At 61.2% G+C, this 57,671-nt stretch carries 49 protein-coding genes and 5 tRNA genes (2 of these 54 cut by a window edge); 9 read left to right on the top strand and 45 right to left on the bottom strand.

What is annotated here, in order from left to right:
- From DMP06_RS04645 to DMP06_RS04635, 3 genes are all read right to left on the bottom strand, one after another.
- Positions 1-302 carry the start of an HAD family hydrolase gene (locus tag DMP06_RS04645; protein WP_123208582.1) on the bottom strand. The gene continues 556 nt to the left of window position 1, outside the view, so 302 of the gene's 858 nt are visible here — the first part of the coding sequence; its start codon is at positions 300-302; the stop codon falls past the left edge of the window.
- A gap of 588 nt (positions 303-890) precedes the next feature.
- A complete protein-coding gene (locus DMP06_RS04640) occupies positions 891-2,990 on the bottom strand; it encodes an ABC transporter permease (protein ID WP_123208581.1) in 2,100 nt (699 codons plus the stop codon).
- Entirely contained in the window at positions 2,980-3,753 is a 774-nt protein-coding gene (locus tag DMP06_RS04635) for an ABC transporter ATP-binding protein (RefSeq protein WP_123208580.1), read from the bottom strand. The genes DMP06_RS04640 and DMP06_RS04635 overlap by 11 nt, the downstream gene beginning before the upstream one ends.
- A gap of 217 nt (positions 3,754-3,970) precedes the next feature.
- Here DMP06_RS04635 and DMP06_RS04630 point away from each other — a divergent pair, with 217 nt between their 5' ends.
- The 6 genes from DMP06_RS04630 to sstT all read left to right on the top strand — a co-directional run bounded on the left by DMP06_RS04630 (position 3,971) and on the right by sstT (position 10,498).
- The gene (locus DMP06_RS04630; RefSeq protein ID WP_123208579.1) at positions 3,971-4,693 is read left to right on the top strand and encodes a response regulator transcription factor; all 723 of its coding nucleotides are present in this window, start codon (positions 3,971-3,973) and stop codon (positions 4,691-4,693) included.
- A gap of 2 nt (positions 4,694-4,695) precedes the next feature.
- On the top strand, positions 4,696-5,862 hold the full coding sequence (locus DMP06_RS04625; protein ID WP_123208578.1) for a histidine kinase dimerization/phospho-acceptor domain-containing protein: 1,167 nt from the start codon (positions 4,696-4,698) through the stop codon (positions 5,860-5,862).
- 18 nt (positions 5,863-5,880) lie between these two features.
- Positions 5,881-6,501: a sensor histidine kinase gene (locus tag DMP06_RS04620; protein ID WP_123208577.1), complete on the top strand. Its 621-nt coding sequence runs from the start codon at positions 5,881-5,883 to the stop codon at positions 6,499-6,501.
- Positions 6,502-6,810: 309 nt separating this feature from the next.
- Positions 6,811-7,662: an SDR family oxidoreductase gene (locus tag DMP06_RS04615; RefSeq protein WP_245962377.1), complete on the top strand. Its 852-nt coding sequence runs from the start codon at positions 6,811-6,813 to the stop codon at positions 7,660-7,662.
- 81 nt (positions 7,663-7,743) lie between these two features.
- Positions 7,744-9,087 carry a dicarboxylate/amino acid:cation symporter gene (locus DMP06_RS04610; RefSeq protein ID WP_123208575.1) on the top strand — a complete coding sequence of 448 codons (1,344 nt, stop codon included), beginning with the start codon at positions 7,744-7,746 and terminating at the stop codon, positions 9,085-9,087.
- 160 nt (positions 9,088-9,247) lie between these two features.
- The gene (gene sstT, locus DMP06_RS04605; RefSeq protein ID WP_123208574.1) at positions 9,248-10,498 is read left to right on the top strand and encodes a serine/threonine transporter SstT; all 1,251 of its coding nucleotides are present in this window, start codon (positions 9,248-9,250) and stop codon (positions 10,496-10,498) included.
- A gap of 618 nt (positions 10,499-11,116) precedes the next feature.
- Here sstT and DMP06_RS04600 read toward each other — a convergent pair.
- The 29 genes from DMP06_RS04600 to DMP06_RS04465 all read right to left on the bottom strand — a co-directional run bounded on the left by DMP06_RS04600 (position 11,117) and on the right by DMP06_RS04465 (position 39,040).
- Positions 11,117-11,668, bottom strand: coding sequence for a hypothetical protein (locus tag DMP06_RS04600; RefSeq protein WP_123208573.1), 552 nt, complete (start codon positions 11,666-11,668; stop codon positions 11,117-11,119).
- 357 nt (positions 11,669-12,025) lie between these two features.
- Positions 12,026-12,114 (bottom strand) — tRNA-Leu (locus tag DMP06_RS04595).
- A gap of 59 nt (positions 12,115-12,173) precedes the next feature.
- Complete coding sequence (gene secG / locus DMP06_RS04590; RefSeq protein ID WP_123208572.1) at positions 12,174-12,431, bottom strand: preprotein translocase subunit SecG; 258 nt, start codon at positions 12,429-12,431, stop codon at positions 12,174-12,176.
- Between the two features lie 83 nt (positions 12,432-12,514).
- Positions 12,515-12,590: transfer RNA gene (locus DMP06_RS04585), tRNA-Gly, on the bottom strand.
- A 3-nt stretch (positions 12,591-12,593) separates the two neighbouring features.
- Positions 12,594-12,668 (bottom strand) — tRNA-Val (locus DMP06_RS04580).
- A gap of 206 nt (positions 12,669-12,874) precedes the next feature.
- A complete protein-coding gene (locus DMP06_RS04575; RefSeq protein WP_123208571.1) occupies positions 12,875-14,167 on the bottom strand; it encodes a shikimate kinase in 1,293 nt (430 codons plus the stop codon).
- A gap of 114 nt (positions 14,168-14,281) precedes the next feature.
- Positions 14,282-15,592, bottom strand: coding sequence for a bifunctional chorismate mutase/prephenate dehydratase (locus DMP06_RS04570; RefSeq protein WP_245962380.1), 1,311 nt, complete (start codon positions 15,590-15,592; stop codon positions 14,282-14,284).
- The gene (aroC, locus tag DMP06_RS04565) at positions 15,592-16,680 is read right to left on the bottom strand and encodes a chorismate synthase (RefSeq protein ID WP_123208570.1); all 1,089 of its coding nucleotides are present in this window, start codon (positions 16,678-16,680) and stop codon (positions 15,592-15,594) included. Before aroC ends, DMP06_RS04570 begins: the two co-directional genes overlap by 1 nt.
- Positions 16,681-17,571, bottom strand: a complete 891-nt coding sequence (locus tag DMP06_RS04560; RefSeq protein ID WP_245962376.1) for a prephenate dehydrogenase — start codon at positions 17,569-17,571, stop codon at positions 16,681-16,683.
- Between the two features lie 385 nt (positions 17,572-17,956).
- A complete protein-coding gene (gene gpmI, locus DMP06_RS04555) occupies positions 17,957-19,615 on the bottom strand; it encodes a 2,3-bisphosphoglycerate-independent phosphoglycerate mutase (RefSeq protein WP_123208568.1) in 1,659 nt (552 codons plus the stop codon).
- 217 nt (positions 19,616-19,832) lie between these two features.
- Positions 19,833-20,609 carry a triose-phosphate isomerase gene (tpiA, locus tag DMP06_RS04550; RefSeq protein ID WP_123208567.1) on the bottom strand — a complete coding sequence of 259 codons (777 nt, stop codon included), beginning with the start codon at positions 20,607-20,609 and terminating at the stop codon, positions 19,833-19,835.
- Between the two features lie 240 nt (positions 20,610-20,849).
- A complete protein-coding gene (locus tag DMP06_RS04545) occupies positions 20,850-22,034 on the bottom strand; it encodes a phosphoglycerate kinase (RefSeq protein WP_123208566.1) in 1,185 nt (394 codons plus the stop codon).
- 55 nt (positions 22,035-22,089) lie between these two features.
- Positions 22,090-23,091 carry a type I glyceraldehyde-3-phosphate dehydrogenase gene (gene gap / locus DMP06_RS04540; RefSeq protein WP_123208565.1) on the bottom strand — a complete coding sequence of 334 codons (1,002 nt, stop codon included), beginning with the start codon at positions 23,089-23,091 and terminating at the stop codon, positions 22,090-22,092.
- 175 nt (positions 23,092-23,266) lie between these two features.
- Positions 23,267-24,706: a signal recognition particle protein gene (gene ffh, locus DMP06_RS04535; protein WP_123208564.1), complete on the bottom strand. Its 1,440-nt coding sequence runs from the start codon at positions 24,704-24,706 to the stop codon at positions 23,267-23,269.
- Positions 24,707-24,929: 223 nt separating this feature from the next.
- Positions 24,930-25,601 carry a hypothetical protein gene (locus tag DMP06_RS04530; protein WP_123208563.1) on the bottom strand — a complete coding sequence of 224 codons (672 nt, stop codon included), beginning with the start codon at positions 25,599-25,601 and terminating at the stop codon, positions 24,930-24,932.
- 386 nt (positions 25,602-25,987) lie between these two features.
- Positions 25,988-26,356 carry an MGMT family protein gene (locus tag DMP06_RS04525; protein ID WP_123208562.1) on the bottom strand — a complete coding sequence of 123 codons (369 nt, stop codon included), beginning with the start codon at positions 26,354-26,356 and terminating at the stop codon, positions 25,988-25,990.
- Positions 26,357-26,392: 36 nt separating this feature from the next.
- Positions 26,393-26,788: a hypothetical protein gene (locus DMP06_RS11320; protein ID WP_148042492.1), complete on the bottom strand. Its 396-nt coding sequence runs from the start codon at positions 26,786-26,788 to the stop codon at positions 26,393-26,395.
- A 69-nt stretch (positions 26,789-26,857) separates the two neighbouring features.
- Positions 26,858-26,933: transfer RNA gene (locus DMP06_RS04520), tRNA-Gly, on the bottom strand.
- A 6-nt stretch (positions 26,934-26,939) separates the two neighbouring features.
- Positions 26,940-27,013: transfer RNA gene (locus DMP06_RS04515), tRNA-Cys, on the bottom strand.
- A gap of 223 nt (positions 27,014-27,236) precedes the next feature.
- A complete protein-coding gene (rnhA, locus tag DMP06_RS04510; RefSeq protein WP_123208561.1) occupies positions 27,237-27,728 on the bottom strand; it encodes a ribonuclease HI in 492 nt (163 codons plus the stop codon).
- A gap of 382 nt (positions 27,729-28,110) precedes the next feature.
- Positions 28,111-28,935: a hypothetical protein gene (locus DMP06_RS04505; RefSeq protein ID WP_123208560.1), complete on the bottom strand. Its 825-nt coding sequence runs from the start codon at positions 28,933-28,935 to the stop codon at positions 28,111-28,113.
- The gene (locus DMP06_RS04500) at positions 28,928-29,479 is read right to left on the bottom strand and encodes a hypothetical protein (RefSeq protein WP_123208559.1); all 552 of its coding nucleotides are present in this window, start codon (positions 29,477-29,479) and stop codon (positions 28,928-28,930) included. The genes DMP06_RS04505 and DMP06_RS04500 overlap by 8 nt, the downstream gene beginning before the upstream one ends.
- Before the next feature lie 3 nt (positions 29,480-29,482).
- Positions 29,483-30,331 (bottom strand): hypothetical protein, encoded by an 849-nt coding sequence (locus DMP06_RS04495; RefSeq protein ID WP_123208558.1) that lies wholly within the window; start codon positions 30,329-30,331, stop codon positions 29,483-29,485.
- 164 nt (positions 30,332-30,495) lie between these two features.
- The gene (locus DMP06_RS04490; RefSeq protein ID WP_161957816.1) at positions 30,496-31,722 is read right to left on the bottom strand and encodes an OmpA family protein; all 1,227 of its coding nucleotides are present in this window, start codon (positions 31,720-31,722) and stop codon (positions 30,496-30,498) included.
- 165 nt (positions 31,723-31,887) lie between these two features.
- A complete protein-coding gene (locus DMP06_RS04485) occupies positions 31,888-33,537 on the bottom strand; it encodes a Sel1-like repeat-containing protein kinase family protein (protein ID WP_123208556.1) in 1,650 nt (549 codons plus the stop codon).
- A 6-nt stretch (positions 33,538-33,543) separates the two neighbouring features.
- Positions 33,544-35,541 carry a protein kinase domain-containing protein gene (locus tag DMP06_RS04480; RefSeq protein WP_123208555.1) on the bottom strand — a complete coding sequence of 666 codons (1,998 nt, stop codon included), beginning with the start codon at positions 35,539-35,541 and terminating at the stop codon, positions 33,544-33,546.
- Between the two features lie 137 nt (positions 35,542-35,678).
- Positions 35,679-37,604, bottom strand: a complete 1,926-nt coding sequence (locus tag DMP06_RS04475; protein WP_148042491.1) for a hypothetical protein — start codon at positions 37,602-37,604, stop codon at positions 35,679-35,681.
- 107 nt (positions 37,605-37,711) lie between these two features.
- Positions 37,712-38,284 carry a zinc ribbon domain-containing protein gene (locus DMP06_RS04470; protein ID WP_123208553.1) on the bottom strand — a complete coding sequence of 191 codons (573 nt, stop codon included), beginning with the start codon at positions 38,282-38,284 and terminating at the stop codon, positions 37,712-37,714.
- 69 nt (positions 38,285-38,353) lie between these two features.
- A complete protein-coding gene (locus DMP06_RS04465; RefSeq protein WP_123208552.1) occupies positions 38,354-39,040 on the bottom strand; it encodes a hypothetical protein in 687 nt (228 codons plus the stop codon).
- Positions 39,041-39,935: 895 nt separating this feature from the next.
- Here DMP06_RS04465 and DMP06_RS04460 point away from each other — a divergent pair.
- Positions 39,936-40,697 (top strand): AIM24 family protein, encoded by a 762-nt coding sequence (locus tag DMP06_RS04460; protein ID WP_123208551.1) that lies wholly within the window; start codon positions 39,936-39,938, stop codon positions 40,695-40,697.
- Between the two features lie 77 nt (positions 40,698-40,774).
- On the opposite strand, the gene DMP06_RS04455 is transcribed toward DMP06_RS04460, so the two are convergent.
- The 13 genes from DMP06_RS04455 to DMP06_RS04395 all read right to left on the bottom strand — a co-directional run bounded on the left by DMP06_RS04455 (position 40,775) and on the right by DMP06_RS04395 (position 53,854).
- Entirely contained in the window at positions 40,775-41,629 is an 855-nt protein-coding gene (locus tag DMP06_RS04455) for a PHP domain-containing protein (protein ID WP_123208550.1), read from the bottom strand.
- Positions 41,630-41,833: 204 nt separating this feature from the next.
- The gene (locus DMP06_RS04450; RefSeq protein ID WP_123208549.1) at positions 41,834-42,538 is read right to left on the bottom strand and encodes a phosphonate C-P lyase system protein PhnL; all 705 of its coding nucleotides are present in this window, start codon (positions 42,536-42,538) and stop codon (positions 41,834-41,836) included.
- Between the two features lies 1 nt (position 42,539).
- Positions 42,540-43,886 (bottom strand): alpha-D-ribose 1-methylphosphonate 5-triphosphate diphosphatase, encoded by a 1,347-nt coding sequence (locus DMP06_RS04445; protein ID WP_123208548.1) that lies wholly within the window; start codon positions 43,884-43,886, stop codon positions 42,540-42,542.
- 164 nt (positions 43,887-44,050) lie between these two features.
- On the bottom strand, positions 44,051-44,932 hold the full coding sequence (locus DMP06_RS04440; RefSeq protein ID WP_245962375.1) for an ATP-binding cassette domain-containing protein: 882 nt from the start codon (positions 44,930-44,932) through the stop codon (positions 44,051-44,053).
- A complete protein-coding gene (locus DMP06_RS04435; RefSeq protein WP_123208547.1) occupies positions 44,933-45,778 on the bottom strand; it encodes an alpha-D-ribose 1-methylphosphonate 5-phosphate C-P-lyase PhnJ in 846 nt (281 codons plus the stop codon).
- 6 nt (positions 45,779-45,784) lie between these two features.
- On the bottom strand, positions 45,785-47,068 hold the full coding sequence (locus tag DMP06_RS04430) for a carbon-phosphorus lyase complex subunit PhnI (protein WP_123208546.1): 1,284 nt from the start codon (positions 47,066-47,068) through the stop codon (positions 45,785-45,787).
- On the bottom strand, positions 47,068-47,694 hold the full coding sequence (gene phnH / locus DMP06_RS04425; RefSeq protein WP_123208545.1) for a phosphonate C-P lyase system protein PhnH: 627 nt from the start codon (positions 47,692-47,694) through the stop codon (positions 47,068-47,070). The genes DMP06_RS04430 and phnH overlap by 1 nt, the downstream gene beginning before the upstream one ends.
- Entirely contained in the window at positions 47,691-48,125 is a 435-nt protein-coding gene (gene phnG, locus DMP06_RS04420; protein ID WP_123208544.1) for a phosphonate C-P lyase system protein PhnG, read from the bottom strand. The genes phnH and phnG overlap by 4 nt, the downstream gene beginning before the upstream one ends.
- 275 nt (positions 48,126-48,400) lie before the next feature.
- Positions 48,401-49,249, bottom strand: coding sequence for a PhnE/PtxC family ABC transporter permease (locus DMP06_RS04415; RefSeq protein ID WP_181443019.1), 849 nt, complete (start codon positions 49,247-49,249; stop codon positions 48,401-48,403).
- Entirely contained in the window at positions 49,249-50,094 is an 846-nt protein-coding gene (locus tag DMP06_RS04410) for a PhnE/PtxC family ABC transporter permease (RefSeq protein WP_123208542.1), read from the bottom strand. Before DMP06_RS04410 ends, DMP06_RS04415 begins: the two co-directional genes overlap by 1 nt.
- Positions 50,094-50,945 carry a phosphonate ABC transporter ATP-binding protein gene (gene phnC / locus DMP06_RS04405; protein WP_123208541.1) on the bottom strand — a complete coding sequence of 284 codons (852 nt, stop codon included), beginning with the start codon at positions 50,943-50,945 and terminating at the stop codon, positions 50,094-50,096. The genes DMP06_RS04410 and phnC overlap by 1 nt, the downstream gene beginning before the upstream one ends.
- Positions 50,946-51,191: 246 nt before the next feature.
- Positions 51,192-52,262 (bottom strand): phosphate/phosphite/phosphonate ABC transporter substrate-binding protein, encoded by a 1,071-nt coding sequence (locus DMP06_RS04400; protein ID WP_123208540.1) that lies wholly within the window; start codon positions 52,260-52,262, stop codon positions 51,192-51,194.
- A 371-nt stretch (positions 52,263-52,633) separates the two neighbouring features.
- Positions 52,634-53,854, bottom strand: a complete 1,221-nt coding sequence (locus DMP06_RS04395) for an AI-2E family transporter (RefSeq protein ID WP_161957815.1) — start codon at positions 53,852-53,854, stop codon at positions 52,634-52,636.
- 355 nt (positions 53,855-54,209) lie between these two features.
- Here DMP06_RS04395 and gdhA point away from each other — a divergent pair, with 355 nt between their 5' ends.
- Positions 54,210-55,565 carry an NADP-specific glutamate dehydrogenase gene (gdhA, locus tag DMP06_RS04390; protein WP_123208538.1) on the top strand — a complete coding sequence of 452 codons (1,356 nt, stop codon included), beginning with the start codon at positions 54,210-54,212 and terminating at the stop codon, positions 55,563-55,565.
- Between the two features lie 276 nt (positions 55,566-55,841).
- Positions 55,842-57,671: the 5' portion of a S8 family serine peptidase gene (locus DMP06_RS04385; RefSeq protein ID WP_123208537.1), read on the top strand. Its footprint extends 129 nt past the window's final position; 1,830 of the gene's 1,959 nt are visible here — the first part of the coding sequence; it begins with the start codon at positions 55,842-55,844; its stop codon lies beyond the right edge, outside the window.

The raw sequence follows: 57,671 nt of genomic DNA, 5'->3' as shown, positions 1-57,671 counted from the left end.
CGGTCGACAAGCGTGCCGTCCACAACCACCTGGGCACCGTTGGATGCGACAAAATCCATAAGACGCGCCACAGGTGCGAAGAACTCCTGAAGCGTATCGAAGCGCCTGCCCGATGCTGCAGCAAAGTGGATGCCCTGCTCCCGCAGGCGCTTCACAAGGCCAAAGGTCTCAGGTGGCAGCTGCGAGTTCTCGTCAAGCAGCGTGCCGTCCATGTCGCACGCGATCAGCTTGACGGACCTCGGGTCGAACGCCTGCCCCTTTGCGCAGGACAGGACCGGAACGCCAACGGTTTCAAGTTTCATGCAGGACCCCTCTTTCGGTCTTGCGCCCGGACCCTCCGGGCAGCTTATGATTCGTCGATACGCATGCCAGCATACCTGCCGCCCATGCGACCCATGATGCCGCTGACCGCATTTGACCAGAATTTGTTACTCTTCTAGCCCAATCAATACAATGCGATTTGGAATTTTGAACAAATAATTTCGTTTTTCTACTGTTAGCCAAACTGAACAATACAAACTTGAGGCCCAAATCGCGGGTAAACCGGCATTTTTCGCCGTTCCGACCATCCAGAAGCTTTACGAGTCGTCATGTATTGAGCTCGAAAAGTAGAAAATCGAAAATATTTGTCCAAAACGCAAAATATCGAGTCAATCAGGCAACTCGATCGGAAGCCACCTCGATCAGTCCCGGGCAACCGAAAAGGGAATGGGCGACAGGTATGCCACGCATCATCCAAGATGCCCCATGGAAAATCGAACTCATATTCCTGGCTCGACAAACAGCTCGAATGAAACACAAAGCCGGGCTTCGGCCGAAACGAAACCCGGCTTAATCTGCGGCATCCGCGTGAAGCGATGAGCGTTTTACCGACTCAATGCCGCCCCGCATCAAACGCGCTTAAACTTCACCATGTTGCGCGCCGTGAGGTACGTGACCAGGAAGTACACCCCGTATACCGCCAAGAAGGCGACCATCGTGACCACGCTTACCGTGCCGATGTCCAAGTATCCGAACACCTGCACGACGTCGATTACCACCTGCATCGCGCACAGCGTATGCGCCACGCCCACCAGCAGCGGGAACAGAAAATAGATGCCGATAAGCTTGAACAGCGCTCCGTCGATCATGCGTTGCGGAGCACCCAGTTTGGCTATCAGCTCGTAGCGACGCACGTTGTCGGCCGCATCGGTGAGCTGCTGGATGGCAAGAATAGCAGCGCAGGCGATGACCAGCACGAATCCAATATAGATGGCCAGATAGCTCACCACGGCAGTGAAGCCCGAGCTCTGCGTTTCAACCTCGCTCACCGTTTGAATCAAGCTCACGGGGTAGGTGTTGGGGTCGGCGCTATCCTGCACGCCATGCAGGAAGCTCTGGAATGCGTCTTCTTGGCCGTCTTTGCACTGCACGTCCAGAAGCGAGGTCCATAGAGGGGCGCTTTCCTCCACGCAGTCGTCGGGAACCACCAGCACACAGATTCGCTGGGTGACGCCCGTGGTTTCCAGGGTCACATCCTGAGCCTCGGGCTGAGCCGTCAGCGTGCGGCCGCCGATCTGCAGCTGTGCGCGGCTTGCGGCGAGCGCATCGGCGTAATCGGATGTGAGCGCAGCGTCGTTCCAAATGGCGAACTCGTCCTCGCCCAGCTGGATAGGCTCGAGCCCCGCCAGCTCACGGGCCGCATTGAACTGAGACACCGCTACGTAATCGAGCTGCTGGCCGCCCATGTCATCGGAGAGCAAACCCGCGCCCACGAAGTCATAGATCGATTTCCCGGTTGCCTCGTTGAGGTCGCCCAGCGTAATGCCCGACAGGCGGAAATCGATCTGTACGGCACTTTCCACCATGTTGTCCCATGCGGGAGCTCCCACGGCTTCGGTGCTCGCCGCCAGCCCTTCGGCCATGTTGTAATCATGCGCCTCGGCGAACGCCCCGAACTCGCCCAGCTCAAGCTGTTCGACCTCTCCCGTATCGTAGTTCATCATGGCATAGGTGGAAACCACGCTCGCATCGTATTTGGTCCCGTTAGCGGCGGACGCGTTCATCGCGTTCACGATACCGATGCCGCCGCACACACTGGTCATCGCAAGGAACAGCGTGATGGCGATCACGCTCATGGACACAAACGCCGAGTTGGCACGCGCCGAAAGCTGACGCAGGAAAAACATGTTGAGCCCGCGCAGATAAAGGGGCTTGATCATTTGCGTGATGCGGAGCAAAAAGCCCGACACCGAATAAAAGAACAGCACTGTGCCCACGCACACGAGCACCGTTGCCGCCATGAACTCTGGGGAAGGCTCGAGCAGCCCGTTATCCATAAGCAGCTTGTACGAGATGCCGATTATGACGCACGCTACGATGAACAGCACGAACGAGAGCGGCAGGCTACGCAGCTTGAAACTTTCATTGCGTCGATCGGCATTGAGCAGATCGATGAGCCGCGCCTTGAAAAGATGCCCGGTGTTCAGCACGATGGTAACGAGAAAGATCGCGGCGAACGCCGCCACCGTAAGCGCCATAGCGTTGCCCGACACGGAAAACGCCACGCCCTCCACTTCGGAATCGAACATGGAAGCGGCCATGTTGCTCAATATCTGAGAGATGCCGAGGCCGATAGCCAAACCCACCGCGAGCGACGCTACGCCTACGATGAGCGTTTCGAGGGCACTCACCTTGAACAGGTCGCCCTTCTGCATGCCCAACGTAAGGTAGAGCGCGAACTCCTTGTTGCGTCGCCTGATGAGAAAACGGTTGGCGTAGATGACCAAAAACGCCAGGATTACAGCAATGAACACCGAGACGATGTTGATGACGAACGCCAAGAGCTCCATCATCTTTCGGCCATCCTCACCGATGCGCGCCACCGCCTGCGAGCCAGCGATGGAGTTGAACGCATAGAACACCGCAATGCCCAATACAAGCGTGAAAAAGTACACAGCGAAATCGCGCGCCGACTTGCGCACGTTTGCCGCAGCGAGCTTAGCCAGCATTGCGCACCTCCCCTCCCAGACGCGTGGTGGCGGCCACGATGCGCGAGAAGAACTGCTCGCGAGTGTCGTCCTGTCGACGCAGCTGCCCCCACAAACGCCCGTCCTTGATGAAGATGATGCGATGGCACCAGCTGGCTGTGAACGCATCATGCGTGACCATCACAATGGTGGACCCCATGCGGTTGAGCAGCTCGAACGTTTCGAGCAGCTGGCCCGATGACTTCGAATCGAGCGCACCGGTCGGCTCGTCAGCCAGCACCAGACTCGGACGCGTGATCACCGCACGTGCCGCAGCAGCGCGCTGCTTCTGGCCTCCGGAAATCTGATAGGGGTACTTGTCCAGCGTCTCGGAAATCCCCAGACGCTGTGCCATATCCTCCACGCGTCCCGGAATCTCGCGCGAGGAAGCCCGCTGTATGGTGAGCGCCAGCGCGATGTTCTCGCGCACGGTGAGCGTATCCAGCAGGTTGGAATCCTGGAAAACGAATCCCAGCTCATCGCGACGGAATTTCGCAAGCTCCTTTGATCTGAGCAGCGTGATGTCGCGCCCGGCGATGCGGATGGCGCCCTCGGTAAGCGTGTCGATAGTGGAGATGCAGTTCAGAAGCGTGGATTTGCCCGATCCGCTCGGCCCCATGATGCCCACGAACTCGCCCTGGTCCACGAAAAAGCTCACCCCGTCGAGAGCAAGCGTCGCGTTCTCGCCCCGCGCCCCTCCGTATCTCTTCGAGACGTTTTCCACTTCAAGCACATGTCCAGGCATGGTTCCTCCTCACGTCATGGCTGCGCACGCCACATCGCATGCGCCCCGTCTGCACCTCCAGTATCGCGAGGGCACCTTGCGGCCTCCTTGCGCGAACCTGACATTTGCCTGACATCGCGATTGCGCCCTGGTGACATATGCGCGAGCGTGGTTTAATAGATGAGGAATATGTACCGTCCGTTGGGGTGGAGCGGCGGAATGCACGAAAGGCACGAGCATGTCAGACGCTAAGCTGAAAGCAAAAAAGATTCTGCTGGTGGACGACGAGGCAGAGCTGCGCCGCATCGTGGAGACCGTGCTGCGCGCGGAGGGGTTCACCAACGTGACCACCGCAGGCAACGTGCAGGAGGCGCTCGCAGCATATCGCACGGTGGAACCCGACCTGGCGCTTTTGGACGTCATGCTCCCCGACGGAGACGGATTCACGCTATGCACCTATCTACGCGCATTCGACGAAGCTCGTCCGCTGCCCGTGATCTTCCTCACCGCCAAAGACGAGACCGACGACCGCCTCGCGGGCCTTCGCAGCGGAGCCGACGATTACGTGACCAAGCCGTTCAGCCCGCAGGAGCTGGTGCTGCGCATCATGGCCGTCCTGCGCCGCTGCTACCCCGGCGAGCCCGACGCCATCGAGCTTGCCGCCTGCACGCTCGACCTTGCCAACGCCGATGTGCTGCGCCACGACACGGGCAGGCATATCCAGCTGACCGTGAAAGAGCACGATTTGCTTGAAGCGCTTGCGCGCAACGCGAACCGCATCGTGACCACCGACGCGCTGTGCGAGGCCGTGTGGGGCGAAACGTTCGGATACGCGCAGTCCTTGATGACGCACGTGCGACGCGTTCGCGAGAAGATCGAAGCCGACCCATCGCGCCCTGAATCGCTGGTCACGGCCAAAGGCCTAGGATATAAGCTCGTCGTGCCCAAAGAAAGCCGATAGGCATGACCGCTCGCGACGCACATGACCCAACCGAACACGCTAGCGTGCTTTCTCGCCTGAGACGCCGCATTGACAAAGACGGCCGGAGGGAATCGACTGCCGGCCGACGCAACCCGAACGAAGCCCATGGGCAGCGCTCTCAAACCGCGGCAGAACGGCGCAGCAAGCGCGCTCGGCGCAAAGCGGCCGCTCCGCTCTTCTTCGGCAAACAGATGCTTCTCTTCGGCGCGCTCGTCGCCGCTGTCTTGGTGCTCGACCTCTTCTTCTATATCGGCGTGGCGCTGATTGAGAACGACGCCTCGCTCACCGGCGGAGCGCCCAACCATCTTGCACGCGAGGCCGGACAAGAGCTCGAGAAAACCGACGACGGCTGGGAGATGCCCGACAACGTGCAGGCGGCGCTCGACGAGCGTGGATGTTGGTGCATCCTCATCGGCTATGACGGCGAGGTGGCCTGGCATACGCCCAACGCCCCCGAAAGCGCGCTGCGCACCTACAACCTGGGCGATACGGCGGTGTTCACCCGCTACGGATACCTGGACGACTACCCGAGCTTCATCTGGCAGCGCGACGATGGACTTTTGGTCACATGCTACCCCAAAGGCTCCTATTACCCCTTCGCCACGCTCTACATACCCGACCAGCTGGTCACCCGCATTCCTCTTTATCTCCTGCTCATGGTGGTCATGGATGCCGCCGTGTTCTTCGCCGCTTACGTGATATCCAAGCGCCGCGTGCTCAAAAGCGTGGGGCCCGTGGTCGAATCGCTCGACAAGCTTGCGAAAGGCCAGAGCGTGCACGTGGGAGCGCGAGGGGATTTGCGCGAGGTAGGCGAAAGCATCAATGCCGCAAGCGCCGTGATACGGCGCAAAGATGAGGCGCGCAAGCGATGGGTCTCGGGAGTAAGCCACGACATCCGAACGCCGCTCGCGATCTCTATGGGCCACGCCGAGCGTATCGCCACCGGCGAGGGCGTCCCCGAAGAGGCGCGCAAATCGGCCGAGACCATTCTGCGCCAAAGCGCACGCATCCGCGACCTGGTGGCGGACCTCAATATCGCGTCAAAGCTCGAATACGACATGCAACCGCTCGACGTGCAGCCCTGTGCACTGTCGAAGACGGTGCGCTCCGTAGCGGCGGATTACCTCAACGACGGTCTGGATGAATAATACGAGCTCGAGGTAGACGTGGCGCCCGACGCCGAGGGCGTTGCTGTGCCGCTTGACGAGCGCCTGGTCAAACGCGCTCTGCGCAATCTTGTAGACAACGCGATTCGGCACAATGAAAACGGCTGCCGCATTTCGTTCGCCTTACACGCGCAGCCAGATTCGCTCAAGCTCACGGTTTCCGACGATGGCTGCGGAATTTCCCAAGCATCGCTCGCCCATCTCAACCACGAAGCGGGTGGAATGCAGTCGGCCCCCTTCGACCTTGATGCAGAGGTCAACGGCCCCACGCCGCCGCCCGGTTTCGACCAATACGGCCCCGACGCGCCGCAGGAGCACAAACTAGTCGCACCCGGCGACGCCCCTGTGCCACCGCCTGCGCTCACAAGAACGAAGAATGCGTCCTTCGCCGATGACGCCAGGGCCGTTGGCGGCCATGACCGCGAAGCAATGGTGCAATCGGACATTGACCAGCAGAAATGCTCCCCCACCCTCACCCGCACCGAGCTGGGCGGGTTCAACGAGCACGGACTGGGGCTCTCGCTCGTGGCGCGCATCGCGGCGGCACACGGGGGTTCGGTGGCATTCGCGGGCGGCCCAAGCGAGGGGTTCTCCGCCACGATCACGCTTCCCTTGACGTAGCGGCAAATCGTCCAAGGCGCGCATTGCAGCAGGCGTCTACGGCCACACGATTCCGCGCCTTTGACAACGCGTCAAATCCATTAAGGCGCACATCTGGCGCGCCCGAGTTTACCCAGAGGTGCATTTTCCCATTTCAATAAGGAAATAATCCCACCGTTTACCAAAGGGAAACACAATCGCGCGACGCGACGTTGCCCATTTCCCGTATAATATGCCAATTATTTTTTGTCGTTTGCCGCACTAGTGTGCTAAATCGCCCTTTCTGGGCTGCACACGTCTGGCGGCTTCCAACGCGAAAGAGGTACATATATGAGAATGGGACCGCAAGAGGTCGTTTGGATCGCTGGCGCTGCGGGCCGCATGGGCCGCGCCATCGAGCACCGTCTTGACCACGAAAAGTACCGTATCCTCACCACCGACGCCGAGGTTGATGCGACCGACCTGGACACCGTAGTCCATTTCGCAGCAGCCAACCGCCCCGATTACGTGATCAACTGCGCCGGCCTCGCGCGTCACGACGCCGCACAGGAGCGCCCCGATGACGCCTATCGCATCAATGCTCTCGGCGCGCGCAATCTTGCCATCGCAAGCGAAAGCGTAGGCGCGAAAATTATCCATCTTTCTACCGACGACCTGTTCCCGGCCAACATGCCGCATGCGGTCAACGAGTTCGACCCCGCCCTGCCCCACCACGTCTTCGGCAAGTCGAAGCTCGCCGGCGAGAAGCTCGTGCGCGACATGAACCCGCGCCACATCATCATCCGCTCCTCTTGGGTCTACACCGCGCTCCCCGACGACATGATCGTGAGCGCTATCGCCAAGGCGCGCGCAGGCGAACCGGTCGAGGTGCCCGCCAACCAGTTCGCCCGTCCCACCTCCTGCAAAACGGTGGCCGAGTTCATCATCGCCATCATGGAATCCGAGGAGTTCGGCACGTTCCACGTGACCAGCGAAGGCCTGTGCAGCCGCTTCGAGTTCATCGCCCGCGCCCTGAAATTGGCAGGCGCCCCGACGGATACGCTTGCGAGCAGGCAGAACCCTGACGAGGCCTACCGAGTCGACCTGGACAACCTCATGATTCGCCTGACGGGAATCTACGAGCTGCGTTCCTGGGAGGAAGACCTCAAGGACTACATGGCCGAACACGACCTGCTCGCGTAGGCGCGACACTTCGCCCCAGCGCGGTCGCAAACCGGCATTTCGCCTCCGTCGCATGCGACGGGTGAATAGAAAGGGAACCTTATGGGAAGCACCGATACCAAGGCCAAAAAGCCTCGTAAGAAGCTCGGCCTGACCAGCGCCATCTTCATCGCCCTCGGACTCGGCATTGTCTGCGGCGTCATTTTCCACTATTTCATTCCTGAAGGATTCGTGCGAGACGACGTGTTCGTCAACGGCATCTTCTATGTCGTCGGCCAGGGCTTCATCCGCTTGATGCAGATGCTCGTCGTCCCGCTCGTGTTCTGCTCCATCGTGTGCGGCGCCGCCGCAATCGGCGACACCAAGACGCTGGGCACCGTAGGCGTCAAGACGCTCGTGTTCTACATCTTCACCACCGCCGTTGCCGTTGCCGTAGCCCTCACCGTGGGCAACCTGATCAACCCCGGCGTGGGAGTGGACATGTCCTCCATCGTTGCCGGAGACGTCTCAGCTCTCGATTCCGGCGGCTCGTCCACCGACGTATCGATCGTGGACACCCTGCTCGGCATCATTCCCTCGAACCCGCTTGGCGCGCTTGCCGAAGGCGATATGCTCGCCGTCATCTTCTTCGCGCTGTTCGTGGGCATCATCATCGCCATCATGGGCCGCAAGGCCGAGACCGTTCACAGCTTCTTCGAGCAGTTCAACGATATCATGATGAACATGACCACCGCCGTTATGTATGTGGCTCCCTTTGGCGTGTTCTGCCTTCTGTCCCGCACGTTCGCGGGCGTGGGCTTCGAGGCGTTCATCCCCATGCTCAAGTACATGGCAGGCGTGCTTATCGCTCTCGCCCTGCACTGCCTCGTGGTATACATGATCCTGCTCAGCGTTTTTGCACGCGTGAACCCCATAACGTTCCTGAAGAAGTTCGTCGGCGTCATGGTGTTTGCCTTCTCCACCTCCAGCTCCAACGCCACTATTCCGCTGAACATCGAGACCATCGTGAACAAGATCGGCGTCGACCGCCGCATCGCCTCTTTCACCATTCCGCTGGGCGCTACCATCAACATGGACGGCACCGCTATCATGCAGGGCGTGGCCGTGGTGTTCACTGCGCAGCTGTTCGGCGTAGAGCTTGGCCCTATTGAGTACGCGACGGTCATCGCGACCGCGACGCTTGCCTCCATCGGAACCGCAGGCGTGCCCTCCGTCGGCCTCATCACGCTGTCCATGGTGTTCAACTCCGTTGGCCTGCCGCTCGAAGGCATCGCCCTCATCATGGGCATCGACCGCATCCTGGACATGACCCGCACCGCCGTCAACATCACCGGCGATGCCGTGTGCACCACTGTGGTGGCGCGCCAGGAGAAGCGCCTGAATCTCGAGGTGTTCAACGACCCCGATGCCGGCAAAGAGTCTGAGAAGATGACCGACGCCGCATAAAAGCGCCCCTCAGCGCCCGCTTACCCAATGAAAGAGGCCTGATGGGGATTGACCCCCGTTCAGGCCTCTTTTTTGCGAGATACTTGCATTTCACTCGATGGCGCCTGTCCGTAGCCGGGCACGTCGTCACTCTTTCGCAGTGTTAGAAAGGACGCATCCCATGAAAGAGCTTTGGAGAAAATGGGATAGCATCAGCTTGATCAAACGCATCCTGGTCTTCCTGGTGTTCGGTGCCGTACTTGGCATTATATTCCCCAACATAGATGGCACTTCTCCCATCAGCTGGATCGGAACCCTTGGCGATCTGTTCGTAAGCGCTCTGCGCTCCGTGGCGCCGGTGCTGGTGTTTTTCCTGGTGTTGAGCTCGCTTGCCAACGCTAAGGGCGACGGCTCGATGAAGACCATCATCGTGTTGTACGTGGTCGCAACATTCTTGGCGGCCGTGGTTGCCGTTATCGGCAGCTTCCTGTTCCCCATCGAGATCACCCTGGCCGATGCAGCCACCGAGCAGAGCTCTCCCGAGGGCATCGCCGAGGTGCTGAGCTCGCTTATCCTGAGCATTGTCGCCAACCCGGTGGACGCCTTGATGAACGCAAACTATCTGGGCATCCTCGCCTGGGCCGTGCTGCTGGGCATCGCGCTTCGCGCCGCCACCGATACTACCAAGGGCGTGTTTGCGAGCATTTCTGAAGCCGTGAACACCGTCGTTCGCTGGATCATCGGCCTGGCGCCCTTCGGCGTATTCGGTTTGGTATACACCGCCGTATCCGAGAACGGCATCGAAATCTTCACCGAGTACGGCGCGCTTCTGGCCCTGCTCGTAGGCTGCATGGCCGTGGTTGCGCTGGGCACCAATGCCATCATCTCGTTCGTATGCATCCGCAAAAATCCCTATCCGCTTCTCCTTCGCACGCTGCGCGAATCGGGCCTCACGGCGTTTTTCACTCGCAGCTCCGCCGCGAACATCCCCGTGAATATGGAGCTGTGCCGCAAGCTTAAGCTCAACAAGGATACGTATTCGGTGTCCATCCCGCTGGGAGCGACCATCAACATGGGCGGCGCCGCCGTCACCATTACCGTGATGACCATGGCGGCCTGCAATACGCTGGGCATCACGGTCGACATCCCCACTGCCATCGTGCTTTCCGTCTTGGCCGCCGCCGGCGCATGTGGCGCTTCCGGCGTTGCGGGCGGCTCGCTGCTGCTGATTCCGCTGGCGTGCTCGCTTTTCGGTATCGACAACAGCATCGCCATGCAGATCGTGGGTGTGGGCTTCATCATCGGCGTTATTCAGGACTCCTGCGAAACGGCCATCAACTCCTCTACGGACGTGCTGTTCACCGCCTCCGCCGAGTATCGCACCTGGCGAAAGCAGGGCAAGGCAGTCGATTTCGGCGAATGGGAGAAGTAACTCACAATTGAGGCATCAGCCGCTCTTTTCGCCCCTTTTCGCCATATCAGTTTGGACATAATTCTTGCTTAAGCTTCATGAGACCCCGGTACCACCCATCACTGGACCGAACCGGGGTCTCTTTTCGTCTCCCCGCCTCTGCCGGAGCTTTGTACACACGAATGAAGAAAAATCACCACTTTTTTCGAGTTGCGAACTTCATGTCCATCGATGCATCGACTACGCAATATCGCTGAATCATAGAATCTGCATTCGACGCTCCGCACTCATTCACCCTGCATCATATTCCCAGTTCATATTTATACTGTATTGAGAATACGACCAGCGTTGCATCAAAAGTGCATTGCAAAGGGACTTGAGGCCGCGCAAAAGCCCACTAATATCCTCAAGACCACATCCATTTACGTCAGCCGTGGATAAAAGAGTTCGCAACTCAAGAATAATGTCGTTTTCGACGGATTAACTTGTACGCAAAGTTCGCAACTCGATTTTCATGGCATCTGACGCGAGGCGCATCGTGACAAGACACGGGACGCGTTGCGCGCATGAACACGGCAGACGCAGACGCAGACGCAGACGAGGCTAAGTCATTTCCCGCAAGCGCGCAAACGCAGATGGTCAATCACGCTTCTTTTCCTTGGGATTCCTTTGAGCAGCAATAGCACGTGCGGTTGTCTCTTCGTCGTCTTTTCCTGTGATCATACAGTAAACAAGAAACAGCAATCGAAGTCCCAGCATAAGGAACAGGATGACGAATATCAGCCCCATACACCCCGTCACGAGGTTCATGACGATACTTGACGGATCAAGCATCCAGAACATAACGCTTTGGGACAGCCGCGCCAGCAGAAGAACGCACACGACCCCTACGATGACTCTAGCCGGAACCCATGATTTGCATATTGCAATAATTGTGCGAATAGCGCTGAGCATGAGCCATGTAACAACGAGAAAGGCCAGCGCAACGACACCGGCACACATGAGGGTGAATCCGACATCTACGGGCTTGTTTTCCATGGCGGCATTAGAGAACCCTATGGCAACACCAAACAGCGCCCCTAAGACCGTCAGAACTGCTATCACGATAAGATCGAGATGCCTTTTCCCGTGAATGAGGTCGCCCATATACTGTATCTCGTCCTTGGTGGGAGGACGGTTGAAATCCGCCATGAGAACACTCCCCTATCGCAGCCAACTCTAAACAGCTCCGAGAGCAATGATTGATTCCGCAACCCGGTACGGAATTCCTTCGGAACAAACGCGACAGCCGGTCCATCCTTTACACAAATTGATAGCTAACCCTCCTAGGCGCCGCCTTGGCTGGACCGATTGCTTTAGTCATCCGGGCCGTTATCGGCTGGGGCAATCGGCTGAATCATCGGTACCCCGTCGAGCAGCGAGCTGCCTATCGGCTACGCAACAGGACACAGAACTCCCGCTTGCAACTAAGTATAGAAACAATCGAGAAAGGCAACAGTAAAGTCTTTGCAAAGAAAAACGCTCCCCGAAGGGAGCGTTACCATTCGATGGTGTCGGAGGCGGGATTTGAACCCGCACACCCGGTATGTGGGCACTAGCACCTCAAGCTAGCGTGTCTGCCGTTCCACCACTCCGACGCGCAAGAAAGAATAATACCAAACTCTCAGAAGATTGCAAGAACCTTTTTGAGAAATTTTTAGGCACCTGCAATAGAGCCCTGAGGATAAATGATCATCAGCACAAGCAGCGAGATGATGAACACGATCGCAAAGATAATGGTAATGCGGTCGAGGTTCTTCTCGATGATATTGGTGCCCGTCTGCGTAGAGTACAGGGAGCTGGCGATCATATCGGAAACACCCGTGCCCTTACCGGAGTGCAGAAGCACGAACACGATAAGGCCGATGCCCGAGATGGCCCAAACGATCAGAACGAAGATGAGCAACGGATTCACGTCACTAACTCCTTACCTTGCTGCTGCGCCATTGGCGCCGTTTCTCTGAAAAAGGCCGCTCATTCGAGCGGCCTTCAAAATTCTGGAGCGGACAACGGGGCTCGAACCCGCGACCCTCACCTTGGCAAGGTGATGCTCTACCAACTGAGCCATGTCCGCAAATGGTGGGCGATACAAGATTTGAACTTGTGACCCCTACCGTGTCAAGGTAGTGCTCTCCCCCTGAGCTAACCGCCCATTTTCGGGCTGGTCAAACCAGCGAGTAAGTATATTAACCATTTGCCCCAACCATTGCAAGCACTTTTTTAAACTTTTTTGCAATGCGGCAAACATCCCAGAAGGAAAGAGGAAATGACTGGCAGCCCATTTCGCCGACCTTTGCGCAGCCCCTCGCTCGTCCCGCTTAGCACCAACGGCACCTGTGCAAAAGCCTACACGAGCATTCATGCAAGCGTATCCAGGTCAAAACAGGCAAGCACGGTATCTATCACGCGATCAGCCACGCGGTCGGGCGAGAGAGTGTTGTCAACGATCACGTCCGCCCACGACACATAGCGCGGCGCACGCTCGCGCGCCAGGCGCGGAACGCCCTTGCTGATGCTCATAGGACGCCCATCGCTGATCAGCTGTTCAAGCGGTCGCCTGAGCATCACGATAACGCCGTTCTGATGAAGGAGATCGTAATTGCGCGGCTGGGTCACCACTCCCCCGCCACAGGCCACCACACGACCGCCTTCCTTGCAAATATCCCCCGTTACCTTAGTCTCGATAAGCCTGAATGCCTCTTCGCCGTCTTCCGCGAAGATCTCGGGGATGGATTTGCCGGCCGCAGGGGGAATATAGTCGTCGATGTCGATGAATTCGCGCTCGAGCTTCTGCGCCACCAGCGCGCCAATGGTGCTCTTGCCGCCGCTTGGCATGCCGATCAGCACTATGTTTGCCGTCTCGAACGCGATCCTGCGCTGTACTGCCTCCATCTGAGAAGCCGAAACATCCTTGCCCGTGAACAACTCCACACTTGCCTTGGCCTGAGCAACGAACATGGGGAGGCCGCCCGCAACCGGAATGCCCAGCTTCTCGGCCTGCAACGCTATGCCCGAATGCGCAGGATTGTAGGTGGTGTCAATCAGCGCGAACAGGCCGTCTGCATACCCCTCTCGCAGCTCCCCCGTGCGCGCGAACGGCTCGAGGTCGACCGGAGAGTCGGGACAGTTCGGGTATACGCCGACCGAGGTCGCATTCACCACGTACTCGGCGTCGTAATGCTCGGACACGCGTTCCATGGGCACATCGCCCTCATCGCCCACAACAACCACCTCGTAGGCGCCGCGGTCTTGCAGCACGGCGTGAACGGCCTTCGCAACTCCGCCCGAGCCCAGCACGACAACCTTGCGGCCCATGACGTCGATACCATAGGAATTGAGCAGATAGGAAAAGCCGAAATAATCGGTATTATGCCCCACAATGGTGCCATCCTCGCGCTTCACCAGCGCGTTCACAGACCCCACCTTGCGCACGGCATCGGTGAAGGCGTCGCACAGCGGCATGATCTCCTTTTGGATGGCCTTGCTGATGTTGAGGCCGTCCCATTCGCCGTGCTTGACGAACTCCGCCGCATCCTCACGGCTCATCTCCATGAGCTTATATTCATAGCCTCCCAGCATCGCATGAATGCGTGGAGAGTAGCTGTAGCTTAAATCCTCGCCTAAAAGCCCGTATATCCTCTGTTCTGCCATACGACCCTCACTCTCTATCCGCATTGGCACGAAGCCTGCGTACAGGCCTCGGCGCTTTTTAACACCAACGCACCGCGCGAACGACCCGATGTCATCGGCAACCGTTCAGCAGCGCTAGCATGACACCTCTTCATAGCTGCCCAAATAGCGGCACACCTCGCACAACGTAGGAATCTGACGAGCCATGGCGTCGAACGCCTCGTCGCCCGGCACGCACTGCACATCCACGTAGAACATGAATTCGAACTCGCGCCCGGGAATAGGGCGGCTTTGGAGCTTGGTCATATTGATGCCCAGTGTGGCAAGGCGCGCCAGCACCCGGTGCAATGCACCCGCAATGTGCGGCGTCACGATGAGGAACGAGCTTGTGGTGGGCGCGCCGTAAAGCGCCGGCTTGCGAGCCACGCACACGAAGCGCGTGTAGTTGTCGCCTTCGTCCTGGATGTCGTGCGCCAAAACGTCGAGGCCATAGATGCGCGCGCACGCCGCCGACGAGATTGCCGCCACATCGCGCCGAGGGCTGTTCGCAACCGCTTGGGCCGCCATAGCGGTATTGGCGCGGACGCTTGCCACCGCGTCGCCCGGAAGGCCGGCGATGAAACCCTCGCACTGGCGCAGAGCCTGCTCATGCGAGAACACCTCATGCACATCCTCGAGACTCACGCCGGGCTTGGCCAGAAGGTCGTGCTCGATGCGCATCGTAGCCGCGCGAACGATGAAAAGGCCACGCGAACGCATAAGGGCGTACACGCGATCAACCGCGCCCGCCGTTGAGTTTTCGAGCGGAAGCACGCCAAATTCGGCAGCGCCCGACTCCACCGCGTCGCATACGTCCTCCCACGTGGAAAGGAACGAAACCTCAGGCTCATTGAAGAGCTCCGTCGCGGCGATATGGGAATATGCGCCGAGCACGCCTTGAACGGCAACGCGTGCAGATGCCGGAAACTCGGCTCGCCCGACGACGCGGGCGTCGCGAGCAAGCTGGGTGTCGTGCGCAAGAATATTGTCCTGGTACGAGCGGCTCATCTCCATGAGAAGGTCGAAGAGCGGCGCCATGTAATCCTTGAACTCGTCGTCGGCGAGCTCACGGGCGCGCGCCACCTTGGCGTCTTCGCGCGCCTTGTCGAACACCTGCATGCCGGTGGCCTTTTTGTAGGCAGCCACATCGCGCGAGATGCGCATGCGGCGCTGAAACAAATCTATGATTTGCGCGTCTATCTCGTCGATGCGAGCGCGTGACTCAGCGAGGTCTACCACGGGCGCTGCCGCGGCCTCCTCTACGCTCGAAGCATGGCTCGATGCAGCGGATTCGCCCCCCGCGGCATCGAGCTCGCACGAAGCGCACGCCTCGCCGGAACCAGACTCCTCTAGACCCCTCTCGTGCATATTCTCCACGGGTTCACCGCGGCTCACGTCAGCTTCCATCAAACACTCCTCGACTGAAGCAGAAGATCGTACAGGGCAAGGGCGCAGGCGGCCTCCACCACGGGAACGGCGCGAACTACAACGCACGGATCGTGCCTGCCGCGAACCTCGAGCTCGGCGTTTTGGCCGCGTTCCATATCGACGCTCATCTGCGGCCTTGATATGGAAGGCGTAGGCTTGAACGCCGCACGCACCACCACGGGCGCGCCGTTCGTAATGCCGCCCAGAATGCCGCCCGCGTTGTTGGATTGAAGCGCCACTCGGCCGTTCTCCATGCGATAGGAATCATTGTTCTGGCTGCCGAATAGATCCGCCGCACCAAAACCGGCCCCGAATTCCACGCCCTTAACTGCGGGCACACCGAACAGCATGCGCGCAAGGGCGCCCTCCACGCCGTCGAACATGGGCTCGCCCACGCCCGCCGGCATGCCCACGGCGGCGCACTCGATGACGCCGCCTACGCTATCGCCTGCCGCGCGCGCCTCGGCGATCGCGGCGATCATGGCCTCGCCCGCCGCGTCATCGATCACAGGGAACGCCTTTGAGCCGGGAGCGCGCACGCCATCGGCCGTGACGCGCAGGGCGTCGAAGCGCGCATCGCACACCGCGCCGATGCGGGCGATGTGGGCGCCGACAGCCACGCCCTCCTGCTCGAGCAGCTGAAGCGCGATGCCGCCCGCTATGCACAGAGGGGCGGTAAGCCGCCCCGAAAAATGGCCGCCGCCAGAAACATCCTGCGCGCCGCCATATTTCACCTGCGCGGTGTAATCCGCGTGACCGGGACGCGGGATACGGCGCAGCTCATCATAGTCCTCGCTTTTCGTATTGGTGTTGCGTATGACCGCCGCCAAGGGCGCACCGCAGGTCACACCGTCAACGATGCCCCCGAGAAACTCGGGCAGGTCGGCCTCCTTGCGCGGCGTGGACCACGGCATACCGCCAGGAGCACGGCGCGAAAGGAACGCGCGCAGGCGCTCGAGGTCTATCTTCTTTCCTGCAGGAACGCCCTCCATGACCACGCCGATACCGGCCGAATGGCTCTGTCCGAAAATGGAAATGCGCACGATCTTTCCGATGCTCGATGCCATCTACATCATCCCCTGGACATCCGCATAGCGGCCGTCGGCCTTGAGTTTGGCAGCCGAGCCTTCCGCCAAAAGACGGCGCAGGCCCTCGCGGTCGCCCGAACCAATCGCATCGCGGTACCGCTGCAGCTCCACGATAACGCGTTCGAGCTCAGTATCCAGGTTATCGGCGTTGTCCAGAAACAGCTCGGTCCACATATCGGGATTGAGCTCCGCCACGCGCGTGAGGTCTTTGTAGCTGCCCGCAGAAAAGCCCTTGTGCTTAAGAGCCGTGGGGCTTTTCGCAAACGCCGAGCTCACCACATGCGCAAGCTGCGATGTGTAGGCGATCAGGCGATCGTGCGTCTCGGGCGTGGTAACGGCATAGGAGCCGAAGCCCGCCGGATCGAGAACGGCTTTGGCACGGTCGATGAGCTCGGGGGAGAAAATGGCGGGCGGAACCAGCACCATGGGCTGACCGGCAAAGAGGTCGCTTCGCGCGTAGCGGAAGCCCGAGTGGTGCGTGCCCGCCATGGGATGGCCGCCCATGAATGCGAAACCCGCTCGCTCGGCCGCCTCAAAAAGGGGCTCGCAAATCGGGCGCTTTACGCCGCCGCAGTCTATGACAAGCGCTTCGGAGCCGAACAAATCGGCGTGCTCAACCACCCAATCGACCGTATCCTGCGGGTACAGCGCCACGATCACCGCATCGCACTCTCCAACGTTGTCACGGGTGAGCGGGGCGGCCACCGTGCCCTCCCCGCATGCCGCTGCAAGCGTGCCCTTGTCGATGTCGTGCGCGAGCACCTTCATGCCCGCATCGGCGTAAGCTTTGGCGAACGAGCCGCCGATCAGGCCTAGCCCCACCACGCCAACGCAGCGCGGCGGTCGAATGTGCTGAACATGTTCTTCCATCTGCGCATCCTCCATCAATTTAGTCGTGCCGGCCATCATAGCACTAGCGCATACTAAAGCGCATCTTGAAACTGAGTGTTAACATTGGAGAAGAAGGTGAACCCGCATCCCCTGCACGAGTTGACGCCTCCCTGTGCCCGCTTCTGCATCGCCCCATAGCTCGCACGCCCTCTTTTGTTCGGCTGAATGCCTCCCCGTATCCGCTTCTGCATCGCCCCATGGTTCACGCTCTCTCCTTGTGCGGCCGAATACCCCGCTTTCGCTCCAGATACGTAAAACGCCTTTGCAAACGCAAACGCCCAGCTCCACATAGCGGTGCCGGGCGTATGAGACGAATGCGCGGAGGCGAGCTTATTGCGAACGCAGATTGAGCGAACCTCCCCAATCAGGAGAATGCACCCTCGCGAGAATGCACTCCCGTGAGAATGGACGCGCCTTCATGGGCGAGAAGCGACCTCCCCGTCATTTCCGAAGGCGCCTCAAGCCCCACAATGTCGAGCAGCGTGGGCGCGATGTCGCACAGCGCGCCATTGCCCATCTTGAGCGTCGCACGGTCTTCCCCCGTCTCGGAATCAACCAAAACGAACGGCACCCGAGCGGTGGTGTGAGCCGTATGAGGGCTTCCGTCCGCAGCGAGCATCTTATCGGCATTGCCATGGTCGGCCGTGATCAGTGCAAAACCGCCCTTCTCAACCGCGGCGTCCACCACCTTGTGCACCGCGGCATCCACCGCCTCGACCGCAGCGACGGCGGCCGGGATGATGCCGGTATGGCCCACCATGTCGCAGTTTGCGAAATTGACGATATACACGTCGGCTTCGTCGTTGCGGATTGCGGCCGCCAGCGTATCGGCCACCTCGGGTGCGCTCATCTGGGGCTGCAAGTCATAGGTCGCCACCTTGGGACTAGGAATGAGCACGCGCTTCTCGCCCGCTTTTTCTGCCTCGATGCCGCCGTTGAGGAAAAACGTCACATGGGCGTACTTCTCGGTCTCGGCGATGTGATACTGGCGCAAGCCCGCATTGGAGAGCACGTCGGCCAGCACGTTTTGTGGGAACTCCTTGGGAAACGCCACCGGAGCGTCCAGTGCCTCGTCGTATTCCGTTAAGCAGACGAAATGCACGTTCGGGCGCTCGCCACGGTCGAAGCCGTCGAAATCGTCGTCCAAAAATGCGTGGCTGAGCTGGCGGGCGCGGTCGGGGCGGAAGTTGAAGAACACCACCGCATCGCCATCATGCATGCCATCGTAAGCGGGAGAAATGCCCCGTTGATCGTATTGCATAGCCGCAGGCTCAATGAACTCATCGGTCACGCCCGCGTCGTAAGATGCCTGGATATAATCCGCTGCCTTCAATTCAGTGACGGGCTGCGCGTGCACGATAGCGTCCCATGCGCGCTTCACGCGATCCCAGCGATTATCGCGATCCATAGCGTAATAGCGGCCCGAGACGGTGGCGATGCGCGCAAGCCAATTGGTGCCATTCAAGGCCGAAGACTCCAGCTCCTCGATGAAGCCCTTTCCGCTCGTTGGGGGCACATCGCGTCCGTCCATGAAGCAATGCACGCGCACGTTGGACACGCCCCGCACATGAGCGAGGCGCACAAGGGCATACAGGTGCTCGTTGCTGGAGTGCACGCCGCCGTTTGACACAAGCCCCATCAGATGCAGCGTGCCTCCCGATTCCAGCGCGGCGTCTATCGCTTCGTTGAGCGCAGCGTTTTTGCAGATGGGGGCCTCCTCGAACCACTCCTGTTCGTCGGCGAAGAAGTTCCAACGGCACGCCTTGTTGATGCGGGTGAGTTCCTGATCAACCACGCGACCAGCGCCGATGTTCAAGTGCCCTACCTCGGAGTTGCCCATCTGGCCCGCCGGAAGACCCACTTCCTCGCCCGATGCGTCAAGCGTCAAACGGGGGCTGGTCGCTTTGATTTCGTCCAAATAGGGCGTCTTGGCGAGCGAGATGGCGTTGCCGGGTCCGGGCTTTTCGATGCCGAAGCCATCCATAATCACGAGAAGCGCGGGAAGACGAAGGTCGTCACGCATAAGAGGCTTCCTTTCTTTCTACCTTACATTGCAGCCCGATAGGCCATCATACAAAATTCCGAGCTTGAACTCAGGCGCTAATGTCCTGCTACAAAATGCGAGTTTAGAATGTTTCGAAGGGCCGTGTGCTACACGAGGAGCGAATGTCCGATGCGTGCCACGCTCCGAGTTGTAGACACGAAGGGGCCGCGCAAAGGGCGACCCCTCGTGAAATGCATTATGCGGTTTTAGCCGCCGCCTCGACCAACGCAGCGAAATCCTCGGCCTTGAGAGCCGCGCCGCCGATAAGGCCGCCGTCAACGTCGGGGCATGCCAGGAAACCGTCGGCGTTCTCGGGCTTCATGGAGCCTCCGTAGAGAACGCGCATGGCATCGGCGGCCTCCTGCCCCACGAGCTCCGCAACCGTTGCGCGGATGGCGGCCGCCATCTCTTGCGCCTGCTCGGGCGTAGCCGTGCGACCCGTGCCAATGGCCCAGATGGGCTCGTAGGCGACAGTCACGAACGCGACCTCCTGCGCATCAAGGCCGGCAAGCGCCGCGCGCACCTGGTCGCACACGAACTGCACCGCATCGCCGCCGTCGCGCATGGAAAGGCTCTCGCCCACGCACACGATGGCGCACATCTTAGCATCCACCAGCGCACGCACCTTGCGGTTCACGTCGCCGTCGGTCTCGCCGAACATCTCGCGACGCTCGGAGTGGCCCACGATGCACCACGAGCAGCCCACATCCTTGAGCATGGGGATGCTGATCTCTCCCGTGAACGCGCCGGAGGGCTCCCAATGCACGTTCTGCGCGCCAACGTCGATGTTGGACTTGTCGAAATCGAGCACGGTGAACACCGAGCGCAGGTCGATAGCGGGCGGGCACACCACCACGTCCACCTTGTCCCAGCCGCGCGCATAGCGGTTGGAAATGCCCTGCGAGAGAATCACGCTCTCGGCCGGCGTCATGTTCATCTTCCAATTGCCGGCAATGATAGGTCTGCGGGTCATGCAAAGTCCTTTCTGGACGATTGAGATTGAAACTCGTAACGCAGGTCTGGCGCGGAGGGGAGGCTCCACGCGCAGCCAGTCCAGTCCTGGTTCGCAGCCGGCGTTCGACAAACGCCCGCCGACGCGCCCTCTCGGGAGCAGGAGTCAGGGACTAAACAGGCCACTGGCCTGCTTACCGTGCGGAACTGCGCGTGGAACCCCTCCCCGCCGAACTCGCACGTACATCAGGGCAACGTAAAACTACTTCAGCGCCTCAACACCGGAAAGCGCCTTGCCCTCCACGAGCTCCATGGAGGCGCCTCCGCCGGTGGAGATGAACGTCATGCGGTCGGCCATGTCGAACTTGTTCACGGCCGCAACGCTATCACCGCCGCCGATGATGGTCGCCGCTTCTTCATTGGCCGCAACGGCCTCGCAAACGGCGCGAGTGCCGTGCTCGAACGCCTTCATTTCGAACACGCCCATGGGACCGTTCCAGAACACCGTGGTGCCCCCGGCAATGGCGTTGGCGTAGAGCTTTTCGGTCTCGGGCCCGATATCCAGACCCATCATATCTGCAGGAATGGCATCGGCTGCGCAGGTGACCGTATTCGCATCCTCGGCGAACTTGTCGGCGGCCACAACGTCAACAGGAAGCAGAAGCTCGCAGCCGGCCGCCTGTGCCTTCTCCATCATGGCACGAGCGCGCTCGACCCAATCCTCCTCCTTGAGGGAGGTGCCCACTTCAAAGCCCTTTGCCATCAGGAAGGTGAAGCACATGCCGCCGCCGATGATGATGGTGTCGGCCTTGTCGATAAGCGCGTCGATCACGCCAACCTTGTCGGAGACCTTCGAGCCGCCCAGGATGGCGACGAAAGGACGCTTGGGCTCGGCCAGCATGCCGGAAAGCGTCTGCACCTCCCCCGCGAGGAGAAAGCCCGCATAGGCAGGCAGCAGATGAGCCACGCCCGTCGTAGAGGCATGGGCGCGGTGGGCGGTGCCGAACGCGTCGTTCACATATACCTCGGCGAGCGAGGCGAGCTCCTCGCAGAAAGACGGATCGTTCTTCTTCTCCCGCGGATCGAAGCGCAGGTTTTCAAGAACCAGAATCTCGCCCGGCTGCAGCTTATCTGCCATCTCATGGGCGTTCTCGCCCGCCACGTCGCTCGCCACGGCGACCGGAGCGTCCACCAGCTGCGCCAGACGCTCGGCGGCAGGCTTGATGGAGAACTCCTCTTCGAAGCCCTTGCCGGAGGGGCGACCGCGGTGGCTCATCAGAATAACTTTCGCGCCATGCTCGAGCAGATACGTGATAGTGGGCAGCGCCGCACGGATGCGCGTGTCATCGGTGACGGCGCCTTCCTTCACGGGAACGTTGAAATCGACACGGACCAGGACGCGCTTGCCGCGAACGTCGGCCGCCTCGACGGACTTGATATCGGCCATTATGCCTCCTTAGAAAGAATGCGCCGGCCCGAAGCCGGCGCACCGTGGTAGATGACTAGAGCAGAATCTTGACCAGATCCTTGACCCTGTTGGAATAGCCCCATTCGTTGTCGTACCAAGCAACCACCTTCACGAGGTCGTTGTTGTCGCCCATCACCTGGGTGAGCTGGGCGTCGAAGATGGACGAGTGGGAGTTGCCGATGACGTCGCAGGAGACGATCGGATCCTCGGTGTACTCAAGGATACCCTTGAGCGGACCCTCGGCCGCGGCCTTCATCGCGTTGTTGATCTCCTCCTTGGTGACCGGGCGGGAAAGCTGCACCGTGAGATCGACCATGGACCCGTCGGGCACGGGCACGCGGGTGGCGAAGCCGTCCAGCTTGCCCTTCAGCTCGGGCAGCACCAGCGAAACAGCGCGGGCGGCGCCAGTGGTGGTGGGGATGATGGACAACGCGGCGGCACGGGCGCGACGCAGGTCCTTATGGGGCAGGTCCAAGATCTTCTGGTCATTGGTGTAAGCATGCACGGTGTTCATGTAGCCGCGCTCGATGCCGAAGTTCTCAAGCAGCACCTTGGCAAACGGAGCCAGGCAGTTGGTGGTGCACGACGCGTTGGAGATGATGTGATGCTTCTCCTTGTCGTAATCGCCGTCGTTCACGCCCATGACCACGGTGATGTCCTCACCCTTGGCGGGGCAGGTAATGACCACCTTCTTGGCGCCGGATTCGATGTGCTTGTGCGCAAGCTCGCCGGTCTTGAACACGCCCGTGGAATCAACAACCACATCGACACCCAGCTCGCCCCAGGCGAGACGCAGCGGATCGCGCTCGGAAAGGGCGCGCACCCTGTGGCCGTCAGCGATGAAGCCGTCTTCCACGACCTCGACCTTCTCGAACGCACGGCCATGGACGGAATCGTACTTCAGCAAATGTGCGACGGCAGGGATATTGCCCAAGTCGTTGGCTGCGACCACTTCGATTTCGGGGTCGTTCGCCATAGCGCGATACACGAGACGACCGATGCGCCCGAAACCATTGATGCCAACCCTGATTGCCATTTCCAAACCCCTTTCTAGGATTTACATGCCATTCCGATTATACGGCGGCGCGGTTGCCGTGCAAGAAGAATACGCACGAGCGCGCCGGACGCCCCGCGGATTGAGCCGTTAGCCGCGCAGAAACATACTTTCAGGCAAAGCGGCGGGCGCATCGTCCGAAAGCGTGACGCTTGGACTACTTGTCCTGAGCATCGATCATCGATTGCAGTTTCTTCAGGTCGCTCATCTTCATGCCGCCCATGCCGGGAATACCCAAACGCGGCCTGCGACCCTTACCCTTGCCTTTGCCCTTCTTGCCCTTTTTGCCGCGGCCGCCTTCCATGGCTTCCATGGCGGGCATCATCTTGCGCATCATCTTCTTGGTCTCGTTGTATTGCTTCATGACCTGATTGACATCCTGCACGGTAACGCCGGCGCCGCGAGCGATGCGGGCACGTCGGCTGCCATTGAGGATGTCGGGGTGCTCGCGCTCCTTTTTCGTCATTGAGAAGATGATGGTCTCCATACGGTCGAGAGCGCTCTCATCCACCTGCCCCGACGCCATAGCCTTGTCGCCACCAGGCAGAGCGCTTATAAGCTTGGACACGCCGCCCATCTTTTTGACCTGCTTCTTCATCTCCAGGAAGTCGTTCAGGTTGAGCTGGGCGCGTTGCATGCGTTCGGCGGTTTCGGCCTCAATCTCGTCGGCGCGAATCTTGGATGCGGTCTCGATGAAGCTGATGACGTCACCCATGCCCAGAATGCGCTTGGCCATGCGGTCGGGATGGAACTCTTCCAGACTATCGGGCTTCTCGCCGGCGCTGATGAACTTGATAGGTTTGCCCGTGACCTGCTTGAGCGACAGCGCGCCGCCGCCGCGGGCGTCGCCGTCCATCTTGGACATAATCACGCCGTCGAACTCCACGCGCTCGGCGAACGCCTGGGCGACATTGACCACGTCCTGGCCGGTCATGGCGTCGACCACCATGAGGATCTCGTCCGGAGTGACGGCCTCCTTGATGGCTTCGGCCTCTGCCATCATGTCCTCGTCCACGTGCAAGCGACCGGCGGTGTCCACGATCACCACATCGCGCAGGTTGTCGATGGCGAAGCGCACGCCCTCGCTGGCAATTTTCACCGGATCCTGCCCATCGCCGCGATACACCTTGACGCCCATCTCATCGCCCAGTGTTTGCAGCTGGTCGGCAGCGGCGGGACGATACACGTCGCAAGCAACCAGCAGCGGGCTGTGCCCCTTGCCCTTCAGCAGATAAGCGAGCTTGGCGGCGGCGGTAGTCTTACCGGAGCCCTGCAGGCCCACAAGCATGATCACGTTGGGAATGCGACTTGACAGCGTGAGCTTGGCATCGTTTTCGCCAAGCAGACGGGTGAGCTCGTCGAGCACCACCTTAATGACGTTTTGCGCAGGCGTGAGCGAATCCATGACCTCGGCGGTGAGGCAGCGCTCCTTGGCGGACCTGATAAAGCTTTTGACCACTTTGAAATTGACGTCCGCCTCAAGGAGAGCCATACGGATCTCGCGCATGGCGGAGTCGATGTCCTGCTCGGTCAGGCGGCCTTTTGATTTCAGGCCCGAGAAGATGCCCTGCAGGCGGTCGGAAAGACTGTCGAACATGAATGCTCCTATCGTTGCTCGGCTACGCGTCCGTCGCATGCAAGGCCGGGACAAACACCGACCGCATGACATTACGGCTCGGCCGCATCATTACGCAACGAATGATTATAAAGGAGCCTTCGCCGCAATAGGCGCATTCGCTCGTCATCATTTCGGAAACACCACGGAGTGGCCCCGCGTAACGGCAATACCCCGAACGATTCCGGGCCAGATCGCAGACCCGCTATCCAGCAAGGCCACGAAGCGCGTCGGCAAATTCCTGGGACACCTCGAAATCGAACGTGTTGATGGAATCATGAACCGCGGGAATGTAAATAGTTACGATATTCGAATCGGTGTACGTAGTGAACGTGACAGCTTCTACCTGCTTTAGCTCGTCGGCGGACTGACCTAGTTTAATGGTCTCGTTCTGCGAGAACGTAATCTGATACTCCGCCGTCGATGAATCGGGGTGCGAAGATACGAGCTTAACCAGGTTCACCTTCGACACGACATTTTCGATAGCCTGACGGTCATCCACTACAGCGATCTCTTCGCCGGTGTTCGCGTCGTACACCGCAGCACTCGCCATCTTCGTGAACAGGGCATCTGCGGAATCGAACATATCCAGCAACGCCTGCGGCGCGTTCGCGATGCCCGAGAGCGTATCGCCCACGCCGTTTAAGGCATCCTGGACGTCGCCGGCAGCACCGTCTATTGCATCCTGGGCTTCCTGCACCGCGTCGCGCGCATCGTCAAGCGTGGCATCCGTTTGATCTGTCACCATGCAGCCCGAGAGAACGAACATCAAAAGCGCCGCCGTTGCCGACAGGGCGAACGCACGAGCCATAAACCTTATTCCGCCTCGCGAAAACACGGCCGTATGCTTCCTCGTCATGCGCTTGTTGCTCATCATGGTTCCCCTCCTCGCTCCGGCTTCTCCGCCCATCAACCCTAGAGAATCCTCTCGCCTAAAGAGCAGACGGAGGGCTCCATAAAACAGCTTTCCGCCTCCGAGGATGGCCCTCGTTCGCGGGAACGCCCCACGGGTTCTCGGCGTCATCATAATCGAAGGAGGCGGCTGACGTGCGACAATCCGAAATCGTTTTCTAAAGGAGAACGTTCTGTAGCCAACCCGTTTCCTGAGTTTGAAAAGACCAAGCGGCTGGCTCATGCGCACGGCCACGCAACAAGGAAATCTCACGCGCACACCAACCTCAACGAATCGATACGGGGAGTTCCGCGCCAAAGAGGAGGCGCAGCCGCGCGTGCATCCCCAAAAGCAAACAGGAAATCGCGGGATCAGACATCGCCCATTTCGCGGCCCCAGTCGATATCCGCCGGACGGCCCACGTCATCGAACCCCGGATCCCAAAGGCAAGTTTCCATATCTACATGATCGGCGTCTACGAACCGCACGCCCTCCTTCTCAAGCAACTCACGCTGCACGCCTTCTCCGCCGAACGCGTACCCTTCCGCAAGGCGCCCGTCCTTAAATACCACGCGATGACATGGAGTCTTCACCGGTTCGGTATTGCCGCGAAGCGCCCATCCTACATACCGAGCCGATCGCGGACTGCCAATAAGCCTCGCGATCTGCCCGTACGTAGACACCTTCCCTTTTGGAATGCGTCGCACCTGCTCGAATACCTTGTCTGAAAAGTCGCCCATATAACGCGCTCCAATCGATTGGCTTATCGCCGATCATCACATTGCGAATTGCCCTGAAAGGATACCGCATCGATATCCAGTCGCATGGTAAAAGGCGAACGTTGGGATGTTTTTACGAACCTTCTCTTTATTTTTGGACAACTTTGCAGGATAGCCGCGTGCATCGGCTAGCGAAAAAAGTTGCATAAGGGTTTTACCTGGCATAACGATGCGCATTGTTTCAGAGAGGCGGATTCGTGGCAGCTCGCAAGGCGGCCCTGGGCACAAAATGCCGCGCAAACGTCCGACGAACCCGGCTAAGTTGAAATCTTGTCCAAAAATCGAAGGCTCATCCGTTATGGAGAAGAGGAATTCCGCGGACGCGACACGAAGGCGCCGCAAGCGAAGCCCCATCCATCGTGGAGAAGCCCAGCCACTATCGGTCATACTCATAAGATTCGCCTTGCAGCGGCAACAATGCCACGCATAAGAAAAGCCCCTCTTTCGAGGGGCTGGTGTTTCTGGAGCGGACAACGGGGCTCGAACCCGCGACCCTCACCTTGGCAAGGTGATGCTCTACCAACTGAGCCATGTCCGCATAAATTGGAGGCGAGAACCGGATTCGAACCGGTGGTGAGGGCTTTGCAGGCCCCTGCCTTACCACTTGGCCATCTCGCCGATTCAACGCTTCGCGTTGCGCGAGGCGATATATTACTAAAGACGTCTACGAAGCGCAAGGGGAAATTTCGAAAAATATGGACGTTCGTACACATTTTGCCTTGCATCCCGACCGCGAAGCACGCGACAGCCCATGTCGCGCCTGCTTAGAGCATCGGCGGGCAACCTTTGCGACATGCCCAGGATGCACCGCTATGGTCAGAAAGCCCAGGCTTGGCTCATTCTAGAACAGCCCTTCGCCCGCCTCGAAGCCTTCATCGCGAATACGCCCCTCCCCGTCGGCGGCGCTCGTAGCAAGCTCGTCGCAGCGCTCGTTCTCGGGATGCCCCGCATGGCCTTTCACCCAATGAAACGTCACATCATGCGGTCGCTTGGCCTCAAGCAAACGCTTCCAGAGGTCAGGGTTTTTCACGGGCTCCTTCTTGGCGTTTTTCCACCCGCGCTTGAGCCACCCATCCACCCAATGCTGGTTGAATGCATCCACCACATACTTGGAGTCGGAATACAGATCGATGGTGCACGGCCGGCGCAACGCCTCGAGCGCCACGATCACGCCAAGCAGCTCCATGCGATTGTTGGTGGTGCGCTCGAAACCCTGAGAGAGCTCTTTCACGTGAAGCTTTCCAGAAGGATCGGTATAGTGCATCACCGTTCCGTAGCCGCCAGGACCGGGATTGCCGCGCGACGCGCCGTCGGTATAAATGTTGACATGCATCTTCTTATCCCCCGCGATAGATTACCCAAAGCCGCATGATGGTACCACAGCGCACAAACCTGCCACGCTTGCTCGCTCAGATGACACAAAGCCGACGGCATAGGCACACCGCCGGCACAGCAAAAAAGCAAGGTATCGTATCAACAAAACGAAAAGCGTCGATGCGCACCTTGTCCCGCAAGATGCGCATCTATGCTTGGAAGCTTCTGAATTGCGTAACGGAATGAGGCGCGACTTGGCCTGCACGGATCGCATCGCACGCCTCCTTGACGGCCGCGACGATCGCGCGGATAGGACCTGGCCAGCGCGGACCGTATTCCTCTGCGGCCCGCGTCGTGGCCTAGACAGAGCCCGCCTCTGCCCGTATAGCCCGCAACGTGGCCTAGGCGGAGCCTGCCTCTGCGCGCATAGCCTGCGCCTCGGGCACCGGACCCTGCAGGCGCGAGGTGGCAGACGGGCTTGCCAGCGCCTGCTCGAGGCGGATGCGAACGTCGGCCTTTACGGCTCCGAACGAAGCCCTTGCCTCGCGTTTGGCGGCCTCGAAGGCGGCGGAATCCGCGGCACGCAGGTTCTGCACGCTCTCCACGCCGCGACGCAGCTCCACCAAATCACCCTGCATGCCATCTGAGAGCTCTTGAAATGCCAGCACGCGCTTGTCGGCTTCGCGCTGGCCGTCGTTCCACGAGGCGCAGAAGAAGCTGCACGTGGCCGTGACTACAAGCATCACGCTCATGAGAACCGTGATGGCAATCTGGTTGCCCATATCCGACGAGCTGACCTGCGACCCGATAGCAGCAAGGTCGGTCGAGGACGCGTCGGTGGCCTGCGTGCCGGCGAAAAGCGAGATGTCGCCCGCCAGTCGGAAATACGTTACCGCTGCCACCAGCGCCACGAACAGCGCCGCCATGCCGACTGCTGCCACGATGGCGCCCCGCGGGTTGCCCTCGGCGCGCATGCGCTTGGCATAGCGCCCCAACAGATGAGGCAGAAGGACGCATCCCATGAGCACGCTGATGGTGATGGGGATAGGAAGGAAGTCGTCGTCGAGCCCCTTCACGGCGCAGCTGTACAGAAGCGCCGCATCGCCGCACACCAGCAGAACGAGCGCGGCCTGCGAAGCGCGAAGCCACAGCGGACGCGCCGTGCCTGACGCCCTCCTACGCCCTGCGTCGATCTTTGAGAGCGCGGATTTGGTCGTTCTAGCCATTGCTGACCCCCTTCATCTCCTGAACCGCCCCGTCTTCGATGCGTGGAGCGATGCGGACCACGGTGGGCGAAGCGGCCGCGCCTGCCTCGGATGCGGCGGCGCAAGCTCCCTTGACGGCGCCCTCATGCGCACGCACCCGCTCCGCCTCGTCTCGCGCACCGCCCAAACGCTGCGCCACATCGGCCTCGCGCACCTCAATCTCGCGCAGACGCGCCTGAAGCGATGCTTCGATGCGGTCGAGCATCACCGCGTTCTCGGCATGCTGACGCTCGAACCGTGCGCACACGCGCTCGAGCTCCATGTCGATGCGCGCATCAAGCGCCTCCCCGTTGCCGGCGTCGAGCGCGCCCGCCGCAATGAGGCCCTCGACCTTGCGCATCATCTCGTCCTCGAAGCTTTCCATATCGGGCATCACGTACTCGCCGGCAATCGCTTCGAGCGGAGACACATCGCTCACGCCGCTCAGTACAATGGAGCCGCACCCGCGTGCGGGGATGGCGCCGGCGCGCTTTGAGGCTCTCGCCTTCTTCAGTCTCTTCAGCATGGCTTAGGCCACCTTCCCTTCCGACGATTCGCTCGATGCGTCCGGATGATCCGATGACGCACTCGTGCCCCATCCAGGCGCACTCGCATATCCGACGCCATATGTTCCACCAGCCCCAAACGCGTCTCGCAACTCCACGCCGCGCGAGGGGCACACCACCTCGCTGTTATCGAGCGCTTTTCCGGCGCGTCCTGCCAGGTACAAGCGCTGGCCGTCGAGCCTCACGCGAGGCAGGCGCCAAGGCGGATCGATCGGATTCTTCATGGCCCGCAGCGCCGCTCGTACATAATGCGAAAGGACCTCATCGCATTCGTTCACCAGACAGTTGCAGTAAAGCGTCGTGATGCTCTCCACCTCGCGCACGCGGTTCTTGAGTCCGCATAGCTCCTGCTCGAGCTGGTGAACACGCCCTTCCGTCTCCTCAATCAACCTAAGCGTCGGCGCCAGCTCGCGCTTGAGATCGGCCCTGCGCCTGGAGGCGACCAACTCGTCATCGAGCCTCTCTTCGCCCGCCTTGCGGGCCTTAGGGTCGAACGATCCGCGCGTGCGCTCCCTTTCTTGCCTCAGCGCCTCGAGCCGAGGTCGAAGCGCTCCAAGCTCCTGTTCGCGCAATGAGACGGAGGCCTCGATGGAACTCACCTTGGGGATGCAGTTCGACCAGTTGGCCGAAAGGTCTTGCTCGTAGCGGGCAAGCGTTGCACGGATGTATTCGGAATCGAGCATCCCGTCGGCAAGCTTGACAGGCCGCCCCTGGAACCCATCGCGATACCCCTTCAGGGTTGCCTTCCAGATTGTCACGGGATGCGTCTTCGATCTGAAAAACTCTACGGGGTTGTCTTGCTTGTCGGCCATTGGGGCCTCCTTCCTTCTCCGCGCGCAGGCGCACGGTGGATTACATGCGTTTCGATTCTGGTCGGCCAGGAACACGCGAAAACGAATCGGTCGCTTTCGCGGCGGCGCACCCGTCTTGCAGCCAGGGCTCAGCGCCGCCGTACGTGAGCGCCCTTCGTACCGTGCTATGCAGCGGAGATGGTGATGATGACCTTGCGATTTTGGGCGGCCAGCGAAGGAACGAGGTTACCCGCATCGTCGCGGTCGGATACATGAGAGGGGTGGTCGTCGCCGCACCCACGCGCCTCGATGGCATCGGGCCTGGAGCCCGCCTCAACGAGAAGGGATGCAACGGCATCGGCGCGAGCCTGGGAAAGCTCCTGGATAAAGCGCTCTCCCTCATCGCCCTGGGAAGGATCCGCCGAGGCGGTGGCGCCTTCCACCAGGCAAACCGCATCAGGAGTGCCCGCCATGAGCTTGGCGCAATCGGCTACGGCCTCACGCGCCTGGCTCGCATCCACAAATTCCGCCGAATCGCCCCGGAACTTCACATCGGATTCGGTGAGCTCGACCTGAACGGTTTCGCCAGCGGTGAGCGAATCGGGCATGGAAGCACGCTCGGGCAAATCGACCACGCTCACCTCGGGCAGCCCCTCGGCTACCTCGGAGCCTGGCGTGGTGTCATGGAAGGTGACGTCAGCGCCCGAGGCTTCGAGGATCGCCTGCCATATGGCACGCAAGTTGTCGCGCTGCGCGGGCGTGAGGTCGGCTTGCGGCGCGGCGACATCGCCCAGGTAGTACCACTCAACCTGAATGCCGTCTAAATTGGGCAGTTCGTTCTGGTCGGACAGCCATGCGGCAACCTCGCTCGCATCGGCGCTGATCAACGCCCCCTGCGTGAAGTCAAGAGCACCCGTGGTTTGCAGGCCGCTGTCCATCACAACGATGCGATGCGCGCCAGGGGCTTCGGACAGAGCACGGGCTGCCAGATCGATAGATGCGAGCGTATCCACCTCGGACGTCTGCGCGCGCACCTCAGACAGGTAGCCGGGCAATGCCGCCTTCCACTGGTCGTTCTCCTGGGCGCGCTTGGATTCGGTGCTGGCGGTCGAGCCCACAATGGCGCCCGCCACAGCACTCCGCGGCTCGCCTTCGGCAGAAATCACCTCGATGTAGCCGTTGGTATCCACCGCCTGCGACAGGTAGTCGGTCGCGCAGTCGGTCTTGGGCAGCGGCGCGTTCGCATGCGCCCCCACCACGAATGCGGTGGATTCGGGCTGGGTGGCGCCGCTTGCCTCCTCGGCGGAGCAGCCTGCAAGCGCGGTGATCGCGCCCCAGGCCACCAGCGCAAGCGCCGCAACGATCAGCGCCCTATTCGCCAGATTCGACAACCGTTCCCGTACCTTCTTCATCGTGGGCTCCTTATCTCTCGCCGCTGCATTTCGACGTGATAAGAGTCCCATATGCGCCCACGGGTTTCATATTCTTAAAGGTTTTGCGCAAAACAGACCATCGACACGTAGACAGTCACGCGTCGAAGCGCTCGACGGGATTCGCGAGGATGCGCCCTGCGCGGTTCAGCGCCCGCTCTCCTGGGCCGCCTCGATCTGACGCAGACGCTCCTGCGCAAGCGGAAAGCCCTCTTCGGCTGCCCGCCTATACCACTTGAACGCCACATCGGTACCGCCGCCGCCCGCAGGCACGCCGTAGCCACTTTCAAGGCACAGGCCGACGTTGTACATGGCCACGATATGCCCTTCTTCGGCGGCCTTGCTCCATCGCCAGAACACCTCGGCTGGCGTGCCCTGTGCACCGCCCAGACCATCGCGTATGCAGATTCCGAGGTTGTATTGGCTGGTCACATCGCCCGCGTCGGCCAGCTTGCGCAAGAGCGGCACCGCCTCGTCATAGCGCCCGCGATTCCAGGCGTCCATGCACACGACGAAATCGTCCTCGAATCCGTCGTAGCGCACCGCGTCGGAGAGCGTGGAGTTCTGAATATCGAGCCCCGTATCCACGAACCGGTCAGCGCGCGAAGAGTCGCCCATGCGAACACCCGCACGCCCTCCCGCCACGAGCGCCGGATACACCGAGGCCGCATGCAGCTCAAGCAACGAGCGTAAACGCAAACGCGGCAGGTCGTCCACGAAATCGCTCGGGCTCACGCGTTCCTCCTGACAGGAATCCAGCCCTCTGCGGATGGTTTCGAGCACCTCGGCGTCGATCGCATCGAACGCCGATTGCACGGCGGCATCAACCGCATGAGCATCGGCGGGCACGCCGAACGTCTCGGTCAGCGATGCCTGCAAACGCAATCGGAGCCTGCTGCGCAGCCCATCGTCATGCGCAATGGGAAAACCGCCTCGCCATGCGTAGTCGTACACAGAGCCCGAGAGCACGCTAAACAGCGTTGCAGCCAGCCCGAACGTGTCGACGCGAGGGTCGTTCACCGGATAGCGCCCCACGGGATCAAGAACCTCCGGCGGCGCAAACCCCTGCGTGCCCACGGTTCGACGCTCCGCGGCAAGTCCTGCCGTCCGGCCCGAAATACCCAGGTCGATGAGGCGGCACCTGACTCCCTCGGGAGTCTTTTGCACGATAAGGTTCTCAGGTTTGATATCGCGATGCACAAGCGGCGGACGCGCAGTGGAAGCTATCTTGATGAAATCGAACACGGGGTTCATGGCATCGAGAACCGATTCCAGGGGAGGAGGCGTGCCCATCTCGCGCTGCCAATCGTGCGCCCACGCCGCCATGTCGGCGCCTTCGATGAATTCCATCACGATAGCGCGCCGGTCCAGACCAACCTCGGCCCCCTCCGCGCGCAACACGCTCGCGGTGCCGAAGAGGTACGGCTCGGGCAGCACCGACATGTGGCGGAATTCGCGCAGATGCCCCCACTCGTTGACTGCGAATTCGTCAGAATCGGCCACCTTGAGCACCACGCGCATGCCGATGAGCTTCGGAGGCACCTCGCCCTTTGCGGCGTCGATGCGCGCCTCATAGGTACCCGACATGCCGCCGCGCGTGATGCGACGCACGACGTGGATGACCACCTCGTCTACGAGCAGAAGCTCGGGCGAAGCGGCATCGCGCACGCGCATCAGCACATCCTCCCCCGCCTCGTAGGCGGCATGCGGCGGCCCGCCCGCCGGCAACGTGGTGGCGGGCTGGCACGAGGGATGCTCCCACGATATGTCGACCGTCGGCCGCGGTGCTACGCTCATGAATCCCTATCCGTCCCGCTCGTCCCAAAAAACGAACTTTCCCCTTACGCCGCTGCGCTTCCATTCGAGCGCCTCTCGCTGTGCGGCGACCCGCTGCTCGCGAGAGCCCTGAAGCCACATCTTCGTCAACCGCTGGGCTTCTTCCTCGGCGCATATCCGTTCGTAGCATGACCGAGCCTCCTCGAACCCGCACGCGAGCGCTTGACCGTACCGATACTTCGCATCGGCCACATAGAACTCGTAATCGTGGACGCTCACGCCATAGCGGCACCGTTCGTAGTATACGCCCACATCGAACATGGCAATCGCCAGGCCGCCGTCAGCCGCGGCACGCCAGTGGGAGCAGACCTCCTCCATGGTCGTCGCCGTGTCCCAATCTTTCAGGCAGCAGCCGTAGAGGAAATGGCAAAGCGGGTACTGCGGCGGATGCTGGAATACGGCGAGATTCTTCAGCGTGTCAGTCGCAAGGCTCCTCAGGTTGCGCTGATCCGCCTCGAGTTTGCGCCGCTCCTTATCGATATGAACGCGCGTGGCATCCGGTTCATCCGAGAATACGCCTGCGCGCACGAAGTCGTGCGAAAGCCGCTCGAGTTCGAACTCCGCCTTGCCCGCCTCGCACCAGAAGTTCACGGCGCGCCCCATCCAATGCTTTTTAAAGCCCCGAGCAGGGGCGGTGCATTCCTCGTCGAGTTCCATGACCTCGTCGAAATCGGGAAACGGCTTGATATAGTCAGGAAGAGCCGCCTTATCCTTGGCCAGATGATTCTCAAGCGCCTGCTGATACGCAGCGGAAAGGCGCTCCTCCACCTCGCCCCGGACGCAGCAGCGTTTGAGCGTTTCGATGAAATCGCCCGGAAGGGGGCGCTCCGAAGCGTTATCGGAAAGCCCCGCAGCGAAGGCGTTCATGATGCGCTCGTCCATCGAATCCACAACGGCTTGGATGGCATCGGTAGCCACCCGGATATCGGGAATGATGGCCTCGTGCTTGCGCAGATAGTCGCGCAGAAGGGAATAGGGGTACGAGCGATGCTCCCGATCCCACCAATGGGTCAGCGCGAAGCCGCCGTCCCAGTGGTATGCGTACGACTTGCCCGAAAGCACGCCGAACAGCATCGCCGCAAGCCCGAAGGTGTCGACGCGCGGGTCGTCGAACACGCCGGCCGCATCTTTTGCGCCCGGCGTGCGATACGCCATAACCTCGGGAGGAGCGAAGCCCCACGTGCCCGACGAAGAGAGGGCTTCCGGCAGCGTGCCATCGTCCGATGCGTCGGCTCGATACGAGATTCCCAGGTCGATGAGGCGACACGTGAGACCTTTCCCGGACAGAACCTGCACGATGATATTCGACGGCTTGATGTCGCGGTGTACGAGCGGCGGCCGTGCCGTAGAGGCCACCTTGATGAAGTCGAACACCGGATTCAGCGCATCGATCATGTACTCAAACGGAGGCGGGCAACCGCATTGATCGATCCAGTCCTGTGTCCAGGAGGCAAGCGTTTCGCCCTGGAGCAGTTCCATCGCAATGGCATAGCGCTCGGCTCCGCTGCCATTCTCCTCTTTAACCAGGAAATACGGCTCGGGCAGCGCCGAGAGCGAGCGGAATTCCTTAAGGTGGCACCACTCGTTTCGCGCCGCGCGTTCAGAAGAGGCTATTTTGAGAAGGACCGTGCCGCCCTCAAGCCGCCCCAAGCTGGATCCCGGCGTTGCGCCACCGGCCGTGTGAAGCACGGCGGTATAGGTGCCCGACATGCCGCCCTGCCCGCCGCAGCCCATGACGTCGAACGACAAGGCCGACATACCCCCGAACTCGGACGATGCGCAATCCTCCACCGCAAAGCAGAGGCGCTCGCCTTGGCTCGCTTCGGCTGTGCGGCTCGCAGAAGGCGCACACGACTCACCCGCAGCATCGGATTCCGCCGCCGTAGCGGGCGGGCCGAAAGGGGCGGTCTTATCCCCTGTCGGCCACAACAATGTCGGCCGCGCGCCGCCGCAATCGTCCACCATGTCGCACCCGCCTTACCTGTTGCCGTCTTCGTCCGCCTTACACGACGTCCATCAATCGCGTTCTCACGCCCCGTACTCGCCCGCTGCCGCGCGGGCGCTCCCACGTCGCTTGCCACACGCGCGCGCCGCTCTGTGCGCTAGCCGCGTTTCCGGGCGTCGCTCGCCCACTTCTGCAACCTGCAGGAGTAGTCGTGGAGACGCGCGAAATCGTCATGGGCAAGAATGGAATCCTTGTTCAGAATACTCGCCGCCTTCTTCGCCATCTTGAGAATGAGGCCGCAGCCTTCGGCAAGCTCGTCTTGGACCCGCGCGCGATCGTCGGGCTCAAGCTCGGCAGCCTCGGCAAGAAACGTGCGCGCCGCATCGAAATAACCGGTCCAGCGCTGCACGATCACCTGGCTGCCCTGAAAATCCTTCCACTGCTCGGAAAGAAGCGTTGCATTCGTGGGCACATATAAAGGACGCGGCTCGCCGCCAAAGGCGTCAATCCAGATATCGCGTGCGCCCACGCTCAAGAACTCGCGAGCATGCACATCCCTGCTCCACTTGCCGCCGTCAAGCAGATCGAAGCGGTATGAGAACACCACGACGATGCTTGGCAAAACGATGGCGTCGGCCATGCCGGAGACGCACGGCACGATGATGCGCGATCCGGGCTTGAGAACGAACGATTCGCCCTTGCGGCATTCGACCATCTGAGCGCGCGACAGCGTGGAGGGGCCGCAGAAATACCAGCCCCTCGACGCCCGCGGCGGGCGTGTGGCCACCCAGGCGCCTTTGCCGGAATCGTACTCGAGCGAGAACATATGCCGGCTTACGGACTCGTCGCCCGGCAGGAAGAGCAAGTGCCATGCATGGGATTCGCCGCCTTCGGGGATGGAGGGCGCACGCCCCGCGGCGTATTTGGCAGAGGAATCCAGCTCGACCGTACGCACCATGGAGATGGGAGCGAGCGTATCGGAGTCGGCCAGAAAGACCGTGGCCGTATACCCGGATGACTTGACGTAGTTCAGCTGGAACGACGCATCGTACATGAGGGTTTCGGCGTCATCCACCGTGGTCACGCTGCGATGCCGCTCGATCAGACCATAGTCGTATACCGCCTCGACGCCGTAGACGGCCGCCAGAAGGAACCCCGTCATCACATTCGCGTAGAAGCGCGGCACGTATGCGTCGCTCACGTTGGGCGAGATGGAAAGCTCCTGGTTGAGAAGGCGCAGAAGCGGCGCTGCGCCCGACATCACGCCGCTGCCACCCTCGATCCGCCACTGGGATTCGGCGATGGAGTCGATCATGATGCTGCAGAACGACCGCAGCGCGTCGTATGCGCGGCGCGCGCCCTCGGGGCCTTCCGCCGCTCGGGGCTCAAACAGGATACGCGCCGCGTGGCGCCCCGCAACTGCCCAGCCGGGATGCAGCCTCGCATCGGCGGTACGCAGCGGACGAAAACGCCCGGGCGCGGCGCTGTTCCAGCAATCTACCGCGCCCAGCTTGTAGGGAATATCGGACACGCGCACGAGCCGGGGATTGGGCAGGTCGTTGAACGAGGCGCCGAACTGGCGCGTTTCGAACAGGTCGTGCTCATGGGTGCGATACATGGGCTTGTCCATGCGCATGTTGAGCACGGCGGCGCGCGTTACGACATCGGCGTCGAGATCTTCTTTTTCGAAAAACCCATCCACCAAGAGCAGGTATACCCATTCGTCGCGCGAGAGCTTTTCGGCCGCGCTCTTGCTCGCCGCGTCTTCCGCCCGCGTGCGATTGCGGGGATTCACCGAACCCAGTTGCTCGAGATAATCATTCCACCAGCGCTCGGCGTGCGCGCTCCACAGCGCCATGCCAAAATTGAACCCGTCTTTGTTCCTTGATTTGGAACCGAGCTCCGATTTAAGCGTATGCAGCGGAGTTTTCATGCGCATCCTTCTCTCGCGAACCGCCTGTAACGACATGCTGGCAAGCGCGGCTGCAGCCAACGGCGCAGGGGCGGACAGCGCGACCACGGCAACCGACGACGCACGCAGCCGACGGCACGGCGTGCCTCCCAGCACATCGGAATACTTCATGCTCTTTATTTTCGCACAGGAATCAAGCCAAAACGCAGAAATGGCCGCCCTCGTGAGCATGAACAACGAGAGCGGCCTTCAGTGCATGGAGCCACCGAGGTGCAGTCCTACTTCTCAGGCACCTCGTAAGACTGCTCCTGCGCAGATGCCGCCTGAGCGGGCTGAGGCGCCGCGCCAGGCTGCTGCGCTGGCTGCTGAGGGGCAGCGGGCTGCGCGGGCTGTTGCGGCGCCTGCGCTGCCTGGGGCTGCGCCTGCGTGTACGCGGGCTGCTGGGCAGCAGGTGCGGCCTGGGGCTGCGCCGGCTGACCCGCCGCCACCTGGGACCCGCAAACCGGACAGAATGAAGCCCCCTGCACGAGCGTGCCGCCGCAGTTGGGGCACACGAGCGTGGTGACCTTGGCCTCGGCGGCCTCCTTTGCGATGCGATCGAGCTCGGCCTGCGCCTGAGCCTTATCTGCCTCGCACTGCGCGATGCCCGCAAGAATTTCCTCGCGGCCCGTCCTCAAAGCAGGGTCGGCGCATACCATGCCATATAGGCTTTCGCCCAGTTGCGCCATGTAATCGCGACGCTTACGGTCGGCCTCCCCCAGCTTGAACTTCAGGCTCGCCGAGTCGGCGAAACGGGTCGCGCCTGCCTGCGCCTTGCTGAACGCGCTGCTCAAATCGTCAAGAATTCCCATGATGTTCTCCTTACCGCGGGCATTCGCACCGCACCGTCTATCGACAGGCCTTTCGGCCTCTTTTCTTTCTTAGGCCGCTTTCGCATCCATCATCTCGCGATACGCGCCGTAAGCAACACTGTTGGTAGACACCTCGATATCGTTTTCCGATCCATCGGCAAATCGGCGGCGGAACTTAACCATACGCCCCGTGCGCGCCACCGCGAGCGCCGCACCCAGCGCGAACGCGAACGGCGAGGCGAACATCACGACCGTCCACATCAAAGCCACCGCAGCGCCCGCCAAGCTCGCAAGCGAGATGAGCCATGCCACCATCGAGAACACCGCAATAAGCACGGCCTGCATCACGAGCGCGCCCAGAAGCGCAATGATATAGGTGGGAAGCAGGCGCAGCCCATCATGGAGGCGAATCAGCGCCTCGCCGGCAATCACCGCCGCAGGCAAGGGCGAATTCAGCACTCTGCCAAGGATGTCCATCCAATCGGACGTCGCTCCGGCTTGAATGAATGCGAACTGCACGATGAGCACGACAACGAAGGCCACGCAGGACACAAGCGGGAAGCACCGCTTGAACCGCTGCGGCCAGGGCTCTTCGGCAGGCAGCTCGCCGAGCGCCTTCACGTGCACGAGCTTGCCATGGGGCGAGCGGAACGAACCCGAACGCACGGTGCGGCCAAGGCCCGAGAGCTCGTCGTTTTTCACGATGACCCACCCGAGCACGCCCGCGACAATCACCACGGCTATCAGAATGCCCATGCGCCCCACTCCCTTTCGAATCTCGAACGCGTCGGCACGCCAATCTTACCAGAGCCGCGGTGCCGCCCGTTTCCGCAATCGCCGCGTGGCAAGCTTCGTTACGAAATCGAAACCGCCGCACCACGCAGGGCACATGTTCGACTGCGGCGCAAACGCCATGCCGTGCAGATAGCAGCCTTGCTCACTGCAAAGCTCCGAAATAAGTCGGATTACGAACCACGGCCCATTTTTTGGACAAATTTTCAGGTTAGCCGGAAAACGGAGCTCCTCCCGGAAAGTTACCCATGGGTTTTTCCTGGGAATACGCCATGGTAAGAAAAAAGGTGCGAACCCGGTTGCTCTGCGCGGCTCGAATTGCGCGCATATCCAGCTCAAAACGCCCCAGCGCCCCCGGCTAGATTGAAAATTTGTCCAAAAAATGAGACCCCGACCGTTTTTGCCTCGTTTACATGAACCTGCCATAGCAGACGCGGATTGCGCAATGGCGACATGTTCACAGCCTGCCGAACCCGTTTTCTCCTCGTTTGCACGAGTCCGCCATAGCGAACGCGAATTTGCCATTGCGACTTAACCGCAGCCGGCAGCGCCCGGACCGGAAGACGCCCGCCCTCGTGTTCGCTCCCCGCACGTCCCGTTTACGCGAATTTTGCATAGGACCCGGCCTCGACGCGAAATAATTCCCATTCCTGACCGAAATGAGGCGCACGACTGCACTATGATGTGGACACGCTGGAAGCGACAAGCGCAGGCCGCACCAGCCGATGCCACATATTGCTTTCACCGTCTGAGGGCGCGGTAGCGCACCAACCAGGGGCATTGCAAACCGCCCCGCCAAAAGCGCACCCCCAGCAGCTGAAAGCACCCAAACCGCAGGGCGAAGAGAAAGCGAGCAGGCATGTTCACCATCAGCAATTTCCTCGAGAACGATGACGTCACCGTCGTTGACGAGCTGGGAACCTTCAAGGTCATCGAATGGAAGCGCGACTTGAGCGTGAACGCCGAGACGGCCATCACCGCGTATTTCGCCAGCGAGATGAACGTGCGTCGCCGCCAGGTGGTGTGCGACCTGCGCCAGGCGCCCATCACCGTGCAGGCGGGCGCCATGCAGTGGATGGCGGGCGACGTGCGTCTGTCGTCCGGCGTCAAGGGCGCGGGCGACCTGTTCACCAAGGCGCTGCGCGGCGCGGTGACCAAGGAAAGCGCCATCAAACCCGAATACGAGGGCACCGGCATCATGGTGCTCGAGCCTACGTACCGCTATATCATCCTGATCGATGTTGCCAACTGGGGCAACTCCATCGTGCTCGATGACGGCATCTTCCTGGCCTGCTATTCCAGCCTGCAGCACCAGACCATCATGCGCTCCAACATCTCCTCTGCCGTGGCCGGCGGCGAAGGCCTGTTCAACCTGGGACTTCAGGGTTACGGCGCGCTCGCCATCGAATCGCCCTGCCCCAAGGAAGAGCTCATTGAAATCACGCTCGACAATGACGTGCTGAAGGTGGACGGCAACATGGCGCTCGCTTGGAGCGGCTCGCTCGAGTTCACGGTTGAGCGTTCCGGCAAATCGCTCATCGGCTCGGCCGCCTCGGGCGAAGGCCTTGTGAACGTATACCGCGGCACCGGAAAAGTCCTCATGGCGCCCACTGCGTTCTAAACAATCCGCCACATCAGGCAAAAATACGAAGGGGCGATACGATATCGCCCCTTCTTTCTGCGCCCACATCGCAGGTTTTACCCTTCGATCCAGCGCTCTCCGAGGTGAGCGGGCTTGCCGAAGACGCCGTGATAGTCCGAACCGCCGGTCACGAACAGGCCGAAATGATTGGCGAGATTCTGCGCATGCTCCTCGTCGGCTGCATCGTGGTCGTGGTGGTACTTCTCGATACCCGACAGGCCGCACGACACAAGCTCGGGCACAAAATCCCAGCTATCCATCTGACCGGGATGCGCGAGCACCGGCAGCCCGCCATCCGCCACGATGGCGCGCACCGCATCGCGCGCATCTACGTACTCGATATCTCGATCAGCGATGCCGCCGCCCTTGAAGAGCGCATTGTAGAGCGCCTTATAGGCCGGCGTGCCATAAGGCTCGTCGATAAGCGCAGCCATGATGTGCTGTTTGTAGGCGCACGTGGAGGCGCTGGACAGGCGTTCGAAGGCCTCCATATCCACGTCGTATCCGGCACGAATAATCTGCTCCAGCTGCCACCGCGTATTCGCATCACGCTTTTCAAGCGTTGGCGTGCACAGCGCCGCAATCGCGGGAGCATCCTCGGAAAGCCCCAGACCCAGCACATGCACCTTGCGGCCGCGTTCGAAGTCGTACGCGCTTATCTCGATGCCGCCAATCACGCGCACGCCGGATTCTTCTGCCAAGCGAGCCGCTTCGGCCAAGCCATGCGTCGTATCGTGATTGGTGAACGCAATATGCGAAAGCCCCTGTTCCTTCGCCTGGTCAAGCAACTCCGCAAACGTACACGACCCGTCAGAAACAGTCGAATGAACATGGAGATCGGCCTTGAACGTCTCATCAGAGGAAAGCACGCCCAAGCCTTCAAGCACATCCCGCAAAGAATAACTAGCCATACTAATATCCCCTCAACCAACAGAACCCTCGAGAAGACTAAGGCGCTTTCCCTCATTAAGAAGGTTTCGCCCCTGCGCATGGGTGCCGGGGATAGGTCCCACGCGCAGTTCCGCACGAGCCAATCGCCCCAGTGGGGCGATTGTGCGAGCCAGGACTGTTTGAGCATGGGGCCTATCCCCGGCACCCATGCCCGGCAGTTCTTCCTACACTATGACCCCACTCTGCATATTGAACTCGCGGTCGCAAAGCCCCTCCATGAACTCGAGGTCATGGAAGATGCCCAGCATGGTGGTGCCCTCGCCCTTCAGCTGTTCGATGAGCTCGCGCACCTTCACCTTGGACGCATTGTCCAGCGACGCGGTGGGCTCGTCAAGCAGCAAGAACCTCGGACGCTTGATCATGGCGGCGGCGATGTTCAGGCGCAGCTTTTCGCCGCCGGAGAACGTACGCGGAAACAGCTCCCATAGGTTCTCGGCGATGTCGAAATGACGCAGCATGCGCTCGGTATGTTCGCGCGCCTCCTCCATGCGCTCCACCCCATACGTCTCAAGCGCGCTCTTGAGCACGATGTCGTAGGCGGTCTGGCGCGGCAGGACATTCAAGAACTGCGACACGTATCCCATCTCGTTGGCGCGAAGGTACAGCATCTGCCGCTCGGGCGCAGTGCACAGGTCCACCACGCCGAACGCGGCAGAATCGTAGAGGATCGATCCCGATTCAGGCAGATTAGTGCGCCAGATGCAACGCAGAATGGTGGATTTTCCCGATCCGGAACGCCCGGTGATGCCCACGAACTCTCCCGGCATCACGTCGAAACTGATGTGCTGGCAGCCCATCACGCGGCGGTTCACGTTGTGCATCACGAACGACTTGGATAGGTCTTTGATAGAAAGCAGCGGCGTGGACATCTTAGGCACCAATCCCTTCTGCATCGGCGGCGGGACGACCATAGCCAAACGGCTGGCTGGGATAATGCGTGCGGTACACCGAATGTCCGCCCACGAACGCACGGGTTATCACGGGCATGGTATCGCCGTTGTTGCCGGTGCCGATCTCGCGCACCACCAGCAGGTCGGCCCGCTTGCCCGGCGCCACCTCTCCAACCTCGTCGTCGATGCCGACCGCGCGCGCCGGGTTGACGGTCACCAGGGCGAAGGCTCGGGCGAGATCGATGCCGCAGGTCTTGTTCAGGATGAACACCGCATCGAGAAGCGCGGCAGGATAGTAGTCAGAGCACAGGATGTCGACAACGCCCGCAACAACCGCCTCGCGTGCCGAAAGGTTGCCGGAATGGCTGTGACCCATCACGGCATTGGGCGCACCCGCGATGGCGTGCATACCGCTTTCAAGCGCATAGCGAGCGGTTTCCTCATTGATGGGGAACTCGCTGATCGCCGCGCCCAGCCCGCGCATCACATCCACTTTCTCGCGGGAGTCGTCATCGTGGCTGGCGATGGAAATGCCCTGCTCTCGCGCGATGTCGGCAAGCTCGGCCAGCTGGTCGTAAGACATCTTCTCGCAGTTCAGACGCCCCGCAACAATGCGGTCGAGTTCCTGCTGGGAAAGCTTGCCGTCGTGATAGCCGTTCACCGTCTCGCGGTACACCAGCATGTCGCTGTACTGCCCCTGGCCGGGCGTGTGGTCCATGAACGAAACCAGGTCGAGCCGCCCCTGCTCGAGGTAGCCCTTGATCTCTTCATAGCGATCGACCGCATCGAGCTCCACGCGAAGGTGCATGCGGTGGCGAATCAGATGGTCGCGCTCCTCGCCCGCCTTCATGGCACCAATGGTGTCGAGCAGCTTGCTCACGTTTTCGAAATGCCTGATAGGCTTAGGTTTGAACTCATCGTGCCCCATGACCGAAAGCGAGTGGTAGATGGTGGTGATACCGTGCCCCACCAGCTCCCGGTCGCATTTGTACAGCGAGGTGGGAAGATCCATCACCACGCTGGGTCGCGGGCTCGCGATGTTTTCGATGTAGTCGGAATGAATGTCCACCATGCCGGGCGTCACATAAGCACCGCGCGCGTCCACCACGGGCAGACCGGTTGCCACGTCGATGTCGAAGCCGGGCGTGCCCGTGTCGTCGGCGCCGGCGAAGTACAGCGGTCGCACGGTGGAGGCCGAATCGGATGCGGGCGCGATCGCCTCAATCACGCCGTTGCGCACTATCACGTCATGGTTTTCGAGGATGCGGTCGGCGCACACCACGTTGCCGCCGCGTATGATCATTGAATTGATATCGGGTGAAGGCATGGAGAAGGTCCTTTCGAAAGATGTCTTGCCGTTTTCGCGCGATCTTAGAGAGAGGGGCGCGGGGGGAGGGTGCGCCACGCGCAGTTCCGCACGGTAAACAGACCAGTGGCCTGTTTAGTCCCGGGCTTCCGCGCCCGGGAGGGCGTGCCACCCCAGGCGAGCCGCTACAGCAAGGAGTAAACCAGCTGTTGGGTATAGGCGTGCTGCGGGTCCTCCAGGATCTGATCGGTCAGACCGTGCTCGATCACCTGGCCATCGAGCATCACGAAGGTGCGGTCGGCCAGCATGCGAATGACTCCCAGGTCGTGGCTCACCACCAGCATGCTCACGTTGAAGTCGCGCCTGATGCGCAGGATCAGATCGAGCACGCTTGCCTGAACCGACAGGTCGAGACCGGTGGTCACCTCGTCAAGCAGCAGAATCGGCGGGTTGTTGGAGAGCGCCTTGGCGATCTGCACGCGCTGCTGCATGCCGCCGGAGAACAACGCCGGGGCGTCCTTCGCGCGCCTGGCAGGAATGTTCACCTTGTCGAGCAGGTAATAGCCGCGTTCGCACATGTGCCCCACGTTGCGGTCGCCCGCCGCGATCATCTGCTCCGCGATGTTGGACAACGAGGAGAAATCCATGCGAAGGCCCAGATACGGGTTCTGATACACCATGCCGAACACGGAATTGCGAATAAAGCGCTTCTGCTGAGGCGAGCACGTGAGGATGTTCTCCGCGCCGCCGTCGTAGGGTAGCGCCCGCACGTCGCCCGACGTGGCCTGCTGATCGAAGTAGATGCACTTCATGAGCGAACTTTTACCCGAACCCGATTCGCCCACGATGCCGATGATCTCTCCCGGATACACCTCCAGGCTCACGTCGCGCACGGCGTGCACGGTACCGCACACGGGGCACACGTTTCGTTCGAGCTTGGCGTGCTCCCCTTCGCATGCGGGGCAGCCTTTGCCGAACTTGAGCGACAGATGCGAAACCGAAAGGCAGGGCGCCTCGGCCGCCTGCGCGTTCGCGAAGCCGCCCGCAGCAACCGTCATAGCGCTCATCTATTCACCGCCTTTCTCGGCGCGGCGCTTGGCGCACCAGGCCGTATCGTTGCACTGGTATACGGTGGAACCGGTGACCTCGTCCACGAACTCGTCCAGATACACATCGGTCGCCCCGCACAAACGGCATGCGCGCCCTTCGAATGACTCGACGCGGAACGGATAGTCCTCGAAATCCAGCGGTTCCACATGGGTATGGGGCGGAACGGCGTATATTTTCTTCTCACGGCCGGCGCCCAAGATGGTCAGGTTGTCGGCGTCGTTGAGCTTGAGCGTGTCGAAGCGCGGAATGGGGCTCGGCGCCATCACGTAGCGCTCGTTCACCAGACACGGATGGTCGGCGCCCGTGGTGGTTGCTCCAAACTTCACAATCTGGTCGAACAGCCCCAGCCATGCTCCGGTGTAATCCGCCTCGGCGTGAAGCACGCGCGTCTTGGCCTCGCTCGGTTCGAAATCGCGCAACGGCTCGGGTGTGGGAACCTGGAGCACCAGAATCTGGTCCTCGGTAAGCGGCTGCTCGGGGATGCGGTGACGCGACTGGATAATGGTGGCCTCGCCCGTTTCCTCGGTCACTTCCACGTCGGTGGTAGCAGCCACGAGCTTTTTGATGTTCACGGCGTTCACGCTCTCGTCGCAGCCCTGGTCGATAACCTTGAGCACATCGTCGGCGCCGATGATGGCGAGCGTCACCTGCAGGCCGCCCGTGCCCCACCCGCGTCCAATAGGCATCTCGCGGCTTGCGAAGGGCACCTGATAGCCGGGAATGGCTATGCCCTTGATAATCGCGCGACGAATCTCACGCTTGGAGGCTTCGTCGAAAAACGCGAAGTTGTACATCTGTTCCATCGGTCCCTATCGCTCCTTCTCATCGACGGTCGCATCAACCGCAGCGCTCGCTTCGTCCGGTGAAGCCCCGCCATCGGATTCAGCGGCATGCGCCTCGACATCCGCGGCTTCGGCATCGGAAGGCGCAGCCCCGGACCCTTCCGCATCGCTCTCGTGCGAACGTGCGGTGCGCACGGTGTCCAGCTTGGACTGGAATGTCACATAGTGCGGAAGCTTGAGGTGCGAGATGAATCCCTGCGCCTCCACGCCGTCCACGTGGTACAGCACGAACTCCTCGTCCTGCGTGGGATAGCGCGCATCTCCCAGATCAAGGCAGTGGTCGAGCACGCTCATGGCGATGGCTTTGGTCTCAGCGCCGCCCATCACCAGGCCATACCCGATTTCGAATGAGAGTGTGGTGACGCCGGCCTCCTCGGTTTCGACCTCGAAGACGCTTTCGACCTCGGTGAGGGGGATGCTGCCGAGGTAGTAGGCGTCCTCGGCATCGCACCTCTCTTCGCCCGGCACATCCACGCAAACCTCGGCCATGCCATGCCGAAGCTCGCCAACCGTAGGATGCGACGGCCCGTATCCGCGGATGGCCGCGTAGCCAAACGCCTCGACCGCCTGAGTCATGCCGCGGGAGAGCGTTTGCAGGCGGGCGGAACGCGCGCAGGGGAACTCGAGAGCGCCCATGGTCACATCCACGGGCTCCGCGTCATCGTTGTCGCAGATGGGAAGAATCCCCTCTGAGCGCAGATAATCGAGCACCTTGGGATAACGTCCCTCGGATGCAGAGCCTTCGGTCGGCGTATCGGCCGCAAGCAACGCCTCATCAAGCGCGCCTTCTTCGATTCCGAAATGACGCTCCAACTCCGCCGCACACTCACGCTGATCCTCGGGCGTCTCATGGGCAAGGTCGAAGTCGATAAGGCGATGGCTGTAGTCGCGCGTGGCACCTAGCACCTGGCCGCCGGGAATGTCCTTGAACGCAGCGGAAATGCGGCGGTCAACCCTCATCTCGGAGGTATCGACCGCACGTGATACATACGGGCGCTCGAGCGTGGAGCGAAACGCGCGCAGCAAGAACACGGCCTCCTCTATAGAACCGCGGGCCTGCTTGAGCGCAAGCGCCGCCAGGTCGGGCGCATAAAGCGAGCTCTCCCCCATCACCTGGTCTATCGCATCGGGAAACGCGCGGCGAATCGCGTCAGGCTCGAGGGTGACGCCGCTGTGCGCGCGCTGGTATTCGAGAAGCTTCAAGCTTTCCTCGATGGCGAGGCCTCCGCCTCGCACGGCAACGTAGCCCATTAGCGCACCTCCTCGTCGTTTACGCAGGCGCCGAGTGCAATAACCTGAGACGATCGGGGGATGGCCACGATGCGCCCCGCCCCATCCACAAGCATGATTTCGATGCCGCACGGATACTCATCACCGCGGGTTTCGCGAACGCGCTGCCATACGTCGGTCGACGCGTAGAAGCATGCCTCGCCCGCAACGCCGGGGCCGCTCACCGCGAACCCGAACATGCCGTCGCATGGGTCGGACGAAAGCCCGTCGCACCCGATGAACACGGTGGCCCCCCTGTCGGGCGAGATGAGCGTGCCCGGCGTCGCCTTTTCCACCGCATAGGCTACGGTCGGATCGGTGGACCCGCAGGGAACCACCACGAACGCCGCCTGGGCGGCGCCTGCGGCACGCGAACGTGTTTCGGAGGCGATCGCTCGCTCACGCACCGCATCGCCCAAATAGGCGAAGGTCACGGCCTGGTCGACGAACATGCGCACGAGCGTGTCCAACGCGCCATCCAGCCCGGTAGGCGTGGAATCGCCGCCCGCAAGAGGGAGCACGTTGACGCGCCCGGGATGCGCAAGCGCATCCATCGTCGTGCGGAACGCATGCTGAATGCGATGGATTTCGGAATTCTGAGAGATCACAGCTCCACCTCCATCGTCGAGAAGTCCACGCGCGTATTGCCGGTGACGGCCTGCTCAAGCGCGCGCTCGGCATCGATGCGCGCACGCTCGGCGCGCAGGCGCTCCTCCCACCGCGTCGTATCGATGGGCCCGCCATCCCGCGCAAAAGCCGCATCTATCAGAGCCAGGTCGAAGGCGAGCTCCCGATCGTCGCCCATGACGATTCCCAAACCCTGAGCGTCGCCCGCCTTCACGCGGCACGACGTCATCAGCGCCTCGCCCAGATAGAACGTCTGGCGCTTGGCGGATTCGCGCACCTTGACCATCACCAGCCCCTCGCGCGGGTCGTCGAGCACCTCGACGGGAAACGCGCGTTCGACCTCTGCCGCCATGCTGCGCGCAAGCGACCGGTCGCCGTCCACGAGGATGCGCGTTCTTTCGCGTCTTCTCATGTCACTTGGTTCCTTTCTTTACGTCTTGCAAAAGCCCTATGAAATCAATCGGCTTCCTCCGGATGGGCGGAGGGAGGGATTCATGCTCAAACAGTCCTGCTCGCGCGAACATGCCCGGCGCCCTCTCGGGCGCAGAAGGGAGGGACTAAACAGGCCACTGGCCTGTTTACCGTGCGGAACTGCGCGTGAACCCCTCCCTCCGCCCATCCGCCCTGCGGCAAACCTCCTCGAGCATCAAGGCCCGAAAGAAGCCTGCACGCAATCGGAATCCGGGGTTACTGCTGAACGATGAAGCGCTTGCGCAGCTGGGTGGCGATGATCTCCAGCACCACGGCGACGGCAAGGCACAGATACACGATGAGTCCCACCTCGTGCAGGTTCAGATAGAAGCTGCCGGCCAGGAACAGCTGGTAGCCGATGCCGCCCGCGCCCGCCACGGCGCCCACGGCCACGGCGTTGACGAAGTTGATCTCGAAACGGATGAACGTCCAGGAAAGCAGCTCGTTGGTCTTGGCGGGAATGACCGCCTGGAACACGATCTGCCACCAGCGGGCGCCCGAAGCGCGCAAAGCCTCGAGCGTACCGGGGTCGATCTCTTCGAATGCCTCCGAATACGCCTTGACCAGATAGGCGATGCTGTGGAACAGAAGGCCCGCCACCGCCGCCTCAGGCCCCAGCCCGATGGCGACCGAGAACACAAGCACCCACAGAATCGTAGGCACCGCGCGGAAGATGCTCATCAGGATCTTGATGACGTTGCTGGCGGCCTTATTGGAAAGATTGACGGCCGCGAACAGGCCGAACACGAACGCGATGACGGCGCCGATGAACGTTGTGAGAGCCGCCAGCGCAAGCGACTCGAACAGGCCCACGATCACGTCTTCGGCGGTGAAGTGGCCCGCCAGGCCGGGCGTGGACATCATCTCCCAGAAGTCGCCCAACGCGGCCACGCACGCATCAAAAAAGTTCACTTTTCCGTAGTCCATGATGACCATGGCGAACACGGTCACCGCCACCAGCGCCCCAACCACAACCCACAGCGCGGCATCGGCCTTGTGCATCACATGGACGCGGAGCTTGCCCGAACGCGTACGACGCGCCGGGGAGTTTCCTGCCTCGCTCATTACATGATCCTCCTTCGAATGTAGTTGGAAAGCGTCTCGCATGCGATCACCACGATGACGATCGTCACCAGGGTGAGCCCGGCCACGTCATAGCGGAAGCTCTTGTAGTACACATCGAACACGAATCCGATTCCCGTGCCGGTAAGGATGCCCACCAGCGTAGCGTCGCGAATGTTGGTTTCGATCATGTACAGCACCCAGCTGATGACCGAGGTCACGCTCATGGGAATAACCGCCTGCACAACGATCTGGAAATACGTGGCGCCGGTTGCACGCAGCGCCTCGATGGGGCCGGTGCTCATTTCGTCGATGGTCTCGAGGAAGCATCGGGTGAGGTAGCCGAACGACGTGAGGAACAGCGCCAAGAAGCCGGTGAACTCGCTTTGCTTGAACGAGAACAGCAAGACGAGCGCCCAAGCCACTACGGGGATGTTGCGGAAGATGGAGGCTATGGCACGCACGATGAGCGCCATGGGGCCGCCGATTCCCACGCTGCGGCTGCCGAGAACCGCCAGGATGAACGAGAACACCGCGGCGATGCAGCTCGACGCCACCGACGCCAGAATGGTGGATCCGAGCGCCGGCATGATGGAATCGAGGTACTCGAGCGAGGAGGCGGAAGGCGCGAATTCCGAGAGCATCCACACGATGCCGGCGGGCACATCCACCGCAGCCGAAACGAAGTCGAACTCGACGAAGGCCCCCGACACGCCGTTGATTACGAAAAACGCCACCACCATGGCAAAAAGCACCAGCGTCTTTTTTCGGAAGAACGCGTTCGTCTTGGCCAGGCTGTCCTCTGCGCCCCCGTTAGGGCCCAAGGGCGCAAGCTTGCGGGCGGCCATCACGCCACCCCGGTGCTCGAAGCGCCCGCCGTGCCGCCCGCCACGTCGGCCTGAACGATGGTGGGCACCATGCGATCGCCCGGCAGACCCTCGATATCGATGTCACCGTACACCTCGTGCACGACCTCTTCGTTCACTTCGTCGGGCGTGCCTTCGAACACCTTCTTGCCCTTTGCGAGACCGATAATGCGATCGGAGAACTCAAGCGCGAAATCAACCTGGTGCAGGTTCACCAAGCATGCGATATTCAGCTCGTCGGCCACCCAGCGCAAACGCTCCATCACCGTGCGGGAAGACTTGGGGTCGAGGCTTGCGATGGGCTCGTCGCACAGCATGAGCAGGGGCTCCTGCACAAGAGCGCGCGCGATGCCCACACGCTGCTTCTGACCGCCCGAAAGCTGATCGGTGCGCGTGTAGGCGAAATCCGACAGGCCCACCTGGTCGAGCACCTTGAACGCAAGCGCCTTCTCGTCCTCGGAGTACAGGCCGAGCGCGCCAGCCAGCGTGGACTTGTAGCCAAGGCGGCCATGCAGCACGTTTTCGATGGCCGTCATGCGATACACCAGGTTATAGTGCTGGAAGATCATCGAGATGCGCTGACGCGCCAGGCGCAGATCATGCTTGCCCAGCGTGGTCATTTCGCGCCCGTCGAATGCCACCGTGCCCGTCGTGGGCTCAATCAGGCGGTTGATGCAGCGCAGAAGCGTGGATTTGCCCGCGCCCGACGCGCCGATGATGGTCACGAACTCGCCGCGTCGAACGTCGATCGACACGTTATCAAGTGCCTTGACGTCGCCCTTGTAACATTTGGTAAGTCCGCGAACCTCCAAAAGGTTGCCCTTGTCGGTCATATGGATGCCTCGCCTTTCTCGTAATGAAATATGCATGTGCCCGCATCTTCGAACGCCGATACGCCCGGCCCTGCGCAAAGGGCGTCATTGTTACGGCGCGAATCGTTTTCACGCATATCGCCGCGAAAATGACGTCCTTTGCGCAAGATGGGTTCGAAAGCGGTCCGTTGCGCACGCGACTCTGCCGCATGCCAGACGCCGCAAAGCCCGGCACCCTGCGGATGCCGGGCTCAAACTGCGCGGAAACTAGATGTTGCGAATGGGGTCGTACCAGGAGTCCTCCACAGCCACGAAGCCCATGGCGTCGGAATCCTTGGTGAAGATGCCGGAGGCGTTCTCGTCCTCGGGATCAACGAAGATCTGCGGGTCGTTGGCCACGGCATCGGAGCAGAAGTACTCCGTGATCTTGGTGCGGGTGTCCTCGTCGAGCTCGTCGGTGTTGAAGCAGAAGGGGGCGTTGAGCACGGGGGTCACCTGGATGATCACGAACTCCTGGCCCGCCACGGTATCAACGGGGGCCTCGGCGTCCTCGCGAGCGCGATACACGGCGCCCACGGTGTTGGCCTCGCCTTCAACGAGCTCCAGATACATGTCGACGTCAACGTCGTCGAAGGCAGCGGCGTCGCAGTCGCCAGCGAGCAGGTTCACCATGGAGCCGGCATGCGAATTGCCGAACAGCACCTCGCTGAAGAAATTGCCGCCCTCGAGCAGCTCGTCGGAGCTCTCCAGGCCGAATTGGCTCACGATGGCCGAGGACGGAATGGCAAAGCCCGAGGTGGAGGTGGCGGACACGAACGAGAAGCTCTTGCCCTTGATGTTCTGGATGGAATAGGAGTCGCCGTCTTTGTACTGGTCGGCATCCTCGCGACGCACGCAGATGCGGCTGTAGTAGCAGGCGCCGTCAAGGCCGCCCTCCTCGTCGCTCTGGGTGAAGGCGCACAAAACGGCTGCGTTGCGCTCGTGAGCCTGTACGTAGCCCTCGGCGCCGAGGTAGCCCATCTGGGCGTTGCCCGAAACCAGGCTCTCGATGGCAACGTTGTAGTCGGTGGTGGTCAAAAGCTCAACCTCGCGGCCGCATGCGGCGGTGACGGCGGCGCCCATGGCCTCACGCGCCGCAGAGAGGTCGGCGGAAGAGTTGTCGGGCAGCCACACGAAGGTGATGGGGTCGGTGGATGCCGCGGCGGCATCGCCCGTGCCGGAGGCGGCGTCGGTGCCGCCAGAGCTCGAGCAGCCGGTCATTGCAGCGAAGGCAGCGAGACCCGCGAGCGCTGCGGAGCCCTTCAGAAAGTTACGACGTGAAATTTCGATGGTGTGCATGATGTGAGTTCCTCTTCATCCTCTTGTCCGAACGACATGACGCCCGCGCACGCAGCCTTCGATGCCTGGCGGAGCACGGGACCGGGTGCGCTCCGCCAAAGCAAAGGGCCGCCACGTGCAAGACATCGAAACCGGGCGACGGGTTCACATAGTAGGAACGCTACGTCAGAGGCTTTCGAGGGGTGCGCCAACTTGCGGAGAAGGTTATGTAATAGAAATGACCGTTTAAGCGCCCGGACGTAAAAAGACGGCAAAAAGCCCCGCGATTGCGGGGCTCGAGAAAAACATATGCAAAGATTTCGCTAAGCGACGCTTTAACCGAGACGCTCAACCATAGATGGCGTCGCACCACCTGGCGCCTCGTTTTGGCGCTAGGCCTTTTCCCTGGACTGCCTATTCTCCTCAGGAGCCTCATTCTCATCAGACGGTCTCTGCGTCGATGGCTCTTTCGCAGAGGCGGCGCTTCGCTTGGCGCGCACCTTTGCGGCGCGCTCAATCGCGAGCGTGCGCACGGTGGCAACGGTGGGAACGCCTAGGAACATGCCCAGCACGCCGAACAGCGCGCCGCCCACGAGCACCGCAGCAAACACCCAGATGCCCGGCAAACCGACCGATGCGCCAACCACGTTGGGATAAATCAGATGCGACTCTATCTGCTGAAGGACGACCAGAAAGACAACGAACCACACGGCGGTCATGGGATTCACGGTAAGGATCATCAAAAAGCCCACGGCTCCGCCGAGCCACGCTCCAAACACGGGCACGAGCGCCGTCATGCCCACGCACGCCCCCACGGCAGGAGCATACGGCATACCGAAGACGGTCATGCCGATAGCGCAGAGCACGCCCAGTATCACGGCCTCGATGCACTGGCCCGTGATGAAGCGCGAGAAGCTGTCGTTGGCAATGTGCGCGGCATGGCGCACGGCGGAGGCGCCCTTCGGCGGGAGCAGCAGCTCCACGATCGCACGCCCGCCGCGGATCACGCGCTCTTTATCGATGAGGATATAGAGCGAAAACACCAGGGCCACGATGCCGATGAACACGCCGTGCGCGATGGAATACACCGTCGAGAACACCGTGGTGAGGATGGAGGAAAGCTGGGAGGCGCCGTCGCCCGACCCGTTCGACAGGTTCTCGACGAACTTGGTGAAGCTCTCCCGCAAGCTGTCAAGGCCGCCCGCTCCGAGAGCGCCCAGCAGCGCCTCCTCGTTCTGCTCGCCCCATGAGTACAGGTTCTGCGCGACCATCATCACGCCGTTTTCCAACACGTCCCAGCTCATTCTGACCTGCGGAAGAACCAGGTTCACGATAGCGGCAACAATGGCGGCGATGATGGCGATGGAAAGGATGAGGCACACCGGCCTGCGCGACGCCATAACCGCCTTGTTCGTGGATTTGGGGAAATACACGCGTTCAAGGCGACCCATTATAAGGTTGAGCACGTAGGCGATAATGCAGCCTAGAAGCAGCGGAAGCACGGCGGTCCACACCGCAAGCAGAGCCGCGAGCACCTGCCTGGAATACACCACTCCCAGCGCTGCCACGAACAGAAGAAACGCCGCGAACGCCATCCATATTGCCCTGCGCAAGGTGCGCCTCTTCTCCTCCGCCATGCATAGCTCCCATCTTGTTGAAAGCGACGACGCGCCCGCATCATCGCTGAATCTCAAGCACTTTTCAATAGTAACGCATTCCAAGTCCCTTCCCTGCCACCCGTTGCCAATTCGGCATCCATCCCAGCCCCGTCTCAAGCAGCGGCCGAGGTATGCACGCACAAGAAACGCGCGCAACCGAAACATGTGCATCCGAGGCATACACGTGCAACCCGAAACATCCGCGCGCAATCGAAACATACCCGTTACACAAGCGAAACAAATGCCCTCTATCGTGATAAAGTGCTGAACGCAAAACCACGCCGATCGCATTGCAGAGAAAGGAATATCTATGTCCTACGCATCGCGCGTCCTTGACGAGCTCAAGGAGAAAAACGCCCACGAGGCCGAATTCATCCAGGCCGCAACGGAGGTTCTTGAGACCCTCGAACCCGTCTTGGACGCCCATCCCCAATACGAGGAGAACGCCATTCTGGAGCGCCTCGTAGAGCCCGAGCGCATCATCTCGTTCCGCGTGCCTTGGGTCGACGACGAGGGCAAGGTTCAGGTGAACCGCGGCTACCGCGTCGAGTTCAACAGCGCCATCGGCCCCTACAAGGGCGGCCTGCGATTCAACCACACCGTCACCCAGGGCATGCTCAAGTTTTTGGGCTTCGAGCAGATCCTTAAGAACAGCCTGACCACTCTGCCCATGGGCGGCGGCAAGGGCGGAAGCGACTTCGAGCCCAAGGGCAAATCCAACCGCGAGATCATGGCCTTCTGCCAAAGCTTCATGACCGAGCTTTCGCGTCACATCGGCCCCAACACCGACGTCCCCGCCGGTGATCTGGGCGTAGGCGGCCGCGAGATCGGCTACATGTTCGGCCAGTACAAGCGCCTGCGCAACGAGTGGTCCGGCGTTCTCACCGGCAAGGACCTGCCTTCCGGCGGCTCTCTCGTCCGCACCGAGGCCACCGGCTATGGCCTGGTGTACTTCGTGGACGAGTACCTCAAGAGCAAGGGCGACTCCTTTGAGGGCAAGACGGTAGCCGTGCACGGCTCCGGCAACGTGGCCATCTACGCCATCCAGAAGCTCACTGAGCTGGGCGGCAAGGCCGTGACCTGCTGCGACACCAAGGGATGGATCGAAGATCCCGACGGTGTGGATTACAAGGTGCTCGAAGGCATCTACAACAAGAAGCGCTCCGGCCATGACGCGGGCGTAAGCCTCGCCATGTACGTAGACGAGCGTCCGGGTGCCACCTGGCACGAGGGCGATGGCCGTGGCGTATGGACCGTGCCCTGCGACATCGCGCTGCCCTGCGCCCGCGAGAACACGCTTTGGCTCGAAGACGCCCAGACGCTGGTCGCCAATGGCTGCAAGGTCGTAGGCGAAGGCGCCAACATGCCCACCACGCTGGATGCGACCGCCTACCTCCAGGAACAGAGTGTGGCGTTCATGCCCGGCAAGGCCGCCAATGCCGGCGGCGTGGCGGTTTCCGGCCTGGAGATGAGCCAGAACGCCGAGCACCTGTCCTGGACGTTCGAAGAGGTCGACTCCAAGCTCGAGGGCATCATGCGCGGCATCTACCATGCCTGCGACGATGCCGCCCGCGAGTACGGCCATGAAGGCAACTACGTTATGGGCGCCAACATCGCCGGCTTCCTCAAGGTGGCGAACGCGATGATGGCCCAGGGCATCGTGTAGGCCTTCGCCAAACCGCATCCATCATATCTCGATCCGTCGACGGGCCCGGTCAACGACCGGGCCTTTTGCGTTGCAGGGGGGACTCCAGGCGTATCGCCGCGATGGAAAGCGTCCACGTTGCGCACCCCCGTAAAGACTCGCCTTTCGTTTCCGCGGATTGCCGCTTTGCGACACGGAGCCCGCACTGTGCCGCACGCATGCTACACTCCTTCCGTGAGACTAACGCGACGTAGCATCGACGTAGGCGGTTTTGCAGTGACGGCACAAGGAGAACCCATGACGACAACAGGCAAGACGCTCGACGGGCAAAACGGATGGCCGCGGAAAGCGTTCGCTCTGCTGGTTTCTATTGCGCTGGCATGGGGGCTGGCCCCTGCCGCGGCACATGCAGACGAGTCGCCCTCCGGCACCCCGGACGCTGCGTCCTCGGAAAGCGCCCCGAGCATCGAAAGCCAGGCCATCGTTTTGTATCGCGTACCCGACGGGGCGGCGTCCGACGGCGGCATCCAACCGTTCTCGGGTAACGGAGGCACATCCGGCTCCGACGAGGCAGTCGACGAGGCGGACGCAGCATTGCTTGAATCGCAGGGGCTTTCGGTGCAACAAACATGGGACTTCTCGGCGGTCGACTCCGCCGCCCAGGCAAGCTCGGCGCGATCGCTTTCCGACGGGGCCGAGAGCGTCGCCTCCGCAGACGGTGACGCCGCGGGCGCCATTCCCACCGGCTCCGACCTCCGCATCGCGCTCGTGGAGCGCGACGGCTCCTCAACCGAACAGCTGATAGAGGAATTGTCCGCCCTCGAGTTCGTAGAGGCGGTGCAGCCCAACTACGTTCGGTCCGTCGATTCCGTCACGTTCGACGACACGTACTATGCCGACCGTCAGTACAGCTTGCACACCGCAGAGGCTGGCGGCATAGACCTGGAGGCGGCGCTTTCCGCGCACTCCCCAAGCCCCGCCGGAGAGAACATCGTCGCCGTGGTGGACACCGGCGTCGACGCGTCGCACCCCGACCTGGCAAAAAGTATGTGGAGCAAGCCCTCTGGACTGGACATGCTGCCGGGCGCTGCGGGCGCCCCCGGTTACGACTTCGGCGACAACGACGACGACCCCACTCCTCATGACGCAGCCGCGGCCTCCCACGGCACGCACTGCGCGGGCATCATCGCCGCCCAGTCCAACAACGACGAAGGTATCGCGGGCGTAGCGCAAAGCACCAAGATCATGGCTCTCAAGTGTTCCGTCGACGGCGCGTCGCCGGGAGACATGTCGGATAGCGCCATCGTCTCGTCGTACCAATACATCGTTGCCGCAAAGCTTGCAGGCCAAAACGTCGTTGCCGTCAACAACTCATGGGCGGGCCCCGCTTACTCCCCCGTGCTGGACTACCTGATCAACCAGGCAGGACGCGCGGGCGTTATGTCGTTTATAGCATCGGGCAACGATTACTCCGACACGAACTTCCTCTACCGCTCCACCGTAGGGCTCGAAAGCCCCTACGCCATCGTGATCGCTTCATCGAACCAGCTCAACGACCTGTCGGACTTCTCTAACTACAACGAGACGCAGGTGGACGCGGCGGCACCGGGCTCATCAATCCTTTCTACCGTGAGCACGCACGACGCCGTGAGCTTCTTCGATGCATGTCTCTCGCACGAGGAGGGCAAAGAGCTTACGTACTGGGGAGATCTTTCCCAGTTCGAACAGGGCAGCTATACGATCGAAGGATACGCGCCTGATGAGAGCGGCGAATACGCCCGGGTGGATGACGCCCTCCTTGACGAGGCGGTGCGGGTTTCCCACGATGATGGCGGGCTGCGCATAGACGTCAACGGCTCGGTGTTGGACCAGCACGGCATATCGCCGGTCGATTTCGAGACGAGAATTTCGTGGCAAATCGACAACCCCTTCAAAGATTCTCCGCTGGCGGGAAGCGATTTTGCCGCCACGGCAGGCCTCGGGCTCTCGACCGAGGACATGCAAAACGGCGTTGCGGCATCCTGGGCCCTCGAAGTCTCGGGAGACAGCGGAGAGAACCTCTCCCCATCGTCCGGGGGATGGGTTGCGTTCGATAACGTCTACAGCACTTCAACGAACGGCCTCGCG

Origin of the sequence: Slackia equolifaciens, from assembly GCF_003725995.1 — a bacterium.
GTDB classification, from domain to species: Bacteria; Actinomycetota; Coriobacteriia; order Coriobacteriales; family Eggerthellaceae; genus Slackia; species Slackia equolifaciens.
This window is presented reverse-complemented; position numbering and strand designations above follow the sequence as displayed.

Bases quoted from the DNA above. Each gene is read 5' to 3' on its own strand.
- DMP06_RS04640 (WP_123208581.1), bottom strand. From the start codon at position 2,990: ATGCTGGCTAAGCTCGCTGCGGCAAACGTGCGCAAGTCGGCGCGCGAT.
- DMP06_RS04635 (WP_123208580.1), bottom strand. From the start codon at position 3,753: ATGCCTGGACATGTGCTTGAAGTGGAAAACGTCTCGAAGAGATACGGA.
- DMP06_RS04630 (WP_123208579.1), top strand. From the start codon at position 3,971: ATGTCAGACGCTAAGCTGAAAGCAAAAAAGATTCTGCTGGTGGACGAC.
- DMP06_RS04625 (WP_123208578.1), top strand. From the start codon at position 4,696: ATGACCGCTCGCGACGCACATGACCCAACCGAACACGCTAGCGTGCTT.
- DMP06_RS04615 (WP_245962377.1), top strand. From the start codon at position 6,811: ATGAGAATGGGACCGCAAGAGGTCGTTTGGATCGCTGGCGCTGCGGGC.
- DMP06_RS04610 (WP_123208575.1), top strand. From the start codon at position 7,744: ATGGGAAGCACCGATACCAAGGCCAAAAAGCCTCGTAAGAAGCTCGGC.
- sstT (WP_123208574.1), top strand. From the start codon at position 9,248: ATGAAAGAGCTTTGGAGAAAATGGGATAGCATCAGCTTGATCAAACGC.
- DMP06_RS04600 (WP_123208573.1), bottom strand. From the start codon at position 11,668: ATGGCGGATTTCAACCGTCCTCCCACCAAGGACGAGATACAGTATATG.
- DMP06_RS04575 (WP_123208571.1), bottom strand. From the start codon at position 14,167: ATGGCAGAACAGAGGATATACGGGCTTTTAGGCGAGGATTTAAGCTAC.
- DMP06_RS04570 (WP_245962380.1), bottom strand. From the start codon at position 15,592: ATGGAAGCTGACGTGAGCCGCGGTGAACCCGTGGAGAATATGCACGAG.
- aroC (WP_123208570.1), bottom strand. From the start codon at position 16,680: ATGGCATCGAGCATCGGAAAGATCGTGCGCATTTCCATTTTCGGACAG.
- DMP06_RS04560 (WP_245962376.1), bottom strand. From the start codon at position 17,571: ATGGAAGAACATGTTCAGCACATTCGACCGCCGCGCTGCGTTGGCGTG.
- gpmI (WP_123208568.1), bottom strand. From the start codon at position 19,615: ATGCGTGACGACCTTCGTCTTCCCGCGCTTCTCGTGATTATGGATGGC.
- tpiA (WP_123208567.1), bottom strand. From the start codon at position 20,609: ATGACCCGCAGACCTATCATTGCCGGCAATTGGAAGATGAACATGACG.
- DMP06_RS04545 (WP_123208566.1), bottom strand. From the start codon at position 22,034: ATGGCCGATATCAAGTCCGTCGAGGCGGCCGACGTTCGCGGCAAGCGC.
- gap (WP_123208565.1), bottom strand. From the start codon at position 23,091: ATGGCAATCAGGGTTGGCATCAATGGTTTCGGGCGCATCGGTCGTCTC.
- ffh (WP_123208564.1), bottom strand. From the start codon at position 24,706: ATGTTCGACAGTCTTTCCGACCGCCTGCAGGGCATCTTCTCGGGCCTG.
- DMP06_RS04530 (WP_123208563.1), bottom strand. From the start codon at position 25,601: ATGATGAGCAACAAGCGCATGACGAGGAAGCATACGGCCGTGTTTTCG.
- DMP06_RS04525 (WP_123208562.1), bottom strand. From the start codon at position 26,356: ATGGGCGACTTTTCAGACAAGGTATTCGAGCAGGTGCGACGCATTCCA.
- DMP06_RS11320 (WP_148042492.1), bottom strand. From the start codon at position 26,788: ATGAGTATGACCGATAGTGGCTGGGCTTCTCCACGATGGATGGGGCTT.
- rnhA (WP_123208561.1), bottom strand. From the start codon at position 27,728: ATGCATGTCAACATTTATACCGACGGCGCGTCGCGCGGCAATCCCGGT.
- DMP06_RS04505 (WP_123208560.1), bottom strand. From the start codon at position 28,935: ATGGCTAGAACGACCAAATCCGCGCTCTCAAAGATCGACGCAGGGCGT.
- DMP06_RS04500 (WP_123208559.1), bottom strand. From the start codon at position 29,479: ATGCTGAAGAGACTGAAGAAGGCGAGAGCCTCAAAGCGCGCCGGCGCC.
- DMP06_RS04495 (WP_123208558.1), bottom strand. From the start codon at position 30,331: ATGGCCGACAAGCAAGACAACCCCGTAGAGTTTTTCAGATCGAAGACG.
- DMP06_RS04490 (WP_161957816.1), bottom strand. From the start codon at position 31,722: ATGAAGAAGGTACGGGAACGGTTGTCGAATCTGGCGAATAGGGCGCTG.
- DMP06_RS04485 (WP_123208556.1), bottom strand. From the start codon at position 33,537: ATGAGCGTAGCACCGCGGCCGACGGTCGACATATCGTGGGAGCATCCC.
- DMP06_RS04480 (WP_123208555.1), bottom strand. From the start codon at position 35,541: ATGGTGGACGATTGCGGCGGCGCGCGGCCGACATTGTTGTGGCCGACA.
- DMP06_RS04475 (WP_148042491.1), bottom strand. From the start codon at position 37,604: ATGAAGTATTCCGATGTGCTGGGAGGCACGCCGTGCCGTCGGCTGCGT.
- DMP06_RS04470 (WP_123208553.1), bottom strand. From the start codon at position 38,284: ATGGGAATTCTTGACGATTTGAGCAGCGCGTTCAGCAAGGCGCAGGCA.
- DMP06_RS04465 (WP_123208552.1), bottom strand. From the start codon at position 39,040: ATGGGCATTCTGATAGCCGTGGTGATTGTCGCGGGCGTGCTCGGGTGG.
- DMP06_RS04460 (WP_123208551.1), top strand. From the start codon at position 39,936: ATGTTCACCATCAGCAATTTCCTCGAGAACGATGACGTCACCGTCGTT.
- DMP06_RS04455 (WP_123208550.1), bottom strand. From the start codon at position 41,629: ATGGCTAGTTATTCTTTGCGGGATGTGCTTGAAGGCTTGGGCGTGCTT.
- DMP06_RS04450 (WP_123208549.1), bottom strand. From the start codon at position 42,538: ATGTCCACGCCGCTGCTTTCTATCAAAGACCTATCCAAGTCGTTCGTG.
- DMP06_RS04445 (WP_123208548.1), bottom strand. From the start codon at position 43,886: ATGCCTTCACCCGATATCAATTCAATGATCATACGCGGCGGCAACGTG.
- DMP06_RS04440 (WP_245962375.1), bottom strand. From the start codon at position 44,932: ATGAGCGCTATGACGGTTGCTGCGGGCGGCTTCGCGAACGCGCAGGCG.
- DMP06_RS04435 (WP_123208547.1), bottom strand. From the start codon at position 45,778: ATGGAACAGATGTACAACTTCGCGTTTTTCGACGAAGCCTCCAAGCGT.
- DMP06_RS04430 (WP_123208546.1), bottom strand. From the start codon at position 47,068: ATGGGCTACGTTGCCGTGCGAGGCGGAGGCCTCGCCATCGAGGAAAGC.
- phnG (WP_123208544.1), bottom strand. From the start codon at position 48,125: ATGAGAAGACGCGAAAGAACGCGCATCCTCGTGGACGGCGACCGGTCG.
- DMP06_RS04415 (WP_181443019.1), bottom strand. From the start codon at position 49,249: ATGAGCGAGGCAGGAAACTCCCCGGCGCGTCGTACGCGTTCGGGCAAG.
- DMP06_RS04410 (WP_123208542.1), bottom strand. From the start codon at position 50,094: ATGGCCGCCCGCAAGCTTGCGCCCTTGGGCCCTAACGGGGGCGCAGAG.
- phnC (WP_123208541.1), bottom strand. From the start codon at position 50,945: ATGACCGACAAGGGCAACCTTTTGGAGGTTCGCGGACTTACCAAATGT.
- DMP06_RS04400 (WP_123208540.1), bottom strand. From the start codon at position 52,262: ATGCACACCATCGAAATTTCACGTCGTAACTTTCTGAAGGGCTCCGCA.
- gdhA (WP_123208538.1), top strand. From the start codon at position 54,210: ATGTCCTACGCATCGCGCGTCCTTGACGAGCTCAAGGAGAAAAACGCC.